This is a genomic window from Streptomyces sp. NPDC097619 (assembly GCF_040302735.1).
GTDB lineage: Bacteria > Actinomycetota > Actinomycetes > Streptomycetales > Streptomycetaceae > Streptomyces.
Map to the genome: position 1 here is coordinate 1 of NZ_JBEOSD010000004.1, position 56,773 is coordinate 56,773.

The 56,773-nt window shown below is 73.1% G+C and carries 47 protein-coding genes and 1 riboswitch (1 of these 48 cut by a window edge); of the genes, 14 read left to right on the forward strand and 33 right to left on the reverse strand.

Annotation, left to right across the window (positions count from 1 at the left end; genetic code table 11):
* Positions 1 to 75 precede the first annotated feature (75 nt).
* From ABTZ17_RS02340 to ABTZ17_RS02330, 3 genes are all read right to left on the reverse strand, one after another.
* A complete protein-coding gene (locus ABTZ17_RS02340; RefSeq protein ID WP_352193537.1) occupies positions 76 to 1,269 on the reverse strand; it encodes an MBL fold metallo-hydrolase in 1,194 nt (397 codons plus the stop codon).
* 239 nt (positions 1,270 to 1,508) lie between these two features.
* Positions 1,509 to 2,276 carry an SGNH/GDSL hydrolase family protein gene (locus tag ABTZ17_RS02335; protein WP_352193582.1) on the reverse strand — a complete coding sequence of 256 codons (768 nt, stop codon included), beginning with the start codon at positions 2,274 to 2,276 and terminating at the stop codon, positions 1,509 to 1,511.
* A gap of 264 nt (positions 2,277 to 2,540) precedes the next feature.
* The gene (locus tag ABTZ17_RS02330; protein WP_352193538.1) at positions 2,541 to 3,536 is read right to left on the reverse strand and encodes a LysM peptidoglycan-binding domain-containing M23 family metallopeptidase; all 996 of its coding nucleotides are present in this window, start codon (positions 3,534 to 3,536) and stop codon (positions 2,541 to 2,543) included.
* Between the two features lie 4 nt (positions 3,537 to 3,540).
* Positions 3,541 to 3,700: riboswitch (cyclic di-AMP (ydaO/yuaA leader) on the reverse strand.
* 310 nt (positions 3,701 to 4,010) lie between these two features.
* Between ABTZ17_RS02330 and ABTZ17_RS02325 the strand changes: the two genes are divergently transcribed.
* A complete protein-coding gene (locus tag ABTZ17_RS02325; RefSeq protein WP_352193539.1) occupies positions 4,011 to 4,817 on the forward strand; it encodes a tyrosine-protein phosphatase in 807 nt (268 codons plus the stop codon).
* A gap of 70 nt (positions 4,818 to 4,887) precedes the next feature.
* Here the strand turns inward: ABTZ17_RS02325 and ABTZ17_RS02320 are convergent, their stop codons facing one another.
* The 15 genes from ABTZ17_RS02320 to ABTZ17_RS02250 form a co-directional block, all read right to left on the reverse strand.
* The gene (locus ABTZ17_RS02320; protein ID WP_352193540.1) at positions 4,888 to 6,348 is read right to left on the reverse strand and encodes an aspartate aminotransferase family protein; all 1,461 of its coding nucleotides are present in this window, start codon (positions 6,346 to 6,348) and stop codon (positions 4,888 to 4,890) included.
* 138 nt (positions 6,349 to 6,486) lie between these two features.
* A complete protein-coding gene (gene hpnH / locus ABTZ17_RS02315; protein WP_352193541.1) occupies positions 6,487 to 7,509 on the reverse strand; it encodes an adenosyl-hopene transferase HpnH in 1,023 nt (340 codons plus the stop codon).
* 5 nt (positions 7,510 to 7,514) lie between these two features.
* Positions 7,515 to 8,150, reverse strand: coding sequence for a 5'-methylthioadenosine/S-adenosylhomocysteine nucleosidase family protein (locus tag ABTZ17_RS02310; protein WP_352193542.1), 636 nt, complete (start codon positions 8,148 to 8,150; stop codon positions 7,515 to 7,517).
* Complete coding sequence (shc, locus tag ABTZ17_RS02305; RefSeq protein ID WP_352193543.1) at positions 8,147 to 10,162, reverse strand: squalene--hopene cyclase; 2,016 nt, start codon at positions 10,160 to 10,162, stop codon at positions 8,147 to 8,149. The genes ABTZ17_RS02310 and shc overlap by 4 nt, the downstream gene beginning before the upstream one ends.
* Before the next feature lie 115 nt (positions 10,163 to 10,277).
* A complete protein-coding gene (locus tag ABTZ17_RS02300) occupies positions 10,278 to 11,447 on the reverse strand; it encodes a polyprenyl synthetase family protein (protein WP_502994575.1) in 1,170 nt (389 codons plus the stop codon).
* Positions 11,444 to 12,850 (reverse strand): hydroxysqualene dehydroxylase HpnE, encoded by a 1,407-nt coding sequence (gene hpnE / locus ABTZ17_RS02295; RefSeq protein ID WP_352193544.1) that lies wholly within the window; start codon positions 12,848 to 12,850, stop codon positions 11,444 to 11,446. Before hpnE ends, ABTZ17_RS02300 begins: the two co-directional genes overlap by 4 nt.
* A gap of 127 nt (positions 12,851 to 12,977) precedes the next feature.
* Positions 12,978 to 13,943, reverse strand: coding sequence for a presqualene diphosphate synthase HpnD (gene hpnD, locus ABTZ17_RS02290; protein ID WP_352193545.1), 966 nt, complete (start codon positions 13,941 to 13,943; stop codon positions 12,978 to 12,980).
* On the reverse strand, positions 13,940 to 14,854 hold the full coding sequence (gene hpnC, locus ABTZ17_RS02285; protein ID WP_352193546.1) for a squalene synthase HpnC: 915 nt from the start codon (positions 14,852 to 14,854) through the stop codon (positions 13,940 to 13,942). Before hpnC ends, hpnD begins: the two co-directional genes overlap by 4 nt.
* A gap of 317 nt (positions 14,855 to 15,171) precedes the next feature.
* A complete protein-coding gene (locus ABTZ17_RS02280; RefSeq protein ID WP_352193584.1) occupies positions 15,172 to 15,984 on the reverse strand; it encodes an ABC transporter ATP-binding protein in 813 nt (270 codons plus the stop codon).
* 1 nt (position 15,985) lies between these two features.
* On the reverse strand, positions 15,986 to 16,915 hold the full coding sequence (locus ABTZ17_RS02275; protein ID WP_352193547.1) for an ABC transporter permease: 930 nt from the start codon (positions 16,913 to 16,915) through the stop codon (positions 15,986 to 15,988).
* Between the two features lie 112 nt (positions 16,916 to 17,027).
* A complete protein-coding gene (locus ABTZ17_RS02270; protein WP_352193585.1) occupies positions 17,028 to 17,900 on the reverse strand; it encodes a glycosyltransferase family 2 protein in 873 nt (290 codons plus the stop codon).
* A gap of 8 nt (positions 17,901 to 17,908) precedes the next feature.
* The gene (locus ABTZ17_RS02265) at positions 17,909 to 18,688 is read right to left on the reverse strand and encodes a CDP-alcohol phosphatidyltransferase family protein (RefSeq protein ID WP_352193548.1); all 780 of its coding nucleotides are present in this window, start codon (positions 18,686 to 18,688) and stop codon (positions 17,909 to 17,911) included.
* Positions 18,666 to 19,727, reverse strand: coding sequence for an iron-containing alcohol dehydrogenase family protein (locus tag ABTZ17_RS02260; protein WP_352193549.1), 1,062 nt, complete (start codon positions 19,725 to 19,727; stop codon positions 18,666 to 18,668). Before ABTZ17_RS02260 ends, ABTZ17_RS02265 begins: the two co-directional genes overlap by 23 nt.
* Entirely contained in the window at positions 19,715 to 20,467 is a 753-nt protein-coding gene (locus ABTZ17_RS02255; protein ID WP_352193550.1) for a phosphocholine cytidylyltransferase family protein, read from the reverse strand. The genes ABTZ17_RS02260 and ABTZ17_RS02255 overlap by 13 nt, the downstream gene beginning before the upstream one ends.
* The gene (locus tag ABTZ17_RS02250; RefSeq protein ID WP_352193586.1) at positions 20,464 to 22,242 is read right to left on the reverse strand and encodes a DUF5941 domain-containing protein; all 1,779 of its coding nucleotides are present in this window, start codon (positions 22,240 to 22,242) and stop codon (positions 20,464 to 20,466) included. The genes ABTZ17_RS02255 and ABTZ17_RS02250 overlap by 4 nt, the downstream gene beginning before the upstream one ends.
* Positions 22,243 to 22,751: 509 nt before the next feature.
* Between ABTZ17_RS02250 and ABTZ17_RS02245 the strand changes: the two genes are divergently transcribed.
* Both ABTZ17_RS02245 and idi read left to right on the forward strand, forming a co-directional pair.
* Positions 22,752 to 24,002 carry a bifunctional class I SAM-dependent methyltransferase/N-acetyltransferase gene (locus tag ABTZ17_RS02245; RefSeq protein WP_352193551.1) on the forward strand — a complete coding sequence of 417 codons (1,251 nt, stop codon included), beginning with the start codon at positions 22,752 to 22,754 and terminating at the stop codon, positions 24,000 to 24,002.
* A gap of 177 nt (positions 24,003 to 24,179) precedes the next feature.
* Positions 24,180 to 24,782 carry an isopentenyl-diphosphate Delta-isomerase gene (gene idi / locus ABTZ17_RS02240; protein WP_352193552.1) on the forward strand — a complete coding sequence of 201 codons (603 nt, stop codon included), beginning with the start codon at positions 24,180 to 24,182 and terminating at the stop codon, positions 24,780 to 24,782.
* 30 nt (positions 24,783 to 24,812) lie between these two features.
* Here the strand turns inward: idi and ABTZ17_RS02235 are convergent, their stop codons facing one another.
* Positions 24,813 to 25,265, reverse strand: coding sequence for an ATP-binding protein (locus tag ABTZ17_RS02235; protein ID WP_352193587.1), 453 nt, complete (start codon positions 25,263 to 25,265; stop codon positions 24,813 to 24,815).
* Positions 25,266 to 25,395: 130 nt separating this feature from the next.
* Positions 25,396 to 26,148, reverse strand: a complete 753-nt coding sequence (locus ABTZ17_RS02230; RefSeq protein WP_352193553.1) for an HdeD family acid-resistance protein — start codon at positions 26,146 to 26,148, stop codon at positions 25,396 to 25,398.
* A gap of 77 nt (positions 26,149 to 26,225) precedes the next feature.
* Between ABTZ17_RS02230 and ABTZ17_RS02225 the strand changes: the two genes are divergently transcribed.
* Entirely contained in the window at positions 26,226 to 26,999 is a 774-nt protein-coding gene (locus ABTZ17_RS02225; protein ID WP_352193554.1) for an enoyl-CoA hydratase/isomerase family protein, read from the forward strand.
* Between the two features lie 44 nt (positions 27,000 to 27,043).
* Here the strand turns inward: ABTZ17_RS02225 and ABTZ17_RS02220 are convergent, their stop codons facing one another.
* On the reverse strand, positions 27,044 to 27,676 hold the full coding sequence (locus ABTZ17_RS02220; protein WP_352193555.1) for a DJ-1/PfpI family protein: 633 nt from the start codon (positions 27,674 to 27,676) through the stop codon (positions 27,044 to 27,046).
* An 84-nt stretch (positions 27,677 to 27,760) separates the two neighbouring features.
* Positions 27,761 to 28,726, reverse strand: coding sequence for a GlxA family transcriptional regulator (locus ABTZ17_RS02215; RefSeq protein ID WP_352193556.1), 966 nt, complete (start codon positions 28,724 to 28,726; stop codon positions 27,761 to 27,763).
* Between the two features lie 157 nt (positions 28,727 to 28,883).
* Between ABTZ17_RS02215 and ABTZ17_RS02210 the strand changes: the two genes are divergently transcribed.
* From ABTZ17_RS02210 to ABTZ17_RS02190, 5 genes are all read left to right on the forward strand, one after another.
* A complete protein-coding gene (locus tag ABTZ17_RS02210; protein ID WP_352193557.1) occupies positions 28,884 to 29,753 on the forward strand; it encodes an SCO6745 family protein in 870 nt (289 codons plus the stop codon).
* A gap of 105 nt (positions 29,754 to 29,858) precedes the next feature.
* Positions 29,859 to 32,276 (forward strand): Tex family protein, encoded by a 2,418-nt coding sequence (locus ABTZ17_RS02205; RefSeq protein WP_352193558.1) that lies wholly within the window; start codon positions 29,859 to 29,861, stop codon positions 32,274 to 32,276.
* A 223-nt stretch (positions 32,277 to 32,499) separates the two neighbouring features.
* Entirely contained in the window at positions 32,500 to 32,991 is a 492-nt protein-coding gene (locus tag ABTZ17_RS02200; RefSeq protein WP_352193559.1) for a hypothetical protein, read from the forward strand.
* Positions 32,981 to 34,144, forward strand: a complete 1,164-nt coding sequence (locus ABTZ17_RS02195; RefSeq protein ID WP_352193560.1) for an MAB_1171c family putative transporter — start codon at positions 32,981 to 32,983, stop codon at positions 34,142 to 34,144. The genes ABTZ17_RS02200 and ABTZ17_RS02195 overlap by 11 nt, the downstream gene beginning before the upstream one ends.
* Positions 34,145 to 34,258: 114 nt before the next feature.
* Entirely contained in the window at positions 34,259 to 35,023 is a 765-nt protein-coding gene (locus ABTZ17_RS02190) for an SDR family NAD(P)-dependent oxidoreductase (protein ID WP_352193588.1), read from the forward strand.
* A gap of 70 nt (positions 35,024 to 35,093) precedes the next feature.
* Here the strand turns inward: ABTZ17_RS02190 and ABTZ17_RS02185 are convergent, their stop codons facing one another.
* Positions 35,094 to 36,731, reverse strand: coding sequence for an ABC-F family ATP-binding cassette domain-containing protein (locus tag ABTZ17_RS02185; RefSeq protein WP_352193561.1), 1,638 nt, complete (start codon positions 36,729 to 36,731; stop codon positions 35,094 to 35,096).
* 233 nt (positions 36,732 to 36,964) lie between these two features.
* Here ABTZ17_RS02185 and ABTZ17_RS02180 point away from each other — a divergent pair, with 233 nt between their 5' ends.
* Entirely contained in the window at positions 36,965 to 38,485 is a 1,521-nt protein-coding gene (locus ABTZ17_RS02180; protein WP_352193562.1) for a M1 family metallopeptidase, read from the forward strand.
* Between the two features lie 56 nt (positions 38,486 to 38,541).
* On the opposite strand, the gene ABTZ17_RS02175 is transcribed toward ABTZ17_RS02180, so the two are convergent.
* Positions 38,542 to 39,378, reverse strand: coding sequence for an oxygenase MpaB family protein (locus ABTZ17_RS02175; RefSeq protein ID WP_352193563.1), 837 nt, complete (start codon positions 39,376 to 39,378; stop codon positions 38,542 to 38,544).
* A gap of 197 nt (positions 39,379 to 39,575) precedes the next feature.
* Between ABTZ17_RS02175 and sph the strand changes: the two genes are divergently transcribed.
* Positions 39,576 to 40,568 carry a sphingomyelin phosphodiesterase gene (sph, locus tag ABTZ17_RS02170; RefSeq protein ID WP_352193564.1) on the forward strand — a complete coding sequence of 331 codons (993 nt, stop codon included), beginning with the start codon at positions 39,576 to 39,578 and terminating at the stop codon, positions 40,566 to 40,568.
* A 127-nt stretch (positions 40,569 to 40,695) separates the two neighbouring features.
* Positions 40,696 to 40,938, forward strand: coding sequence for a hypothetical protein (locus ABTZ17_RS02165; protein ID WP_352193565.1), 243 nt, complete (start codon positions 40,696 to 40,698; stop codon positions 40,936 to 40,938).
* A 60-nt stretch (positions 40,939 to 40,998) separates the two neighbouring features.
* Here ABTZ17_RS02165 and ABTZ17_RS02160 read toward each other — a convergent pair whose 3' ends face one another.
* The 4 genes from ABTZ17_RS02160 to ABTZ17_RS02145 all read right to left on the reverse strand — a co-directional run bounded on the left by ABTZ17_RS02160 (position 40,999) and on the right by ABTZ17_RS02145 (position 48,043).
* On the reverse strand, positions 40,999 to 42,657 hold the full coding sequence (locus ABTZ17_RS02160; protein ID WP_352193566.1) for a bifunctional aspartate transaminase/aspartate 4-decarboxylase: 1,659 nt from the start codon (positions 42,655 to 42,657) through the stop codon (positions 40,999 to 41,001).
* Between the two features lie 55 nt (positions 42,658 to 42,712).
* Positions 42,713 to 44,416: an aspartate-alanine antiporter gene (gene aspT, locus ABTZ17_RS02155; RefSeq protein ID WP_352193567.1), complete on the reverse strand. Its 1,704-nt coding sequence runs from the start codon at positions 44,414 to 44,416 to the stop codon at positions 42,713 to 42,715.
* Between the two features lie 17 nt (positions 44,417 to 44,433).
* On the reverse strand, positions 44,434 to 46,113 hold the full coding sequence (gene aspT / locus ABTZ17_RS02150) for an aspartate-alanine antiporter (protein WP_352193568.1): 1,680 nt from the start codon (positions 46,111 to 46,113) through the stop codon (positions 44,434 to 44,436).
* Between the two features lie 112 nt (positions 46,114 to 46,225).
* Complete coding sequence (locus tag ABTZ17_RS02145) at positions 46,226 to 48,043, reverse strand: AMP-dependent synthetase/ligase (RefSeq protein WP_352193569.1); 1,818 nt, start codon at positions 48,041 to 48,043, stop codon at positions 46,226 to 46,228.
* An 87-nt stretch (positions 48,044 to 48,130) separates the two neighbouring features.
* Here ABTZ17_RS02145 and ABTZ17_RS02140 point away from each other — a divergent pair, with 87 nt between their 5' ends.
* Complete coding sequence (locus ABTZ17_RS02140) at positions 48,131 to 48,871, forward strand: MerR family transcriptional regulator (RefSeq protein ID WP_352193570.1); 741 nt, start codon at positions 48,131 to 48,133, stop codon at positions 48,869 to 48,871.
* A gap of 119 nt (positions 48,872 to 48,990) precedes the next feature.
* Here the strand turns inward: ABTZ17_RS02140 and ABTZ17_RS02135 are convergent, their stop codons facing one another.
* From ABTZ17_RS02135 to ABTZ17_RS02115, 5 genes are all read right to left on the reverse strand, one after another.
* Positions 48,991 to 51,159: a 3-hydroxyacyl-CoA dehydrogenase NAD-binding domain-containing protein gene (locus tag ABTZ17_RS02135; protein WP_352193571.1), complete on the reverse strand. Its 2,169-nt coding sequence runs from the start codon at positions 51,157 to 51,159 to the stop codon at positions 48,991 to 48,993.
* 48 nt (positions 51,160 to 51,207) lie between these two features.
* Complete coding sequence (locus ABTZ17_RS02130) at positions 51,208 to 52,422, reverse strand: acetyl-CoA C-acetyltransferase (RefSeq protein ID WP_352193572.1); 1,215 nt, start codon at positions 52,420 to 52,422, stop codon at positions 51,208 to 51,210.
* A gap of 98 nt (positions 52,423 to 52,520) precedes the next feature.
* Positions 52,521 to 53,663: an acyl-CoA dehydrogenase family protein gene (locus ABTZ17_RS02125; protein WP_352193573.1), complete on the reverse strand. Its 1,143-nt coding sequence runs from the start codon at positions 53,661 to 53,663 to the stop codon at positions 52,521 to 52,523.
* Positions 53,660 to 54,925 carry a CaiB/BaiF CoA transferase family protein gene (locus ABTZ17_RS02120; RefSeq protein ID WP_352193574.1) on the reverse strand — a complete coding sequence of 422 codons (1,266 nt, stop codon included), beginning with the start codon at positions 54,923 to 54,925 and terminating at the stop codon, positions 53,660 to 53,662. Before ABTZ17_RS02120 ends, ABTZ17_RS02125 begins: the two co-directional genes overlap by 4 nt.
* A gap of 187 nt (positions 54,926 to 55,112) precedes the next feature.
* A complete protein-coding gene (locus ABTZ17_RS02115; RefSeq protein WP_352193575.1) occupies positions 55,113 to 55,496 on the reverse strand; it encodes an MmcQ/YjbR family DNA-binding protein in 384 nt (127 codons plus the stop codon).
* Positions 55,497 to 55,585: 89 nt separating this feature from the next.
* Here ABTZ17_RS02115 and ABTZ17_RS02110 point away from each other — a divergent pair, with 89 nt between their 5' ends.
* Positions 55,586 to 56,773 carry the 5' portion of a saccharopine dehydrogenase family protein gene (locus tag ABTZ17_RS02110; protein ID WP_352193576.1) on the forward strand. Its footprint extends 12 nt past the window's final position, so the window shows 1,188 of its 1,200 coding nt (coding positions 1-1,188); its start codon is at positions 55,586 to 55,588; its stop codon lies off the right edge, out of view.

Genomic DNA, 56,773 nt, shown 5'->3' on the forward strand with positions numbered 1-56,773 from the left:
GCCCCCGGTCGGACGGTCACGCGGAGATCGGCGCCCGCGGAGATCGGCGCACGCGGACCCTCGCTCCGCCGCCGGTCAGCGTTCGGCGGCCAGGTCCGGGGCTTCCGCGCGCGTGGCGGCGGGGGCCGGGGCGGGGCGGGGGGACTCGCGCCAGGTGCGGTCGAGCGGGTGGGAGAAGGGGCGCCACCAGGGGTCCGTCGGGAGGGGTCCGGCCGGTTCGAAGGGGGCTCCGGGGAGTGGCAGGGCCACGGGCTGGTCGGCGTCACCGGCCGCGTCCAGGGACCATTCGGCCGGTTCCGCCCAGGGGTGGGGGGCGAGGTTGAAGGTGCCCCAGTGGATCGGGAGGAAGATCCCGTGGGGGGTGCCGCCCTGGAGGTCGAGGTGGGCGCGCATGCCCTCGGCGGGGGTCATGTGGATGTCGGGCCAGTACTCGCTGTAGGCGCCGATCTGGATCATGGTGGCGTCGAAGGGGCCGTGCTCGGCGCCGACGTCCTTGAAGCCGGGGAAGTAGCCGGTGTCGCCGCTGTGGTAGATCCGGTGCCGCTCCCCGGCCACGGCCCAGGAGGCCCACAGAGTGTGCTGCTGGTTGCGCAGGCCGCGGCCGCAGAAGTGACGGGCGGGGGTGGCGGTGAGGGAGAGCCCGCCGACGCGGGCGGTCTCGTTCCAGTCCAGCTCGTGGAGCCGGTCCGGGGAGACGCCCCAGTGCTCCAGGTGGGCGCCGACGCCGAGCGGCACGGCGAAGACGGTGTCGCCGTCCGCGAGCGCCTTGATCGTGGGCATGTCCAGGTGGTCGTAGTGGTCGTGGGAGATCACGATCACGTCCACCGGCCCGAGGGAGGCCAGGGGGACCGGGGCGGGGTGCAGCCGCTTGGGTCCGGCGAAGGGGAAGGGGGAGCAGCGCTGCCCCCAGACAGGGTCGAAGAGGACCCGGTGGCCGTCGATCTCGGCGAGGACGCTGGAGTGGCCCATCCAGGTGAGGCGCAGTCCGCTCGCGGGCGGGACGGACAGGTCCTTCAGGGTGGTCGGGTGGACCGGGATCGCGGCGGCCGGGGCGCGACGGACCCGCTCGTCCTTGCGGAAGTAGATCTTCGCGAACTCCGCCATGGAGCCGGAGGGGCGCCGCTGGGCGGCGACCGGGTTCTGGAAGATCCCGTCGGCGAACTGGGGCGAGCGGCGGATCCGCTCCATCCGTGCGCCGGCGGGGTCCGCGCCGAAGGCGGGGGTGCGCAGCGAGCGGAGTCCGGAGCGGAGGGATCGGGAGCCGGGCAAAGCGCCTCCTGGGGCGGTGGAGCGGGTCGGTACGGCGGGGCGGGCGCGCGGAGAGGTCCGCCCGCTGCCCCTCCCTGTCCAACGCTCCCCCGACCCGAAGGATTCCGGCGGCAGGACCCGCCGTGTTCCCGGGCGCGGGTGCGGGCGGCCGGTGGCGGAGGGGACCGGGGTCCCTCCGGGGCCGACGGCCCGCACCCGCGCCCGGGTGTACCGGGGTGGCGGCGGCCGTGTTCGGGTCGTTACAGCGGCAGCAGGTCGGGGCGCTTGGGTTCGACGTGGTCGCCGGAGGACTCGCCGCGGAGGCGGCGGCCGATCCAGGGGACCAGGTGTTCCCGGGCCCAGTGGATGTTGTCGCGGGTGACCTCGGCGGAGCCGCGGGGCTGCTGCGGCGGCCAGGGCTGGTCCGGGTCGGCGGGCACCTCCAGGCCGAGGACCTGGGCGGCGCGCAGGGCGACGCGGGTGTGGCCCTCCGGGGAGAGGTGGAGCCGGTCGCCGTCCCAGGCGCGGCGGTCCTGGACGGTGCGCAGGGACCACAGGTCGAGGACGGGGCAGCCGTAGCGGTCGGCGATGGCCCGGACGTGCGCGGAGTAGGTGGCGACCTTGCCGCGGAGGTGCCGCAGGACGGGGACCCCGCGGGTGTCGAACCCGGTGGTGATCATGACGGTGGGGACGGCGCCGGTGAGGTCGGCGACGGCCTCCTCGAAGCGGGCGGCCACGTCGTCGGGGTCGGTGCCGGGGCGGATGATGTCGTTCCCGCCGGCGCAGAAGGTCACCAGGTCGGGGGCGAGCTCCTTGGCCCGGGGCACCTGCTCGGCCACGATCTGGTCGAGGAGCCGGCCGCGCACCGCGAGGTTGGCGTACCGGAAGTCGTGCTCCTCGCGCCGGTCGGCGAGGAGCACGGCGAGCCGGTCGGCCCAGCCCACGAAGGAGTCGCCGGGGCCCGGGTCGCCCACGCCTTCGGTGAAGCTGTCACCGAGGGCGACGTACGAGCCGAAGGGTTCGGCCAGGGTCGCGAGGGCGCTGCCGTGAGCGCCGTGAATGAGGGGTATCGATTCGCCTGCCACGACAGCACATCATTCACGGCGGGATGTGACCTACGCGACCGTAGGCAGGGGTTGACGTGGCGTGATCTGTACCACCGGGTCAGTTCAGGCCATGACCGTTTCGCCGGGAATAACACGGTATGGAGGCATCCGGACAGGGAGGAAAACGGCCCGGGGGCCGGAATCCCCCTCGGATTCCGGCCCCCGGGCCCCTGACGGCGATGACCGTCAGATGCTCACCCCGTGACCGCGCAGGTAGGCCAGCGGGTCCACGTCCTGCCCGTAGGAGGGGCCGGTGCGGATCTCGAAGTGCAGGTGCGGTCCGCTGGAGTTGCCGGTGGAGCCGGACAGGCCCAGGGCGGTGCCGGCGGAGACGCTCTGCCCGGAGGACACGCTCAGGGAGCTGAGGTGCGCGTACTGGGAGTAGCGGCCGTCGGCGTGCCGGACGATGACCTCGTTGCCGTAGGCCCCGGCCCAGCCGGCCGAGACCACGGTGCCCGCGCCGACCGCCTTCACGGTGGTGCCGGAGCCGACCGCGAAGTCCACACCGGTGTGGTAGCCGCTGGACCACATGCTGCCGCCCTGGCGGTACTGGGTGGTGACCTGGGCGTCGACGGGGGCGGTGAAGCCGGAGCCCTGCTGCTCGCCGGAGGTGTTCTCCTCGGGGGCGGACTCCTGCTCCGGGGCGGACTCGCGCGGTGCGGTGGCGGTCCGCTCCGCGGAACGGGCGGCGCGCTCGCCGCCGGTGCCGTCCTCGGAGGAGACGCCGCGCTCGGCGCTCTTCCGCTCGGGGGCCGGGGCGGCGGCGCGCGGGGCGGCGGCCTCGCCGGCGCCTGCCGCGGACCTCCCGCCGAGGGTGAGCTTCAGGCCCGGGTGGATGAGGGCCGGGTCGGAGCCGACGGCGGCGCGGTTGTCCGCGTACAGCTGCTCCCAGCCGCCCTTGACGCCCTCGCTCGCGGCGATGGCGGAGAGGCAGTCGCCGGAGACGACGGTGTAGACCTGCGGGGCCTTCTTCGCGGCGGCCGGAGCGGCCTGGGAGGCGGCCTGCCCGGGGAGCCGGTCCACGGCCTTCGGGGCCACGGCGGTGGCCTGGGCCGGGGCGGCGTGGGCGGTCGCGGCACCGAGGAGCGGCAGCGCGAGCGCGGCGCCGCCGGTGCCGGCCGCGACGAAACCGCGGCCGATCGGGCTGGACTTGGGGCGGCGGTGCTTGCCCTTTCCGGGCATGGCGGATTCCTCTCCGGCGCCTGCGAGGTGAGCTGTCGGGTTCGGACTGGAGCTGTCCGGCCGTGCGCGGACGCACGGCTTCACCCCAAGCCCGCCGGACGGATCCGGCGGGCGCGTTACCTGGTTCCCCCGCTCCTGCCGCACGTGTTGGACGGATGCGGTTTCCGGGCGGCGGCAGGATTCGGCGTTCCACCCGGCTCGGCCGTGACCGTAATCGAGTGCGGCCGGACGGAACAAGCCAGGAATTCCCCAAGGGAATGCGGACGGAAAATGATCAATGGAATTCCCGTCACACTCCGTCTATTGCGACCGTGTAACAGGCGCCTCCACAAGGGAATTCGAAGAACGCCCGCCGACACTCACGGTCACCGTATGATCTGGCTCACCAGCCCCGGGCGCATCTACCCCGGCACAGCGGCAACTTGACGCCAAGTAGCGCAATTCGGACATCCCACCGGACCGCGAGGAGCCCACGTGACCCAGCCCCTACCGCAGACCCCCGCCGCGGAGCCCACCCTCACCGGGATCCGCAACTTCCGCGACGTGGGCGGCCTTCCGGCCGCGGACGGCCGACGCGTCCGCCACGGACATCTCTACCGAAGCGGACATCTGGCGCATGCCACCGAAACGGACACCGACTATCTGAACTCGCTCGGACTCCACACCGTCTTCGACTTCCGCAACGCCGCCGACCACGCCATCGAGGGCCCCGACGTCACCCTGCCCGGCGTACGGAACGTCAACATCCCCCTCTCCGACCCCGCCGACGGCGGGGAGTTCTGGCGCCTCATCCGCGAAGGGGAACTCGACCGGCTCCGCGAGCTGCTCGGAGAGGGGCGAGGGGCGGACCGTATGTCCGCTTCGTACCGGAAGATGGTCCGGGAGCGGACGGCCGAACACAGCCGCGTGCTGCACGCCCTCGCGACCGGCACCGTCCCCGTCCTCATGCACTGCGCCGCCGGGAAGGACCGCGCCGGGCTCTCGATCGCCGTCACCCTGCTCGCGCTCGGCGTGGACCGGCGGGCCGTCACGGCCGACTACCTGGAGTCCAACGCCCCGCACCGCCGCTACCGGACCGTCCCCGGCAGCGCCCCCGAATCGCGCTCCCCCGAGGTCACCGCCCTCCTCAGCCCCCTCTTCGAGGCCCGCGCCTCCTACCTGGAGGCCGCCTTCGCCCTCATCGACGAGACCTGGGGCGGCACCGAGGGATACCTCCACGAGGGCCTCGGTCTCACCCCGGACACCCTGGACGGGCTGCGCGACCGCCTGCTGGAACCCTGATCGACGAAGGCGGGCGGGCCGGGACGGGCGGATCCGCCCGGCACCCGCCCGCCCCGCCGGACCCCACCCGTCAGCGCTGCGCCACCGCCTGCTTGACCAGCGTCCGACCGAACTCCCAGATCAGCCCACCACCCCCGTGCGCCTCGTCCATCACCGCCCGGAAGGCCCCCACGAACCGGTCCACGTCCGCCTCGTCCAGCACCAGCGGCGGGATCAACTTGATGACTTCGAGGTGGTCCCCCGAGACCTGCGTCAGGATCCGGTGCCGCTGGAGCAGCGGGGCCACCACCATCTGGGCGAACAACCCCTTGCGGGCCGCCTGGAGCATCGTCCACCGGCTGCGCAGCCCCAGGGACACCGGCCGGCCGAACTCGATCCCGATCATCAGCCCGCGCCCCCGCACCGCGTGCAGCAGCTCGTACTCGTCCACCAGCGCGGCCAGTCGCCCGCGGAGCAGGTCACCCAGGCGCCGGGCACGCGCCACCGTGCCCTCCCGCTCCATCACCGACAGCACCGCGAGTCCCGCCGCCATCGCCTGCGCGTTGGATCCGAAGCTGGCCGAGTGCACCAGCACCCGGTCCATCGAGGAGTACACCTTCTTGAAGATCCAGTCCTTGCCGAGGGTCGCCCCCACCGGCACGTAGCCACCGGAGAGCGCCTTCGCCACGCACACCAGGTCCGGCTCCACCCCCTCCTCGTGCTGGTAGGCGTAGAAGTCCCCGGTCCGCCCCAGCCCGGTCTGCACCTCGTCCGCGATCAGCAGCGCCCCGTGGGCGTGCAGCAGCTCCTGGGCGGCCCGCAGATAGCCGGGCGGCGCCTCGTGCACCCCCTTGCCCTGCACCGGCTCCACGATCAGGGCGGCCACGTCCCCGCGGCGCAGCTCCCGCTCCAGGGCCGCGAGGTCCCCCAAGGGGATCGCCGTGTCCGGCAGCAGCGGCCCGAAACCGTCCCGGAAGCCCCCCTCCCCGTTGACCGAGAGGGAGCCGGTGGTCAGCCCGTGGAAGGCGTGCGCGCAGTACAGGACCCGGCCCCGGCCGGTGGCGCGGCGGGCGAACTTCAGGGCGGTCTCCACCGCCTCGGTGCCGCTGTTCCCGAAGAACACCCGGTCCAGGTGCGGGCTGTGTTCCAACAGCCGCTCGGCGAGCAGTCCGGGCAGCGGCGGGCAGTCGAAGCGGGTCAGGTCGGCCAGCTGCGCGTCCAGCACGTCGTGCAGGGCCCGCCGCACCACCGGGTGGTGCCGGCCCAGCCCCATCACCCCGAACCCGGCGAGCATGTCGAGGTAGTCGTTGCCGTCCTCGTCCCAGAAGTGCGCGCCCTCGGCCCGTACGTACACCTTGTCGAAGCCGATGGTGTGCAGCATCCGGGGCAGCTGGTGGTTCAGGTGACGGGCGTGCAGTTCGTACCGCTCACCGCCGCGCTCCGCGAGCAGCCGCCCGAGGTCGAATTCCCCGCTCGGAGGCGTCCCGTCCGGTCCGCAGCTCCCGGTCGGGGAAATTCCCGCCGGTTCCTCTTCCTGTTCCTGCCCTGCCATTTCCTCACCCCTTCCGCACGGGCCGCGGCCCGTGCTGTGATCACGGGAATTCCCGGCACGCGGCCCCGCACCCCGGGAAACGGCCATGATCGCCGTTTCCCGGGGTGCGGGAATTCCGCGGGTGCCTCGGACGGGCGGTCAGTCCCGGTTTCCCGAAACGGTTTCCCGGGCCGCGCGGATGGATTCCCGGAGGGAACCCATGGTGGCGAGGACGGCGGTGGGTTCGTACCCGCAGTGCGCCATGCAGTTGGCGCAGCGGGGGTCCTTGCCGCGACCGTAGCGCTCCCAGTCGGTGTCCTCGACGAGTTCGCGGTAGGTGGGCACGTACCCGTCGCTCATCAGGTAGCAGGGGCGCTGCCAGCCGAAGAGGGAGTAGTTCGGGATGGCCCAGGCGGTGCAGGGGAAATCCGCCTTGCCCTCCAGGAAGTCCAGGAAGAGCGGGGAGTGGTTGAGCCGCCAGCGGCGGCGGTTGCCGCCCGCGAAGGCCTTCTTGAACAGCTCGCGGGTCTGCTCGACCCCCAGGAAGTGCTCCTGGTCCGGCGCCTTTTCGTAGGCGTAGGCGGGCGAGATCATCATCTCGTCCACCTTGAGCTCGTCGTTGAGGTAGTTGAGGACCTCGATGACGGTCTGCGGGGTGTCGGTGTTGAAGAAGGTGGAGTTGGTGGTGACGCGGAAGCCGCGGCGCTGGGCCTCCTTGATGGCCTCGACGGCCTCGTCGAAGACGCCCTCCTTGGCCACGGACTCGTCGTGGCGCTCGCGCAGCCCGTCGATGTGCACGGCGAAGGCGAAGTAGGGCGAGGGGGTGAAGTTCTCGATCTTCTTGCGGAGCAGCAGGGCGTTGGTGCACAGGAAGACGTACTTGCGGCGCTCCACGAGCTGGCGGACGATCTCGTGGATCTGCGGGTGCATGAGGGGTTCGCCGCCCGCGATGGACACCATCGGCGCGCCGGACTCCAGCACCGCGCCGACGGCCTGGGCCACCGGCATGCGCTGTTTGAGGACGCCCGCCGGGTGCTGGATCTTCCCGCAGCCCTCGCACTTGAGGTTGCAGGCGAAGAGCGGTTCCAGCTCCACGATGAGCGGGAACTTCTCCCGCTTGCGGAGCTTCTGTTCGAAGAGATAGGTCCCGACCCTGATGGACTGTCGCAGTGGCATGGCCATCTGGCTCACCTCCTGGGAAGCAGCAAAGAACGGTGCCAGTCGAAGAATGCAGGCAGGACGGCACGAAGGACGCGGAAGGCCGATATTCCACCGCGTAGCGTGCCGATGCGGACGAGCTCGTGCCCCGGGGCGTCCACGATCACCCGGACGGCCGCCACCGGGCGCCCGGGGTGACCCCGGGTGGCCGTCCACAGCGTGGCGGCCGACTCCATGTCCACGGCCACGGCCCCGCCGGCCCGCAGCCGCGCCCGCTCCGGGCCGCGGACCACGTGGTCGGAGCCGATGAGCGGGCCGGTGTGGACGGTGCGGCCGGGCAGGGTCCGGGACAGGGCCCGGACGAGGGAGGGCAGCTCGGTGCCGGGCACGCTGCCCCGGGGGTCGCGGGTCTCCTCGGCGACGACCAGGTCGCCGGGGCGCATCCCGGGGAGCAGTCCGGCGCAGAAGCCGGTGGCGAGGACGGCGGCGCCGTCCAGGCCGGGGCGGGTCAGGGCCTCGGTGAGGGCGCGTTCCGCGGCGGCCGGTCCCATGCCGGTGCGCAGCAGGGTGTGGTCACCGGGTGCCCCGGCGCGGGTTCCGGTGCGCAGGGCGAGCGCCTCGATGCCGAGGGCGCAGGCGATGAGGAGGGGGCCGGGGGCGGTCATGCCGGGGCCTCCGGTGCGGGGGCGGAGCGGGTGGCGGCCGGGTCCGGTGCGGGGGTGCGGCCGGGGACGGCCGGGGCTTCTCCGTACCGGTAGCGGCCGAGGGCGGTGAGCGGGAAGACCTGCCGGTACAGGTGGTAGTTGATGGAGAAGTCCCAGGGGAAGCCGGTGCCGGTGAAGTGGGGTTCGTCCCAGCTGCCGTCGGGGCGCTGGGTGGTGGTGAGGTGGCGGATGCCCCGGCTGACGGCGGCGCCGCCGCGTTCGCCGGCGGCGAGGAGGGCGAGGAGGGCCCAGGCGGTCTGGGAGGCGGTGGACTCGCCGCGGCCCGCCCAGGTGCCGGGGTCCTGGTAGGAGCGTTGGTCCTCGCCCCAGCCGCCGTCCTCGTTCTGTACGGACTCCAGCCAGGCCACGGCCTTGCGGATGGCGGGGTGTCCGGGTGCGAGGCCGGCGGCGGTGAGGGCGGGCACCACGGAGCCGGTGCCGTAGACGTAGTTGGTGCCCCAGCGGCCGAACCAGGCTCCGCTGGTCTCCTGTTCGGCGAGGAGCCAGTCGACTCCGCGGCGGGTGCGGGGGTCCTGGGCGCGGCCCTCGGCGGCGAGCATCTCGACCACGTGGGCGGTGACGTCGGCGGAGGGCGGGTCGATGACCTCGCCGAAGTCGCAGAAGGGGAGTCGGTTGGGGAGGGTGCTGGTGTTGTCGGCGTCGAAGGCGCCCCAGGCGCCGTTGCGGGACTGCATGCCGAGGGTCCAGGACACTCCGCGGTCGATCGCGGCCTCGGCGCGGGCCCGGTCGGGGTGGTGGATGCGGCGGAGGGCGAGGATGACCTCCGCGGTGTCGTCGATGTCGGGGTAGTTGTCGTTGTGGAACTCGAAGGCCCAGCCTCCGGGGGCGAGTCCGGGCCGCCGCACGGCCCAGTCGCCGGTGCGGCCGATCTCCTCGCCGATCATCCAGTCCCCGGCTTTGACCAGGGCGGGGTGGTCGGGCGGGAGGCCCGCGTCGGCGAGGGCGATGGCGGCGAGGCAGGTGTCCCAGACCGGGGACTGGCAGGCCTCGATCATGCGGGCGCCGTCCTCGCGCCAGACGGCGAAGCGGTCCAGGGAGGCGAGTCCGGCGCGCATCACGGGGTGGTCGAGCTCGTAGCCGAGGAGGTGGAGGGCGATCAGGGAGTAGACGGCGGGCGGTTGGATGCCGCCCCAGCAGCCGTCGTGTTCCTGGCGTTCGATGATCCACCGGGCGGCCCGGTCCATGGCCGACCGGCGCACCGCGCGGGGCGCGAACCGGTGGTAGACGCGCAGGGCCCGGTCCAGCCGGTGGAAGACGCCGTCCCAGCTGAGGGCGGGGGGTTGCGGCCGGGCGGGGCGGGGGTCGCGGGCGTCGGTGTGCAGTTCGTCGAGGGCGAAGGGGGCGGGGCGCACCGGGCGGAGGGCGGAGACCACGGTCAGCGGGACGATGGTCTGACGGGCCCAGCAGCCGAAGTCGTAGATGTTGAGCGGGACCCAGCGCGGGAGGAAGACCAGCTCGGGCGGGACCTCGGGCAGGTCCTCCCAGCGCCACCAGCCGAAGAGGGCCAGCCAGATGCGGGTGAAGACGCGGGCGGCGGCGAGGCCGCCGTGGGCGCGGATCCAGGCGGAGGCGCGGCTCATGTGGGGGGCGTCCGGGGCGTCCCCGGCGAGCCGGAGCGCCACGTACGCCTCGATGGTGGCGGAGAGCTCGGGCGGACCGCCGTGGAAGGTGGCCCAGGTGCCGTCGGGGCGCTGTTCGCCGCGGATGAAGCGGGCGGAGGCCGCGGTGACGGTGTCGTCGGAGATGCCGAGGAACTGGCGGAGCAGCAGGTCCTCGGCGTCCATGGTGACGTTGGTCTCCAGGTCGCCCTTCCACCAGCCGGCGGCGTCCTGGCGGGCCAGGAGGTTCCGGGTGGCGCGGGCCACGGCTTCCTCCGCGGCCCGCTGCAGTGCGCGGTCGGGCCGGTCGGCGCCGGGCGCGGCCCCGTTGCTTCCGTCGGTCGTCGCTGTCATGCCTTCCCCTTCCCGCAGTGTCCTCTGCTGTGCTGGGGTCCGGCGTCGGCCGGTGCCGTGGGCTCAGGGGCCGTGGGCACCGACCGGTGACGCGCGGTTCATCTCCAGGAGGCGATCATCGCTTGCGCACGACCACAAAGTCCGCGAGCGCCACGAGCTGATCCCGGATCCGTGCGGGCATGTCCACCTCGTCGAGTGCCCGGATGGCGATGGCGTGTTGACGCCGGGCCTCCTCCGCGGTCCACTCGCGGCCGCCCGCTTCCTCGATGAGGGCGGCGCGGGCGGCGAACTCCTCCTCGGAGAAGGTGTCGAAGTCGGCGCTCTTGGCGTCGGCGGCGAGGAGGGTGCCGAGGCGTTCGGAGGCCGGGCCGCCGGCGGCGAGGGCGGCGACCACGGGCAGGGACTTCTTGCGCTGGCGCAGGTCGCTCCAGGTCTGCTTGCCGGTGGACTCGGGGTCGCCCCAGATGCCGAGGAGGTCGTCGACGGCCTGGAAGGCGAGGCCGAGGTGGTAGCCGTACTCCTCCAGCTTGTCGGCGGTGCGGTCGTCGGCGCCGCCGAGGACGGCTCCGATGGAGACGGCGCAGGCGAGCAGGGCGCCGGTCTTGTTGCCCTCCATTTCGAGGCATTCCTCGACGCTGACGCGCTCGCGGTGCTCGTAGGAGATGTCCTGGGCCTGGCCGTCGATGAGCTTGCGGGTGGCGGTGGTCAGGCGGCGGGTGGCGCGGCCCGCTTCGACGGTGCCCAGCTCCAGGAGGAGTTCGTTGGCGAGGGCGAAGAGGGCGTCGCCGACGAGGATGGCCTGGGCGGGTCCGTGGACCTTCCAGACGGTGTCGCGGTGGCGGCGCTGCTCGTCGCCGTCCATGAGGTCGTCGTGGAGCAGGGAGAAGTTGTGGACCAGTTCCACGGCCACGGCTCCGGGGACGCCGGCTTCGGCGGGGGCGCCGGCGGCTTCGGCGGAGAGCAGGGCGAGCGCGGGGCGGACGGCCTTGCCGCCGTCGCCGTCGGAGGGGTTGCCCTGGGCGTCGATCCAGCCGAAGTGGTAGGCGGCGACGGTGTCCATGGGCGGGGCGAGCCGGTCCACGGCCGCGCGGAGCACGGGGGTGGACAGGGCGCGGCCGCGCTCCAGCAGGGCGAGCGTGTCCGCCTGCGCGGTGCCGCCCGCGGGCCCTGCGGCGGGGGCGGTGCCCGCCGTACGGTCCGCGTTGTCGACAGCCGGGTTGCCCGGGTTCACTGGCTCTCCTCTGGTTCCTGTACGTACCGTCGTGCCGGTCGTGCTGATCGTCATGCCGCCTCCTGGGGGGTGCCTCCGGTGGGGCCGGAGGGCCGGGTTTCTCGGGGACGGCCGAGGCCGGTGAGGGCGGCGCGCGCGGCGGTGCGGCCGCTGCGGACGGCGCCCTCCATGGTCGCGGGCCAGCCGGTGGCGGTCCATGCTCCGGCCAGGTAGAGGCCGGGGGTGCGGGTGCGTGCCGCGGGGCGGAGCCTGCCGACGCCGGGGGTGGGGGCGAAGGTCGCCGTGCGCTCCCGGGTGACGAAGAAGTCGCGGACCTTGGCTCCGCGGGCGGCGGGCAGCAGCCGTTCGAGTTCGGGCAGGTACTTGGCGCGCAGGACGGCGACGGGTTCGTCGATGTCGGTCTGCGCGGCGGACTGGGACAGGGCCAGGTACTGGCCGTCGGTGAGTCCGGAGGTGTCGGTGCGGTCGAAGACCCACTGCACGGGCGAGCCGAGGGCGGCGAAGAAGGGCCGCTTGAGGACCTTGCGGTCGTAGACCACGTGGACGTTGAGGATGGGCGCGGTGCCGATGTCGAGGAGGGCGTCGGGGTCGTCGAGGGCGCCGGCCGGCAGCAGGCCGTGGGCCTCGCGCTGGGGTACGGCGAGGACGACGGCGTCGGCGTCGAGGAGTTCGGGGCCGGCGGGGGTGTCGGCGGCGACCTGCCAGCCGCCGGCGGCCGTGCGGGTGAGGCCGGTGACGCGGGCGCGGGTCTCGGTGCGGACGCGGGCGGCGTCGAGGGCCTTGCGCGGGAGGGTGTCGTGGAGGTCGCCGAGGGGGACGCGGGCCCAGCCGATGTCGGCGGCGCCGGGCTCGGAGAGCAGTCCGGTCTTGAAGACCATGGCGGCCAGGGCGAGGGAGCACTGGTCGGCGGTGGCGTTCAGGGTGGCGATGCCGACGAGGTCCCAGAGGGCGGCGACGGCGCGCGGGGACTGGCCGTGGCGGCCGAGCCAGGTGGCGAAGTCGATGCCGTCGAGGGCGGGGTCCTCGGGGTCGAGGGCGCGCAGGGCGAGGGCGGCGCGGCCCACGGCGGCCCGTTCGGTGAGGGACAGGTGGGGGTAGCCGGCGAGGGCCCCGGCGAGGTGCAGGGGGACGGGCAGGGCGGTGCGGCGCAGCCGGCCGAGGCGGGGGCCCTTGGGGTGGGCGACGTCGAGGACGGGGACGTCGAGGCGGTCCTGGAGGGGGGCGAGGGCGGTGCCGCCGACCCGTTCGAGGAACCAGCGGTAGGCGGTGCAGCAGCGGAGGTACACATGCTGGCCGTTGTCGACGGTGAGGTCACCGCGGGTGAAGGAGAAGGCGAGGCCGCCGAGGCGCGGGCGGCCCTCCAGGAGGGTCACCCGCAGTCCGGCCCCGGCGAGTTCGAGGGCCGCGGTGGTGCCGGCGAGGCCGCCTCCGACGACCACGGCGTGCTGCGCCGTCATGCGCCCTCCCGGGGTGCGGGGTTGCGGGGCGGCCGGGCGGCCGCCCCGGTGGGAGACGCGTCCCCCGGGCGGGGGGTTGCCCCTCCGCGGCGGGGTCGTGCGCGGTGGTGCGTTCCGGTCCGCGCCATCAGGCCCGCCTCCTGGCGGTCCGGCGGGAGACGGTCCGGGCGTCGAGCCCGGAGAGCCCGCGCACGGCGACGTACGCCTTCTCGCGGACGGGCAGGGAGACCCGGCCGCGCAGCACCGCCTCGGGCTCCCGCTCGATGCGGTCGAGGAGGCGGCGGTAGATCCCGGCCATGGCGGCGACGCAGGCGCCGCTGCGCCGGTCGAGCATCGGGAGGAGCCGGTAGCCCTCGGCGAACAGGCTCCGGGCGCGCCGTACTTCGTGGTGGACGAGCCCCGCGAAGTCCGCCCCGGCGGGGGCGGGTCCGGCCGCGAGCAGGGCGGGCTCGCAACCGAACTTGGCGAGGTCCTCGGCGGGCAGGTAGGTGCGGCCGTTCCCGGCATCTTCCCGGACGTCGCGGAGGATATTGGTGAGTTGGAGGGCCAGTCCCAGCGTGTCGGCGTACTCGGAGGCGCGCGCGGCCTCGCGTGCGCCGGGTCCGGTGGTGTCGACGGTGCCGAACACCCCGAGGGAGAGGCGGCCGATGGCGCCGGCCACGCACCGGCAGTAGACCTTCAGGTCCTCCCAGGTCTCGTAGGTGGCCCCGCGGACGTCCATGAGGACGCCGTCGATGAGTTCGTCGAGGCCGCCGAGCGGGATCGGGAAGCGGGAGGCGGCGTGGTCGAGGGCCACGGCCACCGGGTCGGTGTCGTCCTCGGCCACGTCTCCGGCGCGGACCCGGGCGAGCAGGGCGCGGGTGTCCTCCAGGCGGGCGAGCTTGGCTTCGGGGGGCAGCGGCCCGTCGCCGATGTCGTCGACCCGCCGGGAGAAGGCGTACAGGGCCGACATGGCCTGTCGCTTCTCGGCGGGGAGCAGGCGGATGCCGTAGGCGAAGTTGCGCGCCTGGGTGCCGGTGACGGCCTCGCAGTAGCTGTAGGCGGCGAGTACGGCGGCGGATGCGTGCGGCTGGCCCTCCACTGTGGGGCTCACCCCTCTCTCGGCGCGGTGCGCAGGACGGCGACCACTGCGCGGAGCAGGCCGGCCTTGGTGGGCTTGGGCGGTCCGGGTGCGACGTCGAACCCGGCCTTCGCGATCGCGTCCAGGGCGGCGTGTCCCCCGCCGGTGAAGCCGGCGAGGAGCAGCCGGAGCCTGCCGTGGACGCTACCCACGAGCGGGGCGCCTTCATTCAGCAGCTGCCGGGCGCGTTCGGCTTCGTAGGCGACCAGGGACCGGACCGAGGCGTTCGCGACGGGGGCCGCGAGGTCGGCCTCGGTGACCCGGAAGCGGTCCATGTCCTCGGCGGGCAGGTAGATCCGGTCCCGGGCGAGGTCCTCGGTGAGGTCCTGGAGGTGTTCGGCGATCTGGAGCGCGGTGCAGATCCGGTCGGAGTGCCGGATGCGCTCGGGGGTCGCGGTGCCGGTGATGGCGAGCACCAGCCGGCCCACGGGGTCGGCGGACAGCCGGCAGTAGGCGAGCAGGTCCTCGTACGTGGCGTAGCGGCGGACCCGCTGGTCCCGGCGGTTGGCCTCCAGCAGGCCCAGGAAGGGGTCCGGGGTGAGGGAGTACCGCCGGACGGCCGGCCGGAGGGCGCGGAGCAGCGGGTGGCCGGGGGTGCCGCCGTCGAAGACCCGACCGAGGTCGGCTTCGAGGGCGTCGAGGAGGGCGAGGCGGTCCTCTGCGTGCTCGGGCGGGACGCCCAGGTCGGCGGCGTCGCGGCCGCCGGGGGCGAGGTCGCCGTCGCCGATGTCGTCGACGAGCCGGGCGTAGCCGTAGACCGCGGTGAGTCCTTCGCGCCATGCGCGGGGGACGAAGAAGGGGGCGACGGGGAAGTTCTCCCCGGCGGCCTTGTCGAGGGTGGCGCGCGCGTGGTCTTCGGTGCGGAGGCCGTCCGCCGGGGTCACCGGCCGCCGCCCTCGGCGGGGACGGCCCGGTTCCGCGGAGCCGGGTGGGTACCCGTAGCCATTGCCGTCACATCTCCCGTTCTACACCGTGGACCCAATACATCCCATTTCGGACACGCCGCCCGTCCGTAGCCGGAAGGGGCCTTCACAGATGGGGTGAATCGTCCTTACTTGCCGTGATTGGGCACCGCTACAGCTTACGTTGTACAAGGCACGCGGGCCGCACCGGGTGCTCGTCCGGTCACCGGATGTCGCGCACAGCACGGGACCCCCACCGCGACGAGCGGAAGGGGTCCCGTGGCCGTCCGGAGGAGCCGCTAGCGGCTCGTCTCCTTCTCGTACGCCTTGACGACCTCCTCGGTGGGGCCGTCCATCAGGAGCTCGCCCTTCTCCAGCCAGAGGACCCGGTCGCAGGTGTCGCGGATCGACTTGTTGCTGTGGCTCACCAGGAAGACCGTGCCGGCCTCCTTGCGCAGCTCGCGGATCCGCTCCTCGGAACGGATCTGGAAGCGGCGGTCACCGGTCGCCAGCGCCTCGTCGATCATCAGAACGTCGTGGTCCTTGGCCGCCGCGATCGAGAACCGCAGCCGGGCCGCCATGCCGGAGGAGTAGGTGCGCATCGGCAGGGAGATGAAGTCGCCCTTCTCGTTGATGCCCGAGAAGTCCACGATCCCCTGGTAGCGCTCCTTGATCTGCTCCCGGGACATGCCCATCGCCAGACCGCCGAGCATCACGTTGCGCTCGCCCGTGAGGTCGTTCATGAGGGCGGCGTTCACGCCGAGCAGCGAGGGCTGCCCGTCGGTGTACACCTTGCCCGACTCGCAGGGCAGCAGCCCGGCGATGGCGCGCAGCAGGGTGGACTTGCCGGAGCCGTTGGAACCGATCAGCCCGATGGCCTCGCCGCGGTAGGCGGTGAAGGAGACCCCGCGCACCGCGTGGACCTTGCGGACCCCGCGCGCCTCGTCGGTCTTCTTCTTGCCGCGGAGTATCTTGCTCAGGGCCGCGGTGGCACTGCCCCGCCCGCCGCCACCGGCGTTGACCCGGTAGACGATGTGGACGTCGTCCGCGATCACGGTGGGGATCGGGGCCCCGTTCGGCGCGGTGCCCCCGGGGCCCGCCTGGATGTGCATGTCAGCCACGGCCGTAACGCTCCTCAGCCTTCCAGAAGTACACGAAGCCGCCGATGCCGACGACCACGGCCCAGCCGAGCGCGAAGGCCCAGACGTGCGGGGGCAGGAACGACGAGTCGTACTTGTCGATCAGGGCGAACCGGATGAGGTCCATGTAGATCGCGGCCGGGTTCCACTGGAGCACGTCCGCCACCCAGACCGGGGCGTCCTTCAGGTAGACCCCGATGGAGAACATCACGCCGGAGGCGTACATCCAGGTCCGCATGATGAAGGGCATCAGCTGGGCGAGGTCCGGGGTCTTCGCACCCATCCGCGCCATGATCATGGCCAGACCGATGTTGAAGACGAACTGCAGGCACAGCGCCGGGATCACCAGCAGCCAGGACAGCTTCGGGTAGTTGCCGAAGCCCACGGCCACCGCGAAGACCACGATCATCGAGTACAGCAGCTGCTGGAGCTGCTGGAGCGAGAACGCGATCGGCAGCGAGGCCCGCGGGAAGTGCAGGGCGCGCACCAGGCCGAGGTTGCCGGAGATGGCGCGCACGCCCGCCATCACCGAGCTCTGCGTGAAGGTGAAGACGAAGATGCCCATCACCAGGAACGGGATGTAGGTGTCCTGGTCCATGCCGCGGCCGGCCTTCAGGATCAACCCGAAGATCAGGAAGTACACCAGGGCGTTCAGCAGCGGGGTCGCCACCTGCCAGATCTGCCCCAGCTTGGCCTGGCTGTACTGGGCCACCAGCTTCGCGGAGGAGAAGGCCACGATGAAGTGGCGGCGGCCCCACAGCTCCTTGACGTAGGCGGTGAGCCCGGGTCGGGCACCGCTCACCGACAGGCCGTACTTCGCGGCGAGCTCCGCCGGGGTCAGCCCCGCGTCGGGAGACGGCGGCGTGCTCGTGGCGAGGGCGCCGTCGTGGGTTGTGTCACTCACAAGTTGAAACTTTCGTCTTCAAGATGCGCAGCAAGGGCGGACATCGGGCGCGGTGCCCCCGGCCCGGGTGGAGTCCCCGGGTCCGAGGGACATGCTCCCAGAAGGGAGCTTGTCAGATGACGGGAGGTCGGCCCAGCCGGGTCAGCCGCCACACCGTGCGCCAGCGCATCGGCCTGCGGGGCCCGCACGGGGTGGCCCAGCCCTCCCGGAAACCGCCGAACCACGCCTTCAGCGCGGGCCCCGAGGGCTTGCGCAGCAGGGTCAGCAGCATCCACACGCCCAGGTAGACCGGGACCAGCGGGGCGGGCAGGTTGCGCCGGGCCAGCCAGACCCGGTTCCTGGCCACCATGCGGTGGTAGACCGCGTGCCGGGACGGAGCCGTCGTCGGGTGGTGCAGCACCATGTCGGCCCGGTAGTCGATCAGCCAGCCCGCGTCCAGCGCGCGCCAGGCCAGGTCGGTCTCCTCGTGGGCGTAGAAGAACTCGTCGGGAAGCCCGCCGACCTCCTCGAACACCTTGGTGCGGACGGCGTTCGCCCCGCCGAGGAAGGTGGTGACCCGGCTGGACCGCATCGGGTCCGAGGCCCGCAGCCGCGGCACGTGCCGCCGCTGGGTGACCCCGGTGTCCGGATCGGCGATCCGGAAGCTGACGATGCCCAGCTCCGGGTCCTCCGCGAAGGCCCGGCGACACAGCTCGGCCGTGTCCGTCCGGGCCAGCAGCCCGTCGTCGTCGAGGAAGAGCAGGGCGTCCACCTCGCGGCCGCCCGGCCCGAAGGCCGCGATGCCCGCGTTGCGACCGCCGGGGATGCCCAGGTTCTCCGGGAGGTCCACCGTACGGATGCCGGCGGGCAGCCCGGTCACCTTCACGCCCTGGCCCACCACGACGACCTCGACCGGCTCCCCGTCCTGCCGGGCCACCGAGTCCAACAGGGCCGCGAGCTCCTCGGGACGGTTGCCCATGGTGATGATGACGGCGCCCAGCCGCATCGCCGTGCTCACTTCAGCCTGCTGGAGGCCAGCACCGACACCAGGTGCAGGACGGTCTGGAGCAGCGCGATGCCCGCGAGCACCGCGACGCCGACGCGGGACCAGTACAGGTCCCCGCGCATCTGGTCGAGGACCGCCAGCACCAGGATCAGGAAGGACGCCTCGATGCCGAGGATCAGGCGGTGGAACTTCAGCGCCGACGCGGCCCGCCGGGCCAGCGCCATCCCGGAGGAACGCGGCTCGGCGGCCGCCTCCTTCACCGGCGGCAGACCGCCCTGGTGCCGGGCCACCCCGACCAGGTCCGTCTCCGCCTTGATCAGGATCGCGCCCAGCGCGGCCAGGGTGCCCAGGAAGGCCCACAGCCAATCGATCCGGCCGGTCCCCCACAGGTCGGCGGCGCGCAGGCCGAAGCCCACCAGGACCGCCGCGTCGCACAGGTAGGCGCCGACCCGGTCCAGGTACACGCCGGACAGCGAGTACTGCTGCTTCCAGCGGGCCACCTCGCCGTCCACGCAGTCGAGGAGGAGGTACAACTGCACCGCCACCACGCCGAGCACCGCGCCCCACACGCCCGGCACCAGCAGGGCCGGGGCGGCGAGGACCCCGCACAGGGTCATCAGGTACGTCAGCTGGTTGGGGGTGACCCGGGTGCCGACGAGGACGCGGGTGATGCGCAGGGAGATCTCGCGCATGTAGAGGCGTCCGCCCCAGTGCTCCCCGCTGCGGCGGTCCTTGACCCCCGCGGGGTGCACGACCGGGCGGAGCTCAGCTACGGATGGTCTGGGCATAGTCGGAGTAGGCGTCCCTGATCTCGGCGGCGGACAGGTTGAGGTGCTCCAGGACGGTGAACCGTCCCGGACGGGTCTGCGGGGCGTACTCCACGGCCCGGACGAACTCGTCCACGCTGAACCCGATCTCCTCGGGCAGCACGGGCAGTCCGTGGCGGCGCAGTACCTCGACGAAGAGGCCGGCCTGGTCGCCGGCCCCGCGCAGGTGCATGGCGAAGGCCGCGCCGATGCCGACCTGCTCGCCGTGGAGCGCGGAGCGGCCCGGGTACAGCAGGTCGAAGGCGTGGCTGATCTCGTGGCAGGCGCCGGAGGACGGGCGGCTGTCACCGCTGATCGACATGGCGATGCCGGACAGCACCAGGGCCTCGGAGAGCACGGTGAGGAACTCGTCGTCCCCGCAGCCCCCGGGGTGGCGCAGCACGGACTCGCCCGCGGTCCGCGCCATGGCGGCAGCCAGGCCGTCCACAGCCTCGCCGGTCACCCGGTGGGACAGCTCCCAGTCGGCGATCGCCGAGATGTTGGAGATCGCGTCGCCGATCCCGGCACGGATGAACCGCACCGGGGCCTCCTTGATCACGTCGAGGTCGATCACCATGGCGATCGGCGTCGGCACCCCGTAGGAGCCGCGGCCGTTGTCGTTGTCCAGGATGGAGACCGGCGAGCAGATCCCGTCGTGGGAGAGGTTGGTGGCGACGGCCACCATCGGCAGCCCGACCCGCGCCGCGGCGTACTTGGCCACGTCGATGATCTTCCCGCCGCCGAGGCCGACCACCGCGTCGTAGCGACGGCCCTTTATGTCGTCGGCGAGCTTGACCGCCGAGTCGATGGTGCCGTCGACGACCGGGTACCAGTCGGCGTGCGGGAGCACGGGCTCCAGCTTGCAGCGCAGCGCCCGGCCGGACCCGCCGCTGATCGCGATCGCCAGCTTCCCGGACGCCGAGATCCGCTGGTCGGCCAGGAGGCCGGCCAGGTCGTCCATGGCGCCGCGGGAGATGTCGACGACGACCGGCGACGGGATCAGCCGCGTCAGTACTGGCATGCGATCGTCCGACCCTTGGCCAGGTCGTCGTGGTTGTCGATCTCCACCCACCGGACGTCGCCGATCGGGGCCACGTCGATGGTGAAGCCGTCGTCGACGAGCTTCTGGTAGCCGTCCTCGTAGTAGAGGTCCGGGTCGCGCTCGAAGGTGGCCTTGAGGGCGTCGGCCAGGGCCTCGGCGGCCTCCGGCTCGATCAGGGTGACGCCGATGTACTCGCCGGTGGCGGTGGCGGGGTCCATCAGCTTGGTGATCCGACGGACGCCCTCGCCCTCGGCGGTGATGACCTTCATCTCCTCGTCGGCCAGGTTCTTGACCGTGTCCAGCGCGAGGATGATCTTCCGGTCCCCGCCGCGGGCCGCGAGGAGGGTCTTCTCCACGGAGACCGGGTGCACGGTGTCGCCGTTGGCGAGGATGACGCCCCGCTTCAGGACCTCACGGGCGCACCAGAGGGAGTAGGCGTTGTTCCACTCCTCGGCCTTGTCGTTGTCGATCAGCGTGATCTTCAGGCCGTACTTGGCCTCCAGCGCGGCCTGGCGCTCGTACACGGCCTCCTTGCGGTAGCCCACGACGATCGCGACCTCGGTGAGACCGACCTCGGCGAAGTTGCCCAGGGTCAGGTCGAGGACCGTCAGGCTCTCCTCCTGGCCCTCGGGGCCGACGGGCACGAGGGCCTTGGGGAGGGTGTCGGTGTAGGGACGCAGGCGGCGTCCGGCACCGGCAGCGAGTACAAGGCCGATCATGCTGGTTCTCCTTCGTCGTGTACGGCGGGTGCTCCGGAGGAGACCCAGAAGCGGATGCTCTCGACGAGCACCACCAGTGCCACGAACACGGCCAGGGCCGTGAGCGCGAACGGGAAGTCTTCGTGCGCGAGGACGGCGGACAGGACCACGGTCACCAGGACCCGGCCCTCGTGGCCGCCGATGGTCCGCACCAGCCAGTGCGGGGGCGCGCCGGTGCCGCCGCGGATGCGGTACACCGTGTCGTAGTGATGGTAGGCGACCGCCGCCACCAGGCCGAATGCCGCCGGGAGGGCCCCGTCGGCCTCGCTGCGGGCGGCGAGCACGAGCACGGTGCCGTACTCGGCGGCCCGGAACAGCGGGGGGAGCAGCCAGTCCAGCGAGCCCTTCAGCGGGCGGGCCACGGCCCGGCCCGACAGCAGGGCGTACAGCGCGGCGGCGGCCACGACCACCCAGGGGTCGCCCTGGACCAGGCCGCCGCCGAGCACGACGCAGGCGATCAGCGCGGTGAACAGGGGGCCGTAGGCGCGGCCGGCGACCTTGCCGGAGCCGGGGCGGGCCGCGAGCTCCGCGATCGGCCCGGAGTCCGTGAGGTCGGCCAGCGCGCGGGCGGCCCGGTCGGTGCGCTCGGCCTTGCGGGTCAGGGAGCGCAGCACGCGGCCGGCGGTGGTGTAGAGGGCGCCGAAGGCGCAGCCGATGATCAAGGCCCAGAAGACCACCCGGGGGGTGGTGACGGCCGTCAGGACGGCAATCATCGCCCAGCGCTCGCCGATCGGCAGGATGATCATGCGGCGGACCCAGACCGTCCAGCCGACGCTGTCCAGCTTGTCGGAGAGCGCGGCGGTGGGGCTGCTGTTCCCGGTGGCGTCGTGGTTGGCCTCGTTGAAGGAGAAGTCCACGACGTGCCGGCAGGTCATGAGGATCATCGCGCCGAGGGCCAGGGCCCACACGTCGTCCCCGTTGCGCGCCGCGCCGAGCGCGAGGCCCGCGTAGAAGGAGTACTCCTTGGCGCGGTCGAAGGTGGCGTCGAGCCAGGCGCCCATCGTCGAGTACTTCAGCGCGTACCGGGCCAGCTGCCCGTCGGTGCAGTCCAGCACGAAGGAGACGATCAGCAGGACGCCCGCGGCCACGTACCCGGCGCGGTCGCCGGTGGCCGCGCAGGCCGCCGCGATCAGCGCGGTGATCAGGGAGGCCGTGGTGACCTGGTTGGGGGTCAGGCCGCGGCGGGCGCACCAGCGGGCGATGTAGCGGGAGTACGGGCTGATGAAGAAGGTGGTGAAGAACCCGTCCCGGGACTTCACGGCGGTGCGCAGCCGCACCGCTTCCTCGTCCACGGCGGCCACGGCCGTGGAGGCCGCGATCCGGTCCTCGACCCCTTCGGGCACCTCGGCGACCAGGGTGCCCAGGTCGGGGCGGTGCAGCGGGGCGCCGTCGGCCTCCAGGACGGCGGCGAGCCGGTCGGGGAGGTTGTCGGCGAGGGGGTCGGGCTCGGCGGCGGCCCGCGCCAGGCGGTCGCGCAGCGGACCCCGCACGGCGAGGGCGCCGCGAACGGCGGCGGCGTCGAACCGCGGATCGGTCAGGGCCAGCCGCAGGGCGTGGGTGTGGCCGATGAAGCGGGTGTCCACCAGGGCCACGCGGTCCCCCTCGGGCACGGCGGCGAGCACGTGTCCGGCGTCCCAGGGCGCGGGTGCGTGCCGCACCTCGAAGCCGAGGGTGCGCAGTTCGCCTTCGAGCGGCGATCCGGGGACCGGCGGACCGGTGAGGATGGCGGTCGGCAGACGAACCCACTCCTTGACTTGCGGAACCCTGCGGAACTCTGCGGCCGGGCGCCCGGGTGGGGGCCGCGGCACGTCGGCAGAGGCTATCGGATGAATGGAAGGGCCCGTTCATCACCCGTTTACGCCCCGATAAGGCGGTGATCCGGGGGGCGTGGGCGAGGCCGTGATCATCATGGTCGATGGGCCCCGCGGGGGACAAACCGCCGGATGGTACGGTGGGTGCAGAGGCGTTCATCCGTGCGAGAACACGGGGGAAGCGCCGGGGCGCCGCTCCCGCGGTGGGCCCGGCCGGACGCCCTCACGAAGACAGCGCAGCAGGATCGGCGACCCGCGGGTCGCCACCGGAGAGCCCCGAGGAGGTGGGTTGATGACCGTCGTGAAGTGCGCCGCCGCATGCGGCGTGGACGCGTCCATCCCCACCTTCCGGGCTGCCGGCCCGGCCTGACCGCGCACCTTTCCTCCGCGCGGACAGCGCTCCCGGCCGTAGCCCTCCTTTCTTAGGGTTCACGTTGACCGACGACACCTTCTTCGAGGCGTTCCTCACCCTGCACCGCGGCCTGCCCCGACAGGGGCCCGGCTCCGATGCCACCACTCGTCACCTCCTCTCCCTCGCCGGACCGCTCCCCGAGCGGCCCCGGGTGCTCGACCTGGGCTGCGGTCCGGGCCGCAGCGCGCTGCTCCTCGCCGCCGAGGCGGGGGCCGAGGTGACCGCCGTCGACCTGCACCAGGGCTTCCTGGACGAACTGGCCGGGGCCGCCCGGGCCCGCGGGCTCGACGACCGCGTCCACCCGGTGCGCGCCGACATGGGCGACCTGCCCTTCCCCGACGGCTCCTTCGACCTGATCTGGGCGGAGAGCTCCGTCTACTCCATCGGCTTCGACACCGCGCTCCGCGCCTGGCGGCGGCTCCTCGCCCCCGGCGGCACCCTGGTGCTGACCGAATGCGTGTGGACCGACCGCGAGCCGTCCGAGCAGGCCCGCGCCTTCTGGGCCGAGCACTACCCGCTGCGCACCGACGCGGCGAACCTGGGGGCGGCCGCGGCCGCCGGGTACGGCGTGCTGGGCGCGTACGCGCAGCCGGAATCCGACTGGGACGCGTACTACGGCCCGCTCGGCGAGCGGGCCGAGCGGGCCGACACTTCCCTCCCGGGCATGACCGAGGCCGTGGCCGGGGCCCGGCGGGAGATCGCCCTGCGGCGCGATCACGGCGGCGCGTACGGCTACAGCGGGTACGTGCTGCGTCCGGTGGCCGAGGACGGCCGTTGGTCGGTCCGGCGGGAGCGGGCCGGGGAGGCGGAGGCGGTGTTCGCGGTGCACGCGGCGGCCTTCGAGACCCCGGCCGAGGCCGAGCTGGTGGACCGGCTGCGGGCCGACGACGCCTGGCTGCCGGAGCTGTCCTGGGTGGCCGAGGCCCCCGACGGGCGGATCGCCGCCCACTGCCTGATCACGCGCTGCCGGATCGGCGGGGCCCCGGCCCTGGTGCTGGCCCCGGTGGGCACGCTGCCGGAGTTCCAGGGCACCGGGGCCGGCGCGGCCGTGATCCGGGCCGCCCTGGACGCGGCCCGGGCGCTGGGCGAACCGCAGGTGCTGGTGCTGGGGCACCCCGGCTACTACCCGCGGTTCGGGTTCGTCCCGGCCGGCCCGTTCGGAATCGATCTTCCGTTCGAGGTCCCGGCCGAGGCGCACATGGTGTCGTTGCTCGACCCGGCCGCTCCGGTCCCCTCGGGGGCCGTGGCCTACGCGCCGCCGTTCGGGGTCTGACCGGCGCAAACCGAGGTGTCCGCCAGGGCCCTAGGGGGGTGGCCCCGCCGATCAGGCACGATCGGCGGGGCCACCCCCGTCCTTGGCCGACAGTGGACATGCGGAAACGGGCGAAGTGCGGGCCTCCACTTTTTGTGCGGCAGACTGAAAGCCGAAGTCCGAAGCCGAAGGATGGTCATGCCGATCACACCAGCCACCGCCGCCACCAGCGCGTCTTCCCGTGCCGATGCCAGCGACGAGCCGATCATGCTCGAACTGGTCGACGAGTCGGGTCGGACCATCGGCACGGCGGAGAAGCTCTCCGCGCACCAGGCCCCGGGGCAGCTGCACCGCGCCTTCTCGGTGTTCCTCTTCGACGGCGCGGGGCGGATGCTGCTCCAGCAGCGGGCGCTGGGCAAGTACCACTCCCCGGGCGTCTGGTCGAACACCTGCTGCGGGCACCCCTACCCCGGCGAGTCCCCCTTCGCGGCGGCCGCCCGCCGCACCCACGAGGAGCTGGGCCTGTCCCCCGCGCTGATGGCGGAGGCGGGCACGGTCCGCTACAACCACCCGGACCCGGCCTCGGGACTGGTGGAGCAGGAGTTCAACCACCTGTTCGTGGGACTCGCGCAGGCTCCGGTGGACCCGGACCCCTCGGAGGTCAACGACACGGTGTTCGTGACGGCGGAGGAGCTGGCCAAGCGGCACGCGGCCGATCCGTTCTCGGCCTGGTTCATGACCGTGCTCGACGCGGCCCGGCCCGCGATCCGCGAGCTCACCGGCGAGGCCGCGGGCTGGTAGCCCCGGCGGGGCGGCGGGTGTCGGTGCCGGTCAGCGGCCCGGGGCGAGCGGCAGCGCCGCCCAGATCACCTTGCCGCCCCCGGCCGTGTGCTCCACGTCGCAGGTGCCGCCCGCCTCGGCGGTGATCTCGCGCACCAGCAGTAGGCCCCGGCCGCCGGTCTGGCCGAAGTCGGCCTCCAGCGCCTTGGGGCGGTACGGGTGGTCGTCCTCGACGGCCACCCGTACCCAGCGCGGTCCGACGGCCACCTCGACGGCCACCTCCGGCGACAGCAGAGCGGCGTGCCGGACGGAGTTGGTCACCAGCTCCGACACGATCAGCAGCAGGGAGTACAGGGTGTCCGGGTCGGCCGGGACGCCCTGCCGGTGCAGCAGGTCCCGGACGGCCCGGCGGGCCTGCGGAACGGATTCTTCAACCGCCGGTGCGGTGAATCTCCACACGCCTTGATAGACGGGCTCACTGTCTCCGGGGGGTGGCCCGTCCATGTCCCGGCCCCCGTCTTCGCGCTCGATCGTCTCCACAGGGCAAGGGTGGGGACCCGCGGGCCCCTCACCTGCGCCCTGACCAGAAGTCAGCGCTTATCGGACGCTTTTTGACCGGTGGTTTATGACAGGGTCAGTTGTGGGACTGGTCCTGATCTTCCGGAGAGCGCTTCGTGGCCTGACCGGTCCCGCCGCGCACGGCGCCCCCGGCGGCATCCGGAACCCCGCCCGCCCCGGCCGTCCCGGCCGCCCCCGCACGCGCGGCCAGCGCCGCCTCGGCCGCCTGCTCCTCGGTCTCCCCCACCAGCCCGAGGAGGCGGCGGGCTCCCCAGCCCACCCCGATCAGGCTGAGCCCGTCGAAGAGCAGGGCCAGCGAGAAGAAGGTGCCGATCACGTACTGGCTGCTGCCCGGCCAGCCCGCCAGGACCAGCACGCCCAGCAGCACTCCGAAGGCGCCCTGGACGAGGGCCAGGCCGAGGTTGGGGCCGCGCACGACCAGGGCCCCGGCCAACCGGAACACCCCGCCGGTGAGGAACAGCAGCGCGGCGAACATGGTCAGCGCCTCGGCACTGGCCTCGGGGCGCCGCAGGATCACGAAGCCCGCGGCCAGGTTGACGGCCGCCACGATCACCGAGAGCCAGAAGTAGTTCGTCTTGCGGGACTGCACGGCCTGGACGAGGCCGACCACCCCGCCGATGAGCAGCAGCCAGCCGAAGAGGAACATCGAGGTGAGGGTGGCGAAGCCGGTGTAGAAGAGGCCCACCAGCCCGGCCAGCACCAGCACCACGCCGAGCGCCGCCAGCAGGGCGAAACCCCGGCCCAGCTTCCTGCGCCCCTTCAGGGCCTCCTCGCGGGCCCGCTCCGCCTCGGTACGGTCGGCTGCCATGAGCGCTCCTTCTCCCGGCGCCCCCCTGGCGGACTCTCCCGATCATAGGAGCGGGCGGGCGGGATAGCATCCGGCGCATGGACGCCCAGCTGCACCACACCCTCGCGGACGGGGTGGCCACCGTGGTCGTCTCGCACCCCGCCAAGCGCAACGCCATGACCGCCGGGATGTGGCGGGCGCTGCCCCCGCTGCTGGCGGAGCTGGCCGCGGATCCGGCGGTGCGGGCCCTGGTGCTGACCGGCGCGGGCGACACCTTCTGCGCGGGCGCCGACATCGCGGACCTGCGCGCGCCGGAGCCGGGGGCGGAGCCCCAGGCCCTGGCCGTCGCCGCCGAGGAGGCGCTGGCGGCGTTCCCCCGGCCCACCCTGGCGGCCGTGCGCGGGTTCTGCGTGGGCGGTGGCTGCCAGCTGGCGGCCGCCTGCGACCTGCGGTTCGCCGAGGAGGGCGCCTCCTTCGGGATCACCCCGGCGCGGCTGGGCATCGTCTACCCGGCCTCCTCCACCCGGCGGTTGGTCTCCTTGGTGGGGCCCTCCACCGCCAAGTACCTGCTGTTCTCGGCCGAATTGATCGGGTCCGAGCGGGCGCTGCGGACCGGACTGGTGGACGAGGTGCTGCCCGTGGGGCAGTTGGACAAGCGGGTGGCCGAGTTCACCGCGGTGCTCGCCTCCCGGTCGCTGCTGACCCAGGCCGCCGCGAAGGAGTTCGCGGACGGCCGGGAGGGGCGCGAGGCCCACTGGGCGGAGCAGGCCCGGCGGGGCGGCGACACCGCCGAGGGGGTCGCCGCCTTCCTGGAGCGCCGGGCCCCGGTGTTCACCTGGCCGGGGCCCGGCCGGGGCGGCCCGAACCGCTGACCCCGCGCGGGGCCCGGGCGGGGCCGCGGGTGCCTCGGCGGGGCTCAGGAACCGGCGACGGACGCCGCCCGCCACTCCGCGACCAGGTCCGCGGGGGCCTTCTCCGGGGACCCGGCGTCGTAGGGCGGCTGCGGGTCGTACTCCGTCAGCAGCTGGACGGACTGGGCCACCCGGTCCCCGGCGATCCGGCCCAGCAGGGTCAGGCCCATGTCGATGCCGGAGGAGACCCCGGCCGCGGTGACGTACTTGCCGTCCGTGACCACCCGCTCCCCGGTGGGCTCGACGCCCATGCCGGCCAGCTGGTCCAGGGCCAGCCAGTGGGAGGTGGCGCGGCGGCCTTCGAGCAGCCCGGCCGCCGCGAGCAGCAGGGACCCGGTGCACACCGAGGTGGTCCAGGTGGTACCGGCGTCGACGGTCCGCAACCAGTCCAGTACGGCCGGGTTCGTCATCTGCGCGGACGGGTCGGGCGCGCCGGGGACGATCACGATGTCCGGGGCGGTGACCTCGGAGAGGGCCTTGTCGGCGACGAAGGCGAGTGAGCCGGAGTCGTTGCGGACCGGACCGGGGGTCTCGGCCACGAACACGGTCTCCGCCTCGGGGAGGCGGCCCAGGGTGTCGTAGGGGCCGATGGCGTCGAGGGCCGTGAAGCCTTCGTAGAGCAGGACGGCGATCTGCACGGGGTCCTCCGAGATAGTTTGTAGTGTCACATGTGAAGTTGCACGGTCATGGGTCACACTGCGGCATGACCGGTCACACAACGCTCAGCCGCGCGGGCCGCGCGGCCCGAACCGGCGGCGGTACTCGGCCGGGGACTGCCCGAGGGCCTTGAGGAAGGCCCGTCGCAACGCCTCCGGGGTGCCGTAGCCACAGGCCCGCGAGATCTGCGCGACCCCCTCGGAGCTGTCCTCCAGCAGCCGCCGGGCGTGCTCCACGCGGACCCGCTCCACGTACCGCCCCGGGCTCACGCCGGTCTCGGCGTGGAAGGCCCGCGCGAACTGCCGCGGGGAGAGCCGGGCCCGGTCCGCCAACGCCGCCACCGTCAGGTCCCGCTCCGGGTGCTCGCTGACGTACCGCTGCACCTCCCGCAGCGGCTCCCGCCGGGCGGTCTGCGCCGCCAACTGGGCACTGAACTGGGCCTGGTTGCCGGGCCGGTGGAGGAAGACCACGAGGTGCCGGGCCACCTCCAGCGCGACGTCCCGCCCCAGGTCCTCCTCGACCAGGGCCAGCGCCAGGTCGATCCCCGCGGTCACCCCCGCGGAGGTGGCCACGTGGCCGTCGCGGACGTACACGGGATCGGCCTCGACCGTCACGCGCGGGTACTTCCGGGCCATCGCCTCGCACACCAGCCAGTGCGAGGTCGCCCGCCGCCCGTCCAGCAGCCCGGCCTCGGCCAACAGCAGCGAACCCGTGCACACCGACACCAGCCGGGGCGCCCGCGGCCCGTGCTCCCGCAGCCAGTCCACCAGCCGCGGATCCGGTTCCCGGGTGCCCTCCCCGCCCGGCACCAGCAGGGTGTGCGCGGCCGGCGCCTCCGCCAGCGAGCCGTCCGGCACCAGCCGCAGCCCGCTGCACGTGCGGACCGGGCCGCCGTCCAGGGAGGCGGTGCGGATCCGGTACCCCGGCCCGCGCCCGGTCCGGTCGGCCCCGCTGAACACCTCGACGGGGCCGGTGACGTCGAGGCTCTGCACCCCGTCGAAGAGGACGACCACCACGGTTCGCTGCGCCATGTCCCCATGCTCGTGCGTGCCGGCGGGCGACCGCAATGACGTGCTTCCCACCTTTGCTGCCATGCCCCGGACCACCCGACCCCACCTCGCCAAGTCCGCCCGCCAGGTGGCCGGAAATCACCTCTCCGGGGCCCGGAAGGGCGGTTAGCGTGCGCGCATGACGACCACTCTGCCCGCCCTCGCGGTCCGCAACTGCGCCCAGGGCACGCTCAACCCGATGCACGCGATCCTGTACTTCGCCCCCGAGCACACCTCCGAGATCACCGCCGCCGGCATCAAGGACCCGCAGGGCGCCGCCCTCGCCGCGCGGGCCGCCGCCCTCGGTGCCGTCGGCCCCGGCGCGGTCGCCGCCGCCTTCTTCAACTACGACCACGGGCTGCTGGCCCGGCACTTCCCCGCGGTGTGGCGGGAGGCCTCCCCGGAGGTGGTGCTGGAGGCCCGCACCCGGGCCGCCGACACCACCCTGCGGCGCCTCCTCGGCGAGGAGGTCATAGCCTCCGCGGAGATGGCCGAGGCCGCCGAGCTGGCCCTGCGGGCCACCGAGGCGTGCACCCGGCACGGCCGGATCCTGTACTCCGCCCACGCCGACCTGCCGGTGCCCGAAGAGCCGCACCTGGCCTACTGGCACGCGGCCACCCTGCTCCGCGAGCACCGCGGCGACGGCCACATCATCGCGCTGGTCGCGGCGGAGCTGGACCCGATCGAGTCGCTGGTCTCGCACACCGCCTCCGGCCTCGGCATGACCCCCAAGTGGACCAAGCTGACCCGCGGTTGGACCCAGGAACAGCTGGACGCCGCCAAGGACCGACTGCGCGCCCGCGGGGTCCTCGACGCCGAGGGCGAACTCACCCCGGCCGGACTGGACCTGCGCGAGGAAGTGGAGCGGGAGACCGACCGCCTGGACCGGGCCCCGTACGAACACCTCGGCGCGGCCGGCACCGCCCGCCTGACCGAGCTGGGCCAGGGCTGGTTCATGAAGGCCCTCGGCAACGGCGCCTTCCCCCGGGACCTCCTCGGCAAGGGCTGAGCCCGCCCCCCGCTCCCGTGCCGGTCCGGCCCGGCCGGACCGGCGGTCCGCCGCCCACCTGCCACAATTGCAGCCTTCAGGCTGATACGAAGGCGGGAACGACGAGTGACCACGTCCATCGAAGGCAGGATCGCCGAGGAGCTCGGCGTACGGGAACGCCAGGTGAAAGCCGCCGTCGAGCTGCTCGACGGCGGCTCGACCGTGCCCTTCATCGCGCGCTACCGCAAGGAAGCGACCGAGATGCTCGACGACGCGCAGCTGCGCACGTTGGAGGAGCGGCTGCGCTACCTGCGGGAGCTGGAGGACCGCCGGACGGCGGTGCTGGAGTCCGTACGCGAGCAGGGCAAGCTGGACGCCGCCCTGGAGGCGAGCATCCTCGCCGCCGACACCAAGGCCCGGCTGGAGGACATCTACCTCCCGTTCAAGCCGAAGCGGCGGACCAAGGCGCAGATCGCCCGCGAGGCCGGACTGGAGCCGCTGGCCTCCGCCCTGCTGACCGACCCCTCCCGGGACCCGGCGGAGGCCGCCGCGGCCTACGTGGACGCCGAGCGGGGCGTGGCGGACGCCGCGGCCGCCCTCGAAGGCGCCCGGGCCGTCCTCACCGAGCGGTTCGCCGAGGACGCCGACCTGATCGGCGAGCTCCGCGAACGCATGTGGAACCGCGGCAGCCTCACCGCGAAGGTCCGCGAGGGCAAGGAGGAGGCGGGGGCGAAGTTCTCCGACTACTTCGAGTTCGCCGAACCCTTCACCGCGCTCCCCTCGCACCGGGTCCTGGCCCTGCTGCGCGGCGAGAAGGAGGACGTCCTCGACCTGGCCCTGGAGCCGGAGGAGCCCGCCGCGGACGGCGCGCCCCGCGTCCGGTCCTCCTTCGAGGACGCGGTGGCGCACCGCTTCGGGATCACCGACCGCGGCCGTCCCGGCGACAAGTGGCTCGCGGACACCGTCCGCTGGGCCTGGCGCACCAAGATCCAGGTGCACCTGGGCATCGACCTGCGGACCCGGCTGCGGCAGTCCGCCGAGGACGAGGCGGTCCGGGTGTTCGCCGCGAACCTCCGCGACCTGCTCCTCGCCGCCCCCGCGGGCACCCGCGCCACCCTCGGCCTGGACCCCGGGTTCCGCACCGGCGTCAAGGTGGCCGTGGTGGACGCCACCGGCAAGGTCGTCGCCACCGACGTGATCCACCCGCACGTGCCGGCGAACCGCTGGGACGAGGCCCTGGACAAACTGGCCCGACTGGCCCGCCGGCACGAGGTGGAGCTCGTCGCCATCGGCAACGGCACCGCCTCCCGCGAGACCGACCGGCTGGCCGCCGAGCTCTGCTCCAAGCACCCGGAGCTGGGGCTCACCAAGGTGATGGTGTCCGAGGCGGGCGCCTCCGTGTACTCGGCCTCCGCCTTCGCCTCCCAGGAACTCCCCGAGCTGGACGTGTCCCTGCGCGGTGCGGTGTCCATCGCCCGCCGCCTCCAGGACCCCCTCGCGGAACTCGTCAAGATCGACCCGAAGTCCATCGGGGTCGGCCAGTACCAGCACGACCTGTCCGAGGTGAAGCTCTCCCGGTCCCTGGACGCCGTCGTCGAGGACTGCGTCAACGGCGTCGGCGTGGACGTCAACACCGCCTCGGCCCCGCTGCTCTCCCGGGTCTCCGGCATCAGCGCCGGCCTCGCCGAGAACATCGTGGCGCACCGCGACGCCAACGGCCCCTTCCGCAGCCGCCGCGGGCTCAAGGACGTGGCCCGCCTCGGCCCCAAGGCGTACGAACAGTGCGCGGGCTTCCTGCGGATCCGCGACGGCGAGGACCCCCTGGACGCCTCCAGCGTGCACCCCGAGGCGTACCCGGTGGTGCGGGCCATGGGCAAGCAGGCGGGCGGCGAGGTCGCCGCGCTGATCGGCAACACCTCGGTGCTGCGCTCGCTGCGGCCGGAGTCCTTCGTGACGGACTCCTTCGGCCTGCCCACCGTGACGGACATCCTGCGCGAGCTGGAGAAGCCCGGCCGCGACCCCCGCCCGGCGTTCCGCACCGCGGGCTTCAAGGAGGGCGTCGAGAAGATCGGCGACCTGGAGCCGGGCATGGTGCTGGAGGGCGTGGTCACGAACGTGGCCGCCTTCGGCGCCTTCGTGGACGTGGGCGTCCACCAGGACGGCCTGGTGCACGTCTCGGCCATGTCGAAGAACTTCGTCAAGGACCCGCGGGAGGTGGCCAAGCCCGGGGACATCGTCCGCGTGAAGGTCCTCGACGTGGACATCCCCCGGAAGCGGATCTCCCTCACGCTGCGCCTGGAGGACGAGGCGGAGGCCGCGGCCGGCGGGGGCCGGCAGCGGGGCGAACGCGGCGAGCGGCCCCGCGGCGGACGGGCCCCGCAGCAGCGAGGCGGCGGCGCGGGCGGCACCGGCGGAACCCGTCAGGGCGGCGGCGACCGGCGCGGCGGACGGCGCGAGGGCACCCCGCCGCCCGCCAACAGCGCCATGGCCGACGCCCTGCGCCGGGCGGGCCTCACCGACCCCGAGGGACGCCGCCGCGGCTGATGGCTTGAATTCGAAGCCCCGTTCGGGCCCGGCCTTGCCAAGGCGGGGACAAGATCGGTAGGGATGACGGAGGGCGGGTGCGCCACGACGGCGCGCGCCGCCCTCCGTCCATCCTGCGGACCCGTTCCCGCGCCCGGCCGTCCCGAAGGCTCAGGACCCCATGACCGCTTCCGCACCTGCCTACCGACGCTGCGCCCGGACGGGTCCCAGGAGGGAGCACACGGTGCCCTACGGCCACCACGGACTGCGCAAACGCTGCGAGGCCGTCCTCGCCGGCCTCGACCTGCCGCACCCGTTCTCCCTGGAAGCCCTGTGCGCGCGGATCGCCGCCCGGCGGGGCCGGCCCATCCGGCTGCACCCGCTGCCCCCGGAGGCCGCCGCTTCGGGGGTCTGCGGACTGTGGGTGGGGACCGCCACCGTGGACTACGTGTTCTACGAGGACCGCACCACCCGCCTGCACCGCGAGCACATCGTCCTCCACGAGCTGGGCCACATCCTCTTCGGTCACCATTCCCTGGAGGGCGAGGACCCCGCGGAGGGTGGTGTTCCGGTCGTTCTCGGCCGGACGAACTACACCACCCGGCAGGAGCGGGAGGCCGAACTCCTCGCCAGCATGATCCGCACCGAGGCCGGTCCGCGGCCCGGTCGCGCCCCGCGCGGCACCCTCGAACGGCTCGGTTCCGCCCTCGGCATGGGGAGCGCCGATGCGGGCTGACCTCGCCGCGTTCGGCACGTGGCTGGCCCTGCCCTCGGTGCTGCTGCTGTGGGCGGCGGTGCTGTTGCGGGCCCCCGCCGCGGTGCGCTCCCCGGAGCAACGCGGACTGCTGCTGGCCGTGGCCACCGCCGCCGGGGCCATGACCCTCAACCTGCCCGAGGTGGTGGAGGCGGCCCAGCGCGCCCCCGGCACCGCCCACCTCGTGGGGCTGGTCCGCAACCTCACCGGGGTGCTGTCCGCGGGCGCGGTGCTCTACTTCGTCTCCGCGAGCACCGGCGGGCGACGGCTGCGGCCCGCCTCGGCGGCGGCCACGGTCGTGCTGTCCGCGGCGCTGCTGGTCCTGGACGCCACCGCCCCCGCGCACCGGCTGCACGGGATGCCGCCGGGCGGCGAGCCGGTGCCCTCCCTGGCGTACTGGCTGGTGCTGATCTCGGCCCACCTGGTGGCCAACACGGTCTGCGTGGCGGTCTGCTGGCGGTACGGCGGGCGGGCGGGGAACCGGGCGCTCGCGCTGGGGCTGCGCCTGTTCGGGCTGGGCACGGCGCTGGCGGGGCTGTTCTGGCTGGCGTACCTGCTGAAGGCGCTGGCGGGCGTCGAGTGGCCGCTGCCGTACCTGCCGCTGCTGATGAACCTGCACGGGGTGCTGCGGGCGGCCGCGATCCTGTTGCCGACGCTGTTCCTGGCGCGCCGCACCCTCGGCGACGTGACGGCGGCCTGGCGGCTGTGGCCGCTCTGGCGGGACCTGGTGCAGGCCGTGCCGCACGTGGCCCTGCACGCGCCGCGCGCCTCCCGGCTGTTGGAGCTCCTGTGGCCGCCGGTCCCGCGGGACCTGCTGGTGTACCGCAAGGTGATCGAGACCCGGGACGCCATCCTGACCCTGAACGAGTACGTGGCCCCCGGCGTCCCCGAACAGGCCCGCCGGTACGTGGCGGAGACCGGGACGGTCGGACCGCGCGTGGAGGCGGCCGTGCTGGCCTGTGTGATCAACGAGGCGCGGCGGGCCAAGGACCTCGGCCGGCCGGCCGTACCGGGCGGCTACGGGGCGGGGCCCATCGAGTGCGGGGACCTGGCGGGCGAGCGCCGTTTCCTGGTGGACGTGGCGGAGGCGTACGGGGCCCCGAGCACGGACGCCTTCCGCCCGGAGCCGGATTAGGTCGGGGCGCGCCGGGCCGGGCCGCACGCAGCGGCGCCGCATCACATTGCCATGTCACGCATCACGCACCAACGTCACGTGTCACACATCGAGGTGGAAGCTCTCTTGACCACTGTGCTCATCACCGGCGCCGGCTCCGGGCTCGGCGCCGCCTTCGCCCGGCAGTTCGCGGCCCGCGGCTGCGATCTGGTGCTCGTCGCCCGGGACGAGGGCCGGCTGGAGCGGACCGCGGCCCGGCTCACCGACACCTTCGGCGTGGCCTGCGAGGTGCTGCCCGCCGACCTGCTCGACCCCGCGGCCTGCGCGGCGGTCGCCGACCGGCTGCGGGATCCGGACCGTCCCGTGGACGTCCTGGTGAACAACGCCGGCTTCGGGCTGCCCGCGCCGTTCCCGTACAACCCCGTCGAGGACGAGGAGCGGATGCTGGAGCTGCTCGTGCGGGTGCCGCTGCGGCTGACCCACGCGGTGGTGCCGGGCCTGCGGGAGCGTCGGCGCGGCGCGGTGCTCAACGTGTCCTCGGTGGCGGGGCTGCTGCCCACCGGCACCTACGGGGCGGCGAAGGCGTGGCTGACCTCCTTCAGCGAGTCCCTGCGGGTGGACCTGGCCCCGTACGGGGTGCGGGTGCTGGCCGTGGTGCCCGGGTTCACCCGCACCGAGTTCCAGGAGCGGGCGGGCATGGACCCGGACGCCCTCAAGGACGTGCCGTGGCTGGAGCCCGACCAGGTGGTCGCGCAGGCGTTCAAGGACCTGGCGCGGTCCCGGCCGGTGAGCGTGGCCGGGTGGCGGTACAAGGCGTACGCGCAGGCCGTCCGGCACCTGCCGCGGCACCTGGTCGCGAGCCGGATGGCGCGGACCCGACGCCCCCCGGCCGGCCCCTGAGGGCCGGCCGGGGCGCCGCCGCGCCGGGTCCCCGGGTCGATCGGCACGGCGGGCCCGGCGGGCCCGCCGGTCAGTCCTCGGTGACCTTGCCGTCCTCGACGCGGAGCCGGCGGGTGGTGCGCACGGCGTCCAGCATCCGCCGGTCGTGCGTGACCAGCAGCAGGGTGCCCGTGTAGGACTCCAGGGCCGCTTCCAGCTGCTCGATGGCCGGCAGGTCGAGGTGGTTGGTGGGCTCGTCGAGGACGAGGAGGTTCACGCCTCGGCCCTGGAGCAGGGCCAGGGCCGCGCGGGTGCGCTCCCCCGGCGACAGGCTCCCGGCGGGGCGCAGCACGTGCGCCGCCTTCAGGCCGAACTTGGCGAGCAGGGTGCGGACCTCGGCGGGCTCGGTGTCGGGCACGGCGGCGCAGAAGGCGTCCAGGAGGGGTTCCTCGCCGAGGAACAGTCCGCGGGCCTGGTCCACCTCGCCGACGAGGACCCCGGAGCCCAGGTGGGCGCTGCCGGAGTCGAGGGGGACCCGGCCGAGGAGGACGCCGAGGAGGGTGGACTTGCCGGCGCCGTTGGCTCCGGTGATCGCGATCCGGTCGGCCCAGTCGATCTGGAGGCTGACGGGTCCGAAGGTGTAGTCCCCGCGACGGACCTCGGCCCCGTTGAGGGTGGAGACCACGGAGCCGGAGCGGGGGGCCGCGGCGATCTCCATGCGGAGCTCCCACTCCTTGCGGGGTTCCTCGACCACCTCCAGCCGTTCGATGGCGCGCTGGGTCTGCCGGGCCTTGGCGGCCTGCTTCTCGCTGGACTCGCCGCGGAGGTTCCGGCCGATCTTGTCGTTGTCGCCGGCCTTGCGGCGGGCGTTGCGGACGCCCTTGTCCATCCAGTTGCGCTGCATGAGGGCGCGGCCCTCCAGCGCGGTGCGCTTGTCGGCGTACTCCTCGTAGTCCTCGCGGGCGTGCCGGCGGGCGGTGGCCCGCTCCTCCAGGTAGGACTCGTAGCCGCCGCCGTAGAGGTTGATCTGCTGCTGGGCGAGGTCGAGTTCGAGGACCTTGGTGACGGTGCGGGTCAGGAACTCGCGGTCGTGGCTGATGACGACGGTGCCCGCGCGCAGGCCGGTGACGAACTCCTCCAGGCGGCGCAGGCCGTCGAGGTCGAGGTCGTTGGTGGGCTCGTCGAGGAGGAAGACGTCGTAGCGGGAGAGCAGCAGGGAGGCGAGTCCGGCGCGGGCGGCCTGGCCTCCGGAGAGGGCGGTCATGGGCTGGTCGAGGCCGACGGCGAGGCCGAGGGAGGCGGCGACCTCCTCGGCGCGTTCGTCGAGGTCGGCGCCGCCGAGGGCGAGCCAGCGTTCCAGGGCGAGGTTGTAGTCGTCGTCGGCGCCGGGGGTGCCGTCGACGAGTCCCTGGGTGGCGGTGTCGAGCTCGGTCTGGGCGGCGGCGACGCCGGTGCGGCGGGCCAGGAACGCGCGCACGGACTCGCCGGCGCGGCGTTCGGGTTCCTGGGGGAGGTGGCCGACGGCGGCCGTGGGCGGGGAGAGGCGCACCTCGCCGTCCTCGGGGCGGTCGAGGCCGGCGAGGAGGCGGAGCAGGGTGGACTTTCCGGCCCCGTTCACGCCGACGAGGCCGATGACGTCCCCGGGGGCGACGACCAGGTCGAGTCCGGCGAAGAGGGTGCGCTCGCCGTGGCCTGCGGCGAGTTCCTTGGCGACGAGGGTTGCAGTCATTTGCCCACGATCCTAGCCGGGGCGGGGGTGGGTCCCGCCGGGGCGGCGGGCCTCGGGCGAGAGGGGGCGGACGTGGCCCTCCACCGGGGGGAAGGGCGGCTTCCGGGGCTCCGGGGACCCGAGGGTTTCGGCCGAATGGCGATCATGTGACAGCAGGGGTCGTGGACATGACGGGGGACGCCGGGGATGAATACGGTCGAACGCAACCACGGCACCTACCACTTGGAGCTCTCGTGCACCGCAAAGTCATCGCCCCGAGCGTGCTTGCCGCCTCCCTTCTGCTGGTGATCCCGGCGTCGGCCGCAAGTTTCGCTCCGGGCGCCCCGGGTATCGGTGATCCCTATTACCCGGCCAGCGGCAACGGCGGATACGACGTTTCCCATTACGACCTGAGGCTCCAGTACCAGCCGAAGACGGACCTGCTGGAGGGCACGGCGACCATCCTCGCCACCACCACCCAGGACCTGTCCCGGTTCAACCTGGACTTCGGCCTGAAGGTCAGCGAGGTGCGGGTCAACGGAATCAGGGCCGGGTTCGCCACCTCGGGCACCCAGGAGCTGGAGGTGACCCCGGCGAGCCCGCTGGCGAAGGGCAAGTCGGTCACCGTCGTCGTGAAGTACGCGGGCAAGCCCTCCGAGCTGAAGGTGGACGGCTGGACCGCCTGGCACCGCACCCCGGACGGCGGTGTGGCGGCGCAGGAGCCGGACTCGGCCATCTGGTGGTTCCCGAGCAACGACCACCCGCTGGACAAGGCCACCTTCGACGTGTCGGTGAACGTGCCGGACGGCACCCAGGCCATCAGCAACGGCGTGCTCCAGTCGTCGAGCTCGAAGCTGGGCTGGACCCGGTACAACTGGCGGTCGAACAAGCCGCAGGCCACCTACCTGGCCACGCTCGCGGTCGGCAAGTTCGACATCACCACCGACACCACGGCCAACGGTCTGCCGATCCTGAACGCCTACAGCAAGGACCTGGGCGACAACGCCGGCGCGGCGCGGGCCAGCCTGGAGCGGACCGGCGAGGTGGCCGACTGGCTGACCGGGTACTTCGGCCCGTACCCGTACAACGCGCTCGGCGGCTACGTCCCGAACGTGACCAGCGGCTACGCCCTGGAGACGCAGACGCGGCCCTTCTACAGCCCGCGGCAGTTCGCCAACGGCGCGAACGTGCAGGTGGTCGTGCACGAGCTGGCCCACCAGTGGTACGGGAACAGCGTGTCGGTCCGCGGCTGGAAGGACATCTGGATCAACGAGGGCTTCGCCCGCTACAGCCAGTGGCTGTGGTCGGAGAAGGAGGGCGAGGGCACCGCGCAGGAGCTGGCGGACTGGGTGTACGCGACCCGTCCCGCGGAGGACCCGTTCTGGCAGGTCAAGCCGGGTGACCCGGGCCCGGAGAACCAGTTCCACGGGGCCGTGTACGACCGGGGCGCGCTGGCCCTGCAGGCGCTGCGGAACGAGATCGGCGACGAGAAGTTCTTCGCGGTCCTGAAGGGCTGGCCGACGGAGTTCGCGCACGGCAACGCCTCCGTGGCCGAGTTCACCCGGTACGCCGAGCGGATCTCCGGCAAGCGGCTGGCGGGGCTGCTGGACACCTGGCTGTACCGGTCCGGGAAGCCGGCGGCGGGCCCGTCGAAGCCGGCGTCGAAGCCGAAGCGCGGCAACCTGCGCGGGGCGGCCCCGAAGCCGGTGCAGCCGAAGTCCTGGAAGAAGATCGCCGCGACGGACTCTGTGCACGACCACGACGCGCACCGCTGACCGCGGCGGCCCTCGGGCCCCGCGCCGTCGGACTCCCGGGCCCGGGCGGCCGTCCCTCAGGGGGCAGCCGCCCGGGCCCGGCGCGCGAGGGGCAGGTACCGCAGCCGGTCCGGGAGCAGGGCGACGAGCACGCCGACGGCGCGGCTGAACAGGCGCAGTCGGCGCTGCCGGCCGGGGGTCCAGGGCAGGCCGAGGGCGGTGCGGGCCTCGGGGGGCAGGTAGCCGACGGTGAGGAAGGCCCGCAGCCGCAGGAAGGGCCGGCGCAGCAGGGGCCACAGCAGCCGCAGCGCGATGCGGAGCGGGCGGGGACCGCGGTCGGGGGCGGGGAGGGCGGCGTCGGTGTCGAGGAGTTCCCGGGCGACGCCGGTCAGGCGGAGCCGGGTGGTGACCACGTGGTGGAAGTGCTCGCGGTAGGCCGTCGCGTCGGGGGGCATGTCGCGGTCGTGGATGCCGAGGACCCGGCCGAGCCGGAGCCATTCGGCGTAGAGGGCCTCGGTTTCGGCGGGGTCCAGGGGGCGGGGCCAGAGCAGCCCGAAGGCGTGCAGCTGCACGGCGAAGCCGGAGGCGTGCACCCAGGCCCAGGTGTCGGGGTCGAGGGCGCGGTACGGGGTGCCGTCGGGGGCGGTGCCGTGGATGTCGCGGTGGAGGCGGCGGAGCCTGCGGCCCTCGGCGGCGGCGTCCGCGCCTCCGTACACCCAGCGCTGGACGGATTCCACGGACCGGACCCCGCGGCCCCAGGGGTCGGTGCGGAAGACCGAGTGCCGGTCCACTCCGGCGGCGATGGCGGGGTCGGCGACCTGGAGGAGGAAGGAGGCGGGCAGCAGCAGGAGCATCCGGAGGTCGCCGGTGACGTTCCAGAGGATGCCGTCCCGGGGCGGGGGGAGCGGGTCCATGGTGTCCTCCGCGGGCGGTCGGGGCGGGGGTCCGGTCGGGTAAGGGCGGGTTCGCCCCGCGTGTGCGCGTCCGTCCGCCGGGATTCGTACCGGCGCGTAAAGATTCCGGTCGCACGGGTGTTACCCAGAGGTAACTGCTTCTGCTGTGATGGCGGGGCCCCACGCCCCACACCCCCCAGCCGACCACAGGAGTCTCCATGGCGCTCCCCCACCGTCGCGGCCGCGTCGCCGCTCCGGTCCTCGCCGCCGCCGTCGCCGCCGCGCTGGCCCTCACCGCGGCGCCCGCCGCCTCCGCCGCCCCGGCCGAGGCGACCGCGGTCCCCCGGCTCAGCGTCCTGTCGTACAACGTCTTCCTGATGAGCAAGAACCTCTACCCGAACTGGGGCCAGGACCACCGCGCCCGCGAGATACCGAAGGCGTCCTTCTACAAGGGCCGCGACGTGGTCGTCCTCCAGGAGGCCTTCGACAACTCCTCCGGTGACGCCCTCAAGGCGAACTCGGCCGCCGGGTACCCGTACCAGACCCCCGTGATGGGCCGCAGCAAGGACGGCTGGGACGCCACGGGCGGCGCCTACTCGGCCACCACCCCCGAGGACGGCGGGGTCGCGATCCTCAGCAAGTGGCCGATCGTCCGCAAGGAGCAGTACGTCTACAAGGACGCCTGCGGCGCCGACTGGTGGTCGAACAAGGGCTTCGTGTACACGGTCCTCGACGTGAACGGCACGAAGGTGCACGTGGTCGGCACCCACGCCCAGTCCACCGACCCGGGCTGCTCGGCGGGCGAGGCGGCGCAGATGCGCAGCCGCCAGTTCAGGAACATCGACGCCTTCCTCGACGCCAAGAACATCCCGGCGTCCGAGCAGGTGATCGTGGCGGGCGACTTCAACGTGGACTCGCGGACCCCGGAGTACGCGAGCATGCTCGCCGACGCGGGCCTGACCGGCGCCGACGCCCGCACCGGGCACACCTACTCCTTCGACACCCGCGACAACTCCATCGCGCGGTACCGCTACCCCTCCGACCCGCGCGAGGACCTTGACTACGTCCTGCACCGGGCGGGCCACGCCAAGCCGGCGGGCTGGACCAACGACGTGATCAAGGAGCAGAGCGCGCCCTGGACCGTCAGCAGCTGGGGCACCTCGTACACCTACTCCAACCTGAGCGACCACTACCCCGTGATCGGTTCCTGAGCCGGCCCCGCTCCCGTTCCGTCCCCCGCGCGGGGGACGGAACGGGAGCGGGCGGGTCACACCTTCGCGTCATCCGGGGCGCCGCGCGCGCCCCCGGACCGCCCCGGCCCGCTACTGTGCGCCCGAGATGACCAGCTATTTCGCCGAAGAAGCCCGCTCCCGCGTCGCCCGCCTGTTGCGGATGGCGGCGACCGCCGACGACCGGACCCGCGCCCGCATCGTGGAGTACGCCGCCAGCACCCCGGACCCGCCGCCGTACGGCCCGCACGGGATCCGGACCACCGGGTGCCCGCGCTGCCTGCGCACCATGTGGCAGCAGCGCGACCTGCTGGTGTGCTCGGCCTGCGGCCACATGGAGGACAGCCGGTGACGGAGCGCGGACCCCGCTGACAGACGGCGGGCGGCGGGCGGGCGGGCGGCGGCGGGTCGGTCAGTCCCCGGCCTTCGAGCGCTCCCACTCGGCCGCGTAGTCCTGGAAGATGCTCCGCAGGTGGTGGCCGATCTTGAGGTAGTCGAGGTCGTCGAGGTTGGCCAGGGAGACCCGGACGGACCACTCGGGGCCGTCGAAGCCGCCGCCGTTGAGGAGCACCACCGAGGTCTGTTCGGCCAGCCGGAACAGCGGGTCCACCGGCTCGTAGTTCTTCTCCAGGTACTCCGCGAAGGGCTTGCCGTACACCCGCTCGGCCTCGGCCAGGAGGTCCAGTTCGATGTAGTACGCGGCCCGCTTGTCGTCGTCGGAGATCTTCATCTGGGCGCCCTCCAGGAGGAGGTCCAGACGGCGGTGGCAGATCTCCCGGATGCGGTGCTTGTACGCCTGGCCCTCGTCGAGGAGGTCGAAGAGGGAGAACAGCACCATCATGGTCTGCTGCGGCAGCGACAGACCGGCGGTGTGGTTGAGGGCGACCTCGCGGGAGTCGGCGACCAGCCGGTCGATGAAGCGGATCTTCTCCGGTTCCAGGGTGAGGGTGCCGTACCGCTTGGCCAGCCGGTCCTTCTCCGCCTGCGGGAGCGCCGCGACCATCTCGTCGATGACGTTGTCGTCGTGGAGGCCGATGACGCCCAGCCGCCAGCCGGTGCAGCCGTAGTGCTTGGAGTACGAGTACACCAGCAGCGTGTTGCGGGGGATCTCGGCGGCGAGGGTGCGGAAGCCCTCGACGAAGGTGCCGTACACGTCGTCGGTGACGACGAGCAGGTTCGGGTTGCTGGTGGCGACGATCTCCTTGATCTGGTTCGCCACCCGCTCGCTCATCGCCAGCGAGGGCGGGTTGCTCGGGTTGACGATGCAGACCAGCTTCACGGACGGGTCGGCGAGCTTGGCGACCTCCTCCTCCGGGTAGCGCCACTGCCGCACCCCGGTCTCGGAGAAGAGGCTCGCCTCCACGTTGACCACCTCGAACTCGAAGGTGTCGAGCTCGGGGATCTCGATGTACGGGGTGAACACCGGCACCATCAGGGCGATCTTGTCGCCCTTGTGCAGGATGCCGTTCTTCATCAGCGAGTCGAAGATGTAGCACATCGCCGCGGTGCCGCCCTCGGTGGCGAACAGGCTGAGCCGGTCGTCGGGCACCGGCCGCTTGTCCATCAGCTCGTCGGCGAGGTAGCCGCGGACCACGTGCTCGGCGTGGGTCAGCATGCGGTCGGGGACCGGGTAGTTGTCGCCGGTGATGGAGTCCGCGAGCTCGTGGATGAAGGAGTCCCGGTCGAAGGCGAACCGGTCCAGGGCGTAGGAAACGCAGCGGCCGAGGAGTTCGGCGCCGGGCAGCTCGGGGTGGCGGCGCAGGAAGGCGTCGAAGCGGTCCCCGATGCCCTGCTTCTCGGGCATGCCGCCCAGGTTGTCGGCGGTCCAGACCCGGCGGGACTCGTCCAGGGCGAAGTAGCCCAGGGCGTAGAAGGCCTCGCGGGGGCCGGTGGCGATCCAGTTCGGGTTGCCGCGGCCGGCGTTGAGCATGGCCCGGGTGGTCTTGCCCTTCTGGCCGGGCTTGTCCTCCTGGGCGGCCTTGGCGATCTGGATGAACTTGTCCTTCAGCTCGAAGGGGCTGAGCTGGGCGAAGGACTGGATCTCCTCGCGGCTGAAGCTGGTCTCGGGCACGGTGGGGGTCCTTCGTTCGGAGGGCGCTTGCGGTGCGGGGGCCACGGGGCCGCGGTCAGTGGTTGAGCAGGACGATCACGGCGCCCCAGATGGTCAGGAGCACGTTGGAGATGGCGTACGGGATCGTGTAGCCGAGGGTCGGCACCTGGGAGCGGGACTGTTCGTTGATGGCGCCGATGGCGGCCGTGGTGGTCTGGCCGCCCGCGAGGACGCCCAGCAGGATCGGGAAGCGGATCTTCTGGATGTGGTGGCCGACCAGGAAGCCGACGAGCAGCGGGATCACGGTGGCGATCGCGCCGAAGACCAGGAGTCCCCACCCGGCCGTGGACAGGCCGCTGGTGAAGCTGGGGCCGGCGTTGATGCCGACGACGGCGACGAAGAGGCAGAGCCCGAAGGTGTCCATGAACCACTGGGCGCCCGGGGGGACGTTGCCGTAGGTCGGGTACTTGCCGCGGATCCAGCCGAAGATCAGGCCCATGATGAGGGCGCCGCCCGAGGTGGACAGGGAGATGGGCACGCCGCCCGCGGTGAGCGCCGGGATGCCCAGGCAGCCGCCGAGGAACACGCCGAGTCCGACCCAGATCATGTCGGTGGCGAAGCTGGTGGGGACGGGCTTGCCGATGGCCCGGCCGGCCGGGTCCACCAGCCGCTTGGGGCCGCTGAGGACCACGGTGTCCCCGCGTTCCAGCTGCGTGGACAGCCGGTAGGGGAACTCGCTGCCCGCCCGGTACAGCTTGTCCACGTACACGCCCACCATGAAGTCCTGCTGGCGGAGCTCCGCGATGGTCTGCCCGAGGTGCGCCTTCTCGGAGGCGACCACGTGGAGGGTCTCGGTCTGGTAGCCGAGGAGTTCCACGTCGTCGGTCTCGGCCCCGATGTGGGTCCGGGCGTCGAACTCGACCAGGGAGCCGCGCAGGGCGCTGACGGCGACGACGTCGCCCTCGCGGAGCACGGTCTGCTGGGTGTGTTCGAGCACGGCGCCGTCGCGGCGGACCCGGGTGAGGTAGATCCGGCGGCCGAGGGACTTCTGTTGCTGCTCGAAGTCCTCGATGGTGCGTCCGGCGAGGTCGGGGCGCTGGAGGGTGTAGGCCCGCAGGACCACCTCGTAGTAGCCCTCGTGCAGGTCGGGGTCGTCCTCGGGGGCGTCGAGCTCGCGGGCGAGGGCGGCGCTCTCGGCGGCGATGTCGCGGCGGTAGAGGCGGGGCAGGAAGCTCGCCAGCAGCAGGGCGCAGAGGATGGTGCCGAGCGGGTAGGTGACGGCGTAGCCGACGGCGACCAGGTTCTCCTGTTCCTTGATCTGGTCGGCGCTCAGGCCGGGGAGGTTGCCGATGGCGTCCTGGGCGACACCGATGACGGCGGACTGGGTGAGGGCGCCGCCGAGCAGGCCCGCGCTGAGTCCGGGCCCGTAGCCGAGGAGGACGGCGAAGCCCCAGGAGACCAGCAGGCCGGTGACGCAGACGATGACGGCGTTGACCACCTGCGGCAGGCCGTCCTTCTTCAGTCCGCGGAAGAACTGCGGGCCGACCTTGTAGCCGAGGGCGAAGAGGAACAGCGTGAAGAAGAGGTTCTTCAGGGTGGCGTCGATGGTCACCTTGAACTGCGCGCCCATCAGCAGTCCGGCGATCAGGCAGCCGGTGACGGCGCCGAGGCCGATGGCCTTCCAGCGGAGCTTGCCGAAGAGGAAGCCGATGGCCACGGTCAGGAAGACCAGCAGCTCCGGGTGGGGCTGGAAGATGTTCCGGTTGAGGAAGTCGATCATCTGGGAGCCTTTTCCGTTCAGGCGCCGAGCACGCCGACGAGGATGGGGCCGGTCAGCGGCAGCAGGAAGTTCGACAGGGTGTAGGTGATCGTGTAGCCGAGCATCGGCACGGAGCTCTGCGCGACCTGGGTCACGGAGGTGATCGCGGGGGTGGAGCACTGTTGTCCGGCGATGGCGCCGATCAGCAGCGGTTTCTCGATCTTGAGGAGCTTGCGGCCGACCACCAGGGAGAGGGTGGCCGGTACGAGGACCATGGCGATGCCCGCGAAGGGCAGCAGGGCCCCGTACTCCTTGAGGAGGGGCCAGGCCTGCGGGCCGGAGGTGAGCCCGGTGCAGGCGATGAACACCGCGAGGCCCATGTCCTTGATGGTGGTGGCGGCCTGGGGCGGGAAGGCGCCGAAGGTCTGCTTGCGGGAGCGGAACCAGCCGAAGAGCAGGCCGGAGATGAGGCAGCCGCCGCCGGTGCCGAGGGAGAGCGGGATGTCCCCGAGCCGGATCACGATCTGTCCGATCAGGGAGCCGACCGCGATGCCCAGGCCCAGGTAGATGAAGTCGGTGGCGTCGTTGCGGGCCACCGTGCCGATCTTCGCGACCAGCCGGTTGAGTCCGGCGCGGGCGCCGACCAGGGTGACCACGTCGCCGCGCTGCACCACGGTGTCGGGGTTGGCGGGCAGGTGCTGGTCGTTGCGGAGCACGTCGGTGACGTACACGCCGTTGAGGGTGAACTCGGGGTGTTCGCGGGTCAGGGTGTCCAGGGTCTTGCCCGCCGCGGTCTTGTCGGTGAGCGCGATCTGGCTGGTGGCCAGCGGGGTGTCCAGGCCGGGGATGCCGGAGGTCTCCGGGCCGATGGTGCGGCCGGCCTCGATGGTGTTGGACCGCCGGCCCACGATCAGGACCAGGTCGGACAGGGTGAGTTCGAGGTCGGGCTCCGGCGTCAGCAGTCGGGAGCCGCGTTTGACGGCCTCGACGGTGATCCGGCCGCCGTGGTCCGCCTCCAGCGCGCCGACGGTACGGCCGTCCGCGAGGGTGACCAGGTAGGTGCGGCCCACCAGGGCGGGCAGCGCCTCGCGTTCGTCGCTCTCCAGCCCGGAGCCGCCGCCGCGCATCTTCTCCCACAGTTCGCGGGAGGCGTCGCGGAGGTTGATCCGCATCAGCATCGGCATGATCTGGCTGGTGTAGATCACGATGGTGATCAGGCCGAAGAGGTAGCAGACCGTGTAGGCGGTGGCCACGTGGCCCTGGTAGGTGCTGATCTGGTCGGCGCTGAGCCCGGGGAGCTTGGCGATGGACTCGGAGGCGGTGCCGACCACGGCGGATTCGGTGGCGGCGCCCGCCAGGATGCCGGAGGCGGTGCCCACGTCCAGGTCGAAGGCCTTGGCCAGGCCGTAGGCGATGGCGAGGACGCTGACCAGCTCGATCAGGCAGAGCGTGAAGAAGCGCAGGCTCTTGCGGTTGAGGTTGGCGAAGAACTGCGGTCCCGCCATGTAGCCGAGGGCGAAGATGAACAGCGCGAAGAAGATCGTCTTGACGTCGCCTGAGACCTCGATCTCCGCCCAGGCGCCCAGCAGCAGGGAGACGATCAGCGTGCCGCAGATGCCCCCCAGCGTGATGGGGCCCACGCGCAGCTTCCCGACCAGGTAGCCGGCGGCGAGGCACAGGAACAGGGCCAGTTCTGGATGATCACGGAGGACTCCCACAGGGCCACCCTGATCGGCCCGCCGCCCCGGCGCCGCCCGGGACGGCCGAACGGGTGAGCGGGGACGGGCGGGGCGGGCGGGCCGACATGGGGGCGGCGGTGCGGCGGTGCGCCTACTCGGCGTACATCTCGTCGATGATCCGCGCGTACCGGTCCCGGACCACCCGGCGGCGCAGCTTCAGCGAGGGGGTCAGCTCCCCGGTCTCCGGGCCCCATTCGGAGGCGAGGATGCGGTACTTCTTGATCTGCTCGGTGCGGTTGAGCCGGGCGTTGGCGGCCTCGACGGCGCGGGCCACCTCCTCGTGGATCCGCGGGTGCGCGGCCAGCGCGGCGGTGCCCTCGGCCTCGATGCCGCGGGCGGCGGCCCAGGCGGGGGCCAGCTCCGGGTCGAGGACGAGCAGCCCCACCAGGTAGGAGCGGCCGTCTCCGTGCACCAGGGCCTGGCCGATGAGGGGGTGCTCCTTGACGGTGTTCTCCACCAGGGCGGGCGAGACGTTCTTGCCGGTGGAGGTGACGATCAGTTCCTTCTTGCGGTCGGTGATCCAGAGGAACCCGTCCTCGTCGACGCGGCCCACGTCGCCGGTGGCGAACCAGCCCTCCGGGTCGCAGGCGGGGTCCAGGCTCCCGTCGGGGCGCAGGTAGCCGGCGAAGACGGTGGCGCCGCGGGCCAGGATCTCGCCGTCCTCGGCGATGCGCAGGTCGAGGCCGTCGATGGGGCGGCCGACGGAGCCGAGGCGGAAGGAGTCCGGGCTGTTGACGGTGCAGACCCCGGAGGTCTCGGTCAGCCCCCAGGCGTCCATGATCGTGATCCCCCAGCCGGCCCAGAAGCGGGTGACGTCCACGGGCATCGGCGCGGTGGCGCTGGCCGTCCACACCAGCCGGTCCAGTCCGGCGAGGGAGAGCAGCGGGTCGAGGACCTGTTCCTTGGCGCGGGTGTAGGCGCGGTCGAGGTCGGCGGGGAGTTCCCGGCCGCGCTCGCGGTGCGCGGCCCTCTCCCGGGCCACGGTGTTGGCGGCGGCGATGGCGTCCTGTTGCTCCTGCGGGAGGCGGCCGAGGACGGCCCGTACGGAGGCGGCCAGCTTCTCCCAGACCCGGGGGACGCCGAAGAACTGCACCGGGCGCAGTTCACGGACGGCGGCGGCGACGGTGGTGGGGTCGGCGCAGAGCCGGACGTGCGCGGCCCGCAGCAGCGGCAGGTAGATCCCGAGGATGCGTTCGGCGATGTGGGCGAAGGGCAGGTAGCAGAGGTGCTCGGCGTGTTCGGGGAGGTCGACGTGGCGGTCGAGGCGGACGGCCTGGAGCCAGATGTTGCGGTGGGTGAGGGGCACGCCCTTGGGCTCGCCGGTGGTGCCGGAGGTGTAGACGACGGTCAGCGGGTCCTCGGGGCGGGCCTGGGAGCGGATCCGTTCGAACTCCTCGGGGCGGTAGAGGCGCAGGCCGCTGCTGTAGAGGGAGGAGTACGTGGTGTGACGGCCCGCTTCGGCGGGTTCGGCGACGACGAGGCGTTCGAGGGGGGTGTCCGGGTCGTCAAGGAGGGGTTCCCAGCGGGAGAGTTCGCGGGCCCCTTCGAGGAGGGCGAAGCGGGCCCGGCTGTGGCGGGCGATGTGGGCGATCTGCTCGGGCGCGGAGGTGCCGTACACGGTGACGGGGACGGCGCCGAGGTGGACGAGGGCGAGGTCGCTGAGCCAGTGCTCGGCCCGGTTCCCCATCATGATGAGGACGTGTTCCCCGCGGGTCACGCCGAGGGCGGCGTACCCGGCGGCGAGGACGGCGGTGCGGTGGCGGACCTCGTCCCAGTCCAACGTGGTCCAGTCGGATCCCTCGCGCCAGGACAGGGCGGGGAGCCCGCCGTACTCGGCGGCGTTGCGGGCGAGCAGGTCGGGCAGGGTGAGGGTCTCGGCGGTTCCGGGCAGTCGCAGTTTCGTGGGCATGGGCAGCTCCTGGCCGTTTCACATCGTTGGTGCGACAGCAATACTGTTGAACCTGAAGCGGAGTGATCAGAGAGCGAGGCACAGCCGATGACCCCCGAGGCGCAGGAGCCCGCGCTCACCGTCGACGAGCTCGCCGCGCGGGCCGGTGTCACCGTCCGTACCGTACGGTTCTACAGCACCCGCGGGCTTTTGCCCCCTCCCGTGATCGGCCCCCGCCGGGTGGGGCGGTACGGGCCCGAGCACCTGTCACGGCTGGCGCTGATCGAGGAGCTCCAGACGCAGGGCATGACCCTGTCCGCGATCGAGCGGTACCTGGACGCCCTGCCCGAGGACCTGAGCGCCCACGACCTGGCGATCCACCGCGCCCTGGTGGCCAGTTGGTCCCCGGATCCGGCGCGGGAGATCACGCGGGAGGAGTTGGAGAAGCGGGCGGGCCGGGAGCTGCCGGACGGGGACCTGGAGCGGCTGGCGGCGATGGACGTGGTCCGCCCGGCGGGTGCGGGGTACCGGGTGGACCCGGCGCTGCTGCGGCTGGGCGTGGCCCTGCTGGACGTGCCGATCGCGTACGGGACCGTGCTGGCGGCCCGCCGGGTGCTGCTGGAGCACGCGCGGGGCACGGCGCACGAGTTGACGGCGCTGTTCCGGGACGAGGTGTGGGGGCCGTTCCGTGAGGGCGAGGACGATCCGGAGCGGGTGGAGTCGATGAAGGCGTTGTCGGCGCACATGCAGCCGTTGGTGGTGCAGGCACTGGTGACGGCCTTCCAGCGGTCCCTGCGCGAGGAACTGCGGGCGGCCTTCGCCTCGGAGGACTCCCCCGGCGGGACCTGACGGGTCCCGCGCGGCCCTTCCGTTCCCGGCCCACGCGACGGGGCCGGCCCGACCGGGCCGGTGCGGGCCGCACCCGGTCGGGCCCGCCCGCGCCGGACGCGGCGCGGGCGGCGCCGGGGTCAGTCGGTGAAGCGCTCCCCGCGCTCGGCCTTCTCCACCAGCAGCGCCGGCGGCTCGAAGCGCTCCCCGTAGGCGGCGGCGAGCTCACGGGCCCGGGCCACGAAGCCGGCCGGGCCGCCCTCGTAGCCGTTGACGTACTGGATGACACCGCCGGTCCAGGCGGGGAAGCCGATGCCCATGATGGAGCCGATGTTGGCGTCGGCCACCGAGGTGAGCACGCCCTCCTCGAAGAGGCGGACGGTGTCCAGGGCCTCCGCGAAGAGCATCCGCTCCTTCATGTCCTCGAAGGGGATGTCGGTGCCCGGCGCGGTGAAGTGCTCGCGCAGTCCCGGCCACAGCCGGGTGCGCTTGCCGTCCTCGTACTCGTAGAAGCCGGCCCCGCCGCTGCGGCCGGGACGCCCGAACTCGTCGACCATGCGGTCGATGACCCGGTCCGCGGGGTGCTCGGCCCAGGTGCGGCCCTCGGCCTCGAAGGCCCGGCGGGTCTCGTCCCGGATCTTGCGGGGCAGGGTGAGGGTCAGCTCGTCCATCAGGGAGAGCACCTTGGCGGGGTACCCGGCCTGGGCGGCGGCCTGTTCCACCGAAGCGGGCTCCACGCCCTCGCCGATCATCGCCACGCCCTCGTTGATGAACTGGCCGATCACCCGGGAGGTGAAGAAGCCGCGGGAGTCACCGACCACGATGGGGGTCTTGCGGATCTGCCGGACCAGGTCGAAGGCGCGGGCCAGGGCCTCGTCCCCGGTGTCCCGGCCCTTGATGATCTCGACCAGCGGCATCTTGTCCACCGGGGAGAAGAAGTGCAGTCCGATGAAGTCGGCCGGGCGGGACACCCCTTCGGCGAGCCCGGTGATGGGCAGGGTGGAGGTGTTCGAGCACAGCAGCGCGTCCGGCGCCACCACGTCCTGGATCTCCTGGAACACCTTGTGCTTGAGGGCGGTGTCCTCGAACACCGCCTCGATCACCGCGTCGCAGCCGGCGAGGTCGGCGACCTCCGCGGTCGGGGTGATCAGGGCGAGGAGCGCGTCCCGGGCCGCCTCGGTGGTCCGACCCCGCGACAGGGCCTTCGCCAACAGCTTCTCCGCGTACCCCTTGCCCTTGGCGGCGGCCTCCGCGGTGACGTCCTTCAGGACCACCTCGATGCCGGCCTTCGCGCAGGAGTAGGCGATGCCCGCGCCCATCATCCCGGCGCCGAGCACGGCCACCTTGCGGACCGGCCGCGGGGGCACGCCCTTCGGCCGGGACTGGCCCGAGTTGACCGCCTGCAGGTCGAAGAAGAACGCCTGGATCATGTTCTTGGCGGTCTGCCCGGTGACCAGCTCGGTGAAGTACCGGGCCTCGATGACCAGCGCGGTCTCGAAGTCCACCTGGGAGCCCTCGACCGCCGCCGCGAGGATGTTGCGCGGGGCCGGGTACGGGGCGCCCGCCAGCTGCTTCTTCAGGTTGGCGGGGAAGGCGGGCAGGTTCGCGGCGAACCGCGGGTTGGCCGGGGTGCCGCCGGGGATCCGGTAGCCGGGCACGTCCCAGGGCTGCCGGGACTCGGGGTGGGCGTCGATGAAGGCCCGCGCCTTGGCGAGCATCTCCTCCGGGGTGGCGGCCAGTTCGTGCACGAGGCCGTTCTCCAGGGCCCGCCGCGGGCTGTACTGGGTGCCCTGGAGCAGCACCTTCAGCAGGGCGTCCGCGATGCCCATCAGCCGGACCGTACGGGTGACCCCGCCGCCCGCCGGCAGCAGCCCGAGGGTGACCTCGGGCAGGCCGATCTTGGAGCCGGGGGCGTCGAGGGCCACCCGGTGGTGACAGGCCAGGGCGATCTCGTAACCGCCGCCCAGCGCGGCCCCGTTGATGGCGGCGACCACGGGCACGCCCAGGGTCTCGATGCGGCGCAGGGATGCCTTGATGGCGGTGCCGGTGTCGAAGGCGATCTGCGCGTCCTCCGGCCGCAGCCGGATCATCTCCTTGAGGTCACCGCCCGCGAAGAAGGTCTTCTTGGCGGAGGTGAAGACGATGCCGCGGATGGATTCCTTCTCCGCCTCGGCCCGTTCGGCGACGGCGGCGATGGACGCCTTGAACGCCTGGTTCATGGTGTTGGCGGACTGGGCGGGGTCGTCGAGCACGAGGGTGACGACGCCGGTCTCGTCCTGTTCCCAGCGGATCGTGCCGGTCTCGCTCATGTGACTGCTTCCTCGGATTCCTGGAGGGGTGACTGGGGACAGGAGGGGTCAGACGCGTTCGACGACGGTGGCGATGCCCATGCCGCCGCCCACGCACAGGGTCGCGAGGCCGTAGCGCTTGTCCTGCCGCTCCAGCTCGTCCACCAGGGTGCCGAGGATCATCGCGCCGGTGGCGCCCAGCGGGTGCCCCAGGGCGATGGCCCCGCCGTTGACGTTGATCCGGTCCAGGCCGATGCCCATGTCCGCGGCGAAGCGGAGCACCACCCCGGCGAAGGCCTCGTTGATCTCGATGAGGTCGATGTCGCCGATCTCCAACCCGGCCTTGGCGAGGGCCTTGCGGGTGGCGGGGGCGGGGCCGGTCAGCATGATGGTGGGCTCCGAGCCGGAGACGGCCGCGGAGACGATCCGGGCGCGCGGGCGCAGCCCGTTGCGCTCCCCCGCCTCGCGGGAGCCGATGGCCACCAGCGCCGCGCCGTCCACGATCCCGGAGGAGTTGCCCGCGTGGTGCACGTGGTCGATCTTCTCCACCCAGTGGTACTTCTGCAGGGCCACCGCGTCGAAGCCGCCCAGGTCGCCGATGTCGGCGAAGGAGGGCTTCAGCCGGGCCAGGGAGTCCGCCGTGGTGCCGGGCCTCATGTGCTCGTCGTGGTCGAGGACCACCAGCCCGGAGCGGTCGGTGACGGGCACCACGGAGCGGCCGAACCGGCCCTCCTTCCAGGCCGTCGCCGCCCGCTCCTGCGACAGGGCCGCGTACTCGTCCACGTCCCGGCGGGTGAAGCCGCCCAGGGTCGCGATCAGGTCGGCGCCGATGCCCTGCGGCACGAAGTTCACCGTGTGGTTGGTCATCGGGTCCGCGAACCACGCCCCGCCGTCGGAGGCCATCGGCACCCGCGACATGGACTCCACCCCGCCCGCCAGGACCAGGTCCTCCCAGCCGGAACGGATCTTCGCGGCGGCCATGTTGACGGCCTCCAGACCCGAAGCACAGAAGCGGTTCTCCTGCACCCCTGCCACGGTGTCCGGCAGACCCGCGGCGAGGGCCGCGATCCGGGCGATGTCCGAACCCTGGTCGCCCACCGGGCCGACCACGCCGAGCACGATGTCGTCGATCGTCCCCGGGTCCAGCTCCGGGTTCCGGTCACGCAGGGCCGTGATCAGACCGGTCACCAGGTCGATGGGCTTGGTGCCGTGCAGGGACCCGTTGGCCTTGCCGCGTCCGCGCGGGGTGCGGATCGCGTCGTACACGTACGCTTCGGTGCTCACTGGTAAGCCTTTCGGGGAGGGAGCCGGGGAGGGGAACCGGGGGTCGGGCGGGCGCGACCGCCGGGATGGAGGGCGCCGCGCGGGGGCGGCGCCGGCGGTCAGCCGAGGAGGGACCGGCCGATGATCTCCTTCATGATCTCGGTCGTGCCGCCGTAGATGGTCTGGATGCGGCCGTCGGTGAAGGCCCGCGCGACCCGGTACTCGTTCATGTAGCCGTAGCCGCCGTGCAGCTGGAGGCAGCGGTCGGTGACCCGCTTCTGGAGTTCGGTGGCCCACCACTTGGCCATCGAGGCGTGCACCGCGTCCAGCCCGCCCTCCCCGTGCTCGGTGACGCAACGGTCCAGGAAGGTACGGGTGACGGCGCACTCGGTGGCCATCTCCGCGATCTCGAACCGCACGTGCTGGAGCTTGGCCAGCGGCCGCCCGAACGCCTCGCGGTCCTTCACGTACCCGGTGGTGATCTCCACCAGGTGCTCGGCCGCGGCGATCGCGGAGACCGCGATCGCCAGCCGCTCCTGGGCGAGGTTCGTCATCAGGTGGACGAAGGCGCCGTTCTCCTCGCCGAGGAGGTTCTCCTTCGGCACCCGGACGTCCCGGAAGAACAACTCCGCGGTGTCCTGGGACTTCTGGCCGATCTTGTCGAGGTTGCGGCCCCGCTCGAAGCCCTCCGCCCCCCGCTCCACCACCAGCAGGGACAGCCCGTGCGCCCCGCCCTCCGGGGTGGTCCGGGCCACCACCACGACCAGGTCGGCGAGGATCCCGTTGGAGATGAAGGTCTTGGAACCGTTGAGGAGCCAGTGGTCCCCGCGGTCCTCCGCCGTGGTCCGGATCCCCTGGAGGTCGGAGCCGGCGCCCGGCTCCGTCATCGCGATCGCCGAGATCAGCTCGCCGCTGCAGAATCCGGGCAGCCAGCGGCGCTTCTGCTCCTCGGTGCCGAGGGAGGTCAGGTAGGGGCCGATGATGTCGTTGTGCAGGCCGACCGCGAATCCGGGGGTGCCGGCCCGGACGAACTCCTCGGCCAGCACGACCGCGTACCGGAAGTCCGGGTTCCCTCCGCCGCCGTACTCCTCCGGGACCGCCATGCCCAGCAGCCCCTGCCGTCCGGCGGCGAGCCACGCCTCGCGGCTGACGATGCCCTCCCGCTCCCACTCCTCGTAGTGCGGCAGCACCTCCTTGGACAGGAAGGTGCGGACGGTCCCCCGGAACGCCTCGTGTCCCGCGTCGAAGATCTGCCGCTTCATCGGTCCTCCAGAGTTCGGTGCCGCGGCCCGCCGTCCGGCGCGGGCTCTTCGGTGGGTACGGGGCCCGGGTGCGGGGCGGCCCCGCCGGGCGGGGCGGGTGCGACGGACGGCTCCGCCGCCGCGGGAGCGTCGGTGAGCGCGGGCAGCCCCCAGTCCCGGGCCACCTCGGCGGTGTCGGCCCCGGGCAGGGCCGGGCCGCGGCGCACCGTCGTGGGGGTGGCCGAGAAGCGCGGGGCGGGGGCGGGCTGGACGATGCCGGCGGACTCCGTGAAGGTGCCGCGGGCCGCCAGGTGCGGGTGCCCGGGGGCCTCCCGCAGCGAGAGGACGGGTGCCACGCAGGCGTCCGAGTCCTCGAACACGGCCGTCCACGCGGCGCGGGTCCGGGTCAGGAAGGCGGCCGTGACGGCCTCCCGCAGCTCGCCCCAGCGGGCCAGGTCCTTCCGGGCCGGGGCGAGCTCTCCCAGACCGAGGAGCCGCACGAACTCCTCGTAGAACTGCGGCTCCAGCGCCCCCACCGCCATGAACCCGCCGTCGGCCGTGCCGTACGTGCCGTAGAAGGGACAGCCGCCGTCGAGGAGGTTGGCCCCGCGCCGGTCCTGCCAGCCGCCGGCCGCGAGCATGCCGTGGATCATCGAGGTGAGGTGGGCGGTGCCGTCCACGATGGCGGCGTCCACGGTCTGGCCCTCGCCGGTGGTCCGGGCGTGCTGGAGGGCCGCGAGCACCCCCACCACCAGGTACAGGGAGCCGCCCGCGTAGTCCCCGACCAGGTTCGCGGGGACCGCCGGGGGGCCGTCCGGCGGGCCGATCATGCCCAGGGCCCCGGTCACCGCGATGTAGCCGATGTCGTGGCCCGCGCGCGGGGCGAGGGGGCCCTCCTGGCCCCAGCCGGTCATCCGCCCGTACACCAGGCGGGGATTGCGGGACCGGCACTGCTCCGGGCCCACCCCGAGGCGTTCGGCGACCCCGGGACGGAAGCCCTCGATGAGCACGTCGGCCCGTTCGACGAGGGCGAGCACCCGCTCCGGCCCGTCGGGGGCCTTGAGGTCCACCAGCACCGAGCGCTTGTTCCGGTTGGTGACGTCGTACGCCGGGTTCACCGCCAGGGCGCCGCCGCCCGGCCGGTCCACCCGCACCACGTCGGCCCCCAGGTCGGCCAGGAGCATGGCCGCGAAGGGGCCCGGCCCGATGCCCGCGAGCTCGACCACCCGCACCCCGGCGAGCGGACCGGTCCCGGCGGCGCCGCGGTCCTCTGTCACTGCCATCGAGCCCCCAGGTACCCAGGTATGTGACACAACTGATGTAACACCAGTGATGCTAGGAACGCGTTCCAGTGAGCACAACCCCCGGACGAGCAAGCGCTCAGGCGATTTCCCGCCGCGACCGCCGGACCGTCACCGCCCGCCGCCGAGCGGACCGGGGCCCGCGGGCCGGCGGGGCCGCGGGCCCCTCTCAGCCCCGCCCCGCGTCCCACTCCTTGACCAGGCTCTTCGGCGCGACCGTCCGGTAGCTCTCCTCCACCCACTCGCACAGCACCGCCGCGGAAGGCGCCCCCGCCGGCGCCAGCGGCACCGACACCCAGCCCGAACGGCCCAGCCCGTAACCGGCCGGCTCCGCGCCCGGCATGGTCATCGCGTGCCCGTGCACGTCCTCGTCCTTGAGCTTGACGGTCACCGACAGCGGGCGCTCCCCCGCCACGTCACCCAGGAAGACGAAGATCTTCTTGTTGACCTTGACCACGCGGTCCTCCGGACCCCACGGGAACTCCTGCACCGCCCCTGGCAGCCCCAGGGCGAAGGCCCTCACCCGCTCCCACGTCCGCACGTCCTTCGCCACCGCCGGCCCTCCCTGCTCGCACGCCCGTTTCCCGCTCACGCTAGCCTCGGCCACCACCAACAGCCGTCAGGAGCGGGGATGAAGCCGTCATGAACCCACAGGAGGCGCCCGAGCGGGCGTACGACCTCGTGCTCTTCGGGGCCACCGGATTCGTCGGGGAGCTGACGGCCCGCTACCTCGCCGAGCACGCGCCCGCCGGCTGCCGCTGGGCCGTCGCCGGACGCAGCACCGGCCGGCTGGAACGGCTGCGGGAGTCCCTCACGGAACTGAACCCGGCCCTGGCCGACCTCCCGCTCTTGCGCGCCGACGCCGAGGACCCGGGCTCCCTCCGCGAACTCGCCGCCTCCACCCGGGTCCTGGCCACCACCGTGGGGCCGTACGTCTGGTACGGCTCCGGGCTGGTCGCGGCCTGCGCCGCCGAGGGCACCGACTACCTGGACCTCACCGGGGAGCCGGAGTTCGTGGACCGGACCTACGTGGAGCAGGACGCCCGGGCCCGCGAGACCGGCGCCCGGATCGTTCACGCCTGCGGCTTCGACTCCGTCCCGCACGACCTGGGCGCCTACTTCACGGTGCGGCAGCTCCCCGAGGGCGTACCCCTGCGCGTGGACGCGTTCGTCCGCTCCGACGCCTTCGTCTCCGGAGGCACCCTCTCCTCCGCCCTCACCGTCCTGGCCCGCGGCCCGCAGACCCTGCGCGCGGCCCGGGAGCGGCGGCTGCACGAGCCCCGGCTGTTCGGCCGTCGGGCCCGGGCCCCGCTGGGCGCGCCGCGGTTCAGCCGCGAGACGGGCACCTGGGCGGTCCCGCTGCCCACGCTCGACCCGCGGATCGTGGCCCGGTCGGCCGCCGCCCTGGACCGGTACGGGCCCGACTTCCGCTACCGGCACTACGCCTCGGTGAAGACCCTGCCGGTGCTGCTGGGCGGGACGGTCGCCGTGGGTGCGGCGGCGGCCCTGGCCCAGCTCCCGCCGGCGCGGCGGCGGCTGATGGGACTGATGGAGCCGGGCACCGGTCCGGACGCGGAGCGTCGGGCCCGCAGCTGGTTCACCGTGCGGTTCGTCGGGGAGGGCGGGGGCCGGCGGGTGTTCACGGAGGTCTCGGGCGGGGACCCGGGGTACGGGGAGACGGCCAAGATGCTGGCCGAGGCCGCGCTGTGCCTGGCCCACGACGAACTGCCCGTCACGGCGGGGCAGGTGACCACGGCGGTGGCGATGGGTGATGCCCTCACCGAGCGACTGCGGGCGGCGGGCATCGTCTTCCGGGTGGCGGACGTGCGG

Excerpts from the sequence above, each read along its gene's own strand:
- ABTZ17_RS02300 (WP_502994575.1), bottom strand. The coding sequence starts at position 11,447 with ATGACGATCAGCACGACCGGCACGACGGTACGTACAGGAACCAGAGGA.
- ABTZ17_RS02140 (WP_352193570.1), top strand. The coding sequence starts at position 48,131 with ATGACCCCCGAGGCGCAGGAGCCCGCGCTCACCGTCGACGAGCTCGCC.
- ABTZ17_RS02280 (WP_352193584.1), bottom strand. The coding sequence starts at position 15,984 with ATGCACATCCAGGCGGGCCCCGGGGGCACCGCGCCGAACGGGGCCCCG.
- ABTZ17_RS02120 (WP_352193574.1), bottom strand. The coding sequence starts at position 54,925 with ATGGCAGTGACAGAGGACCGCGGCGCCGCCGGGACCGGTCCGCTCGCC.
- ABTZ17_RS02215 (WP_352193556.1), bottom strand. The coding sequence starts at position 28,726 with ATGGCGCAGCGAACCGTGGTGGTCGTCCTCTTCGACGGGGTGCAGAGC.
- shc (WP_352193543.1), bottom strand. The coding sequence starts at position 10,162 with ATGACAGCGACGACCGACGGAAGCAACGGGGCCGCGCCCGGCGCCGAC.
- hpnE (WP_352193544.1), bottom strand. The coding sequence starts at position 12,850 with ATGACGGCGCAGCACGCCGTGGTCGTCGGAGGCGGCCTCGCCGGCACC.
- hpnH (WP_352193541.1), bottom strand. The coding sequence starts at position 7,509 with ATGGCCATGCCACTGCGACAGTCCATCAGGGTCGGGACCTATCTCTTC.
- ABTZ17_RS02310 (WP_352193542.1), bottom strand. The coding sequence starts at position 8,150 with ATGACCGCCCCCGGCCCCCTCCTCATCGCCTGCGCCCTCGGCATCGAG.
- ABTZ17_RS02260 (WP_352193549.1), bottom strand. The coding sequence starts at position 19,727 with ATGCCAGTACTGACGCGGCTGATCCCGTCGCCGGTCGTCGTCGACATC.
- ABTZ17_RS02165 (WP_352193565.1), top strand. The coding sequence starts at position 40,696 with ATGACCAGCTATTTCGCCGAAGAAGCCCGCTCCCGCGTCGCCCGCCTG.
- ABTZ17_RS02125 (WP_352193573.1), bottom strand. The coding sequence starts at position 53,663 with ATGAAGCGGCAGATCTTCGACGCGGGACACGAGGCGTTCCGGGGGACC.
- ABTZ17_RS02255 (WP_352193550.1), bottom strand. The coding sequence starts at position 20,467 with ATGATCGGCCTTGTACTCGCTGCCGGTGCCGGACGCCGCCTGCGTCCC.
- ABTZ17_RS02330 (WP_352193538.1), bottom strand. The coding sequence starts at position 3,536 with ATGCCCGGAAAGGGCAAGCACCGCCGCCCCAAGTCCAGCCCGATCGGC.
- ABTZ17_RS02195 (WP_352193560.1), top strand. The coding sequence starts at position 32,981 with ATGCGGGCTGACCTCGCCGCGTTCGGCACGTGGCTGGCCCTGCCCTCG.
- ABTZ17_RS02145 (WP_352193569.1), bottom strand. The coding sequence starts at position 48,043 with ATGCCCACGAAACTGCGACTGCCCGGAACCGCCGAGACCCTCACCCTG.
- ABTZ17_RS02230 (WP_352193553.1), bottom strand. The coding sequence starts at position 26,148 with ATGGCAGCCGACCGTACCGAGGCGGAGCGGGCCCGCGAGGAGGCCCTG.
- ABTZ17_RS02270 (WP_352193585.1), bottom strand. The coding sequence starts at position 17,900 with ATGCGGCTGGGCGCCGTCATCATCACCATGGGCAACCGTCCCGAGGAG.
- ABTZ17_RS02185 (WP_352193561.1), bottom strand. The coding sequence starts at position 36,731 with ATGACTGCAACCCTCGTCGCCAAGGAACTCGCCGCAGGCCACGGCGAG.
- ABTZ17_RS02235 (WP_352193587.1), bottom strand. The coding sequence starts at position 25,265 with ATGGACGGGCCACCCCCCGGAGACAGTGAGCCCGTCTATCAAGGCGTG.
- ABTZ17_RS02265 (WP_352193548.1), bottom strand. The coding sequence starts at position 18,688 with ATGCCCAGACCATCCGTAGCTGAGCTCCGCCCGGTCGTGCACCCCGCG.
- ABTZ17_RS02135 (WP_352193571.1), bottom strand. The coding sequence starts at position 51,159 with ATGAGCGAGACCGGCACGATCCGCTGGGAACAGGACGAGACCGGCGTC.
- ABTZ17_RS02225 (WP_352193554.1), top strand. The coding sequence starts at position 26,226 with ATGGACGCCCAGCTGCACCACACCCTCGCGGACGGGGTGGCCACCGTG.
- ABTZ17_RS02210 (WP_352193557.1), top strand. The coding sequence starts at position 28,884 with ATGACGACCACTCTGCCCGCCCTCGCGGTCCGCAACTGCGCCCAGGGC.
- ABTZ17_RS02175 (WP_352193563.1), bottom strand. The coding sequence starts at position 39,378 with ATGGACCCGCTCCCCCCGCCCCGGGACGGCATCCTCTGGAACGTCACC.
- ABTZ17_RS02320 (WP_352193540.1), bottom strand. The coding sequence starts at position 6,348 with ATGGCAGGGCAGGAACAGGAAGAGGAACCGGCGGGAATTTCCCCGACC.
- aspT (WP_352193567.1), bottom strand. The coding sequence starts at position 44,416 with ATGATCGACTTCCTCAACCGGAACATCTTCCAGCCCCACCCGGAGCTG.
- sph (WP_352193564.1), top strand. The coding sequence starts at position 39,576 with ATGGCGCTCCCCCACCGTCGCGGCCGCGTCGCCGCTCCGGTCCTCGCC.
- idi (WP_352193552.1), top strand. The coding sequence starts at position 24,180 with ATGCCGATCACACCAGCCACCGCCGCCACCAGCGCGTCTTCCCGTGCC.